At 50.2% G+C, this 57671-nt stretch carries 56 protein-coding genes (1 of these 56 running past the window's edge); 13 read left to right on the top strand and 43 right to left on the bottom strand.

What is annotated here, in order from left to right; all coding sequences use genetic code 11:
* Positions 1-96: 96 nt before the first annotated feature.
* From H6F90_RS24510 to H6F90_RS24530, 5 genes are all read right to left on the bottom strand, one after another.
* Complete coding sequence (locus H6F90_RS24510; RefSeq protein ID WP_190433775.1) at positions 97-2292, bottom strand: tyrosine-protein kinase domain-containing protein; 2196 nt, start codon at positions 2290-2292, stop codon at positions 97-99.
* Between the two features lie 107 nt (positions 2293-2399).
* Positions 2400-3671, bottom strand: coding sequence for a polysaccharide biosynthesis/export family protein (locus H6F90_RS24515; RefSeq protein WP_190554687.1), 1272 nt, complete (start codon positions 3669-3671; stop codon positions 2400-2402).
* Positions 3672-3862: 191 nt separating this feature from the next.
* Entirely contained in the window at positions 3863-4705 is an 843-nt protein-coding gene (locus H6F90_RS24520) for a cyanoexosortase B system-associated protein (RefSeq protein WP_199296136.1), read from the bottom strand.
* A gap of 31 nt (positions 4706-4736) precedes the next feature.
* Positions 4737-5636, bottom strand: coding sequence for a cyanoexosortase B (gene crtB / locus H6F90_RS24525; RefSeq protein WP_190554688.1), 900 nt, complete (start codon positions 5634-5636; stop codon positions 4737-4739).
* A gap of 4 nt (positions 5637-5640) precedes the next feature.
* On the bottom strand, positions 5641-6828 hold the full coding sequence (locus H6F90_RS24530; RefSeq protein WP_190554689.1) for a DegT/DnrJ/EryC1/StrS aminotransferase family protein: 1188 nt from the start codon (positions 6826-6828) through the stop codon (positions 5641-5643).
* A 426-nt stretch (positions 6829-7254) separates the two neighbouring features.
* Here H6F90_RS24530 and H6F90_RS24535 point away from each other — a divergent pair, with 426 nt between their 5' ends.
* Entirely contained in the window at positions 7255-7599 is a 345-nt protein-coding gene (locus H6F90_RS24535) for a Dethiobiotin synthetase (protein ID WP_190554690.1), read from the top strand.
* 20 nt (positions 7600-7619) lie between these two features.
* On the opposite strand, the gene H6F90_RS24540 is transcribed toward H6F90_RS24535, so the two are convergent.
* From H6F90_RS24540 to H6F90_RS24590, 11 genes are all read right to left on the bottom strand, one after another.
* Positions 7620-8210 carry a hypothetical protein gene (locus H6F90_RS24540; protein ID WP_242024616.1) on the bottom strand — a complete coding sequence of 197 codons (591 nt, stop codon included), beginning with the start codon at positions 8208-8210 and terminating at the stop codon, positions 7620-7622.
* A gap of 88 nt (positions 8211-8298) precedes the next feature.
* The gene (locus H6F90_RS31635; RefSeq protein ID WP_190554692.1) at positions 8299-9324 is read right to left on the bottom strand and encodes a zinc-binding dehydrogenase; all 1026 of its coding nucleotides are present in this window, start codon (positions 9322-9324) and stop codon (positions 8299-8301) included.
* 151 nt (positions 9325-9475) lie between these two features.
* Positions 9476-9673 (bottom strand): hypothetical protein, encoded by a 198-nt coding sequence (locus H6F90_RS24550; protein ID WP_190554693.1) that lies wholly within the window; start codon positions 9671-9673, stop codon positions 9476-9478.
* Between the two features lie 590 nt (positions 9674-10263).
* Positions 10264-11436 (bottom strand): molybdopterin-synthase adenylyltransferase MoeB, encoded by a 1173-nt coding sequence (gene moeB, locus H6F90_RS24555; protein WP_190554694.1) that lies wholly within the window; start codon positions 11434-11436, stop codon positions 10264-10266.
* Between the two features lie 54 nt (positions 11437-11490).
* A complete protein-coding gene (locus H6F90_RS24560) occupies positions 11491-11970 on the bottom strand; it encodes a Mov34/MPN/PAD-1 family protein (RefSeq protein ID WP_190554695.1) in 480 nt (159 codons plus the stop codon).
* Positions 11971-12051: 81 nt separating this feature from the next.
* Positions 12052-12783 (bottom strand): ABC transporter ATP-binding protein, encoded by a 732-nt coding sequence (locus tag H6F90_RS24565; RefSeq protein WP_190554696.1) that lies wholly within the window; start codon positions 12781-12783, stop codon positions 12052-12054.
* A 170-nt stretch (positions 12784-12953) separates the two neighbouring features.
* On the bottom strand, positions 12954-13178 hold the full coding sequence (locus H6F90_RS24570) for a 4Fe-4S dicluster domain-containing protein (protein ID WP_190414753.1): 225 nt from the start codon (positions 13176-13178) through the stop codon (positions 12954-12956).
* An 85-nt stretch (positions 13179-13263) separates the two neighbouring features.
* A complete protein-coding gene (locus tag H6F90_RS24575) occupies positions 13264-14493 on the bottom strand; it encodes an ATP phosphoribosyltransferase regulatory subunit (RefSeq protein ID WP_190554697.1) in 1230 nt (409 codons plus the stop codon).
* A complete protein-coding gene (locus H6F90_RS24580; protein WP_190433757.1) occupies positions 14493-15455 on the bottom strand; it encodes a J domain-containing protein in 963 nt (320 codons plus the stop codon). The genes H6F90_RS24575 and H6F90_RS24580 overlap by 1 nt, the downstream gene beginning before the upstream one ends.
* A 68-nt stretch (positions 15456-15523) precedes the next feature.
* Positions 15524-16390 (bottom strand): inositol monophosphatase family protein, encoded by an 867-nt coding sequence (locus H6F90_RS24585; protein ID WP_190554698.1) that lies wholly within the window; start codon positions 16388-16390, stop codon positions 15524-15526.
* A 31-nt stretch (positions 16391-16421) separates the two neighbouring features.
* A complete protein-coding gene (locus H6F90_RS24590) occupies positions 16422-17348 on the bottom strand; it encodes a M23 family metallopeptidase (protein WP_190554745.1) in 927 nt (308 codons plus the stop codon).
* 211 nt (positions 17349-17559) lie between these two features.
* On the opposite strand from H6F90_RS24590, the gene H6F90_RS24595 reads away from it, so the two are divergent.
* Positions 17560-18771 (top strand): HhoA/HhoB/HtrA family serine endopeptidase, encoded by a 1212-nt coding sequence (locus H6F90_RS24595; protein WP_190554699.1) that lies wholly within the window; start codon positions 17560-17562, stop codon positions 18769-18771.
* A gap of 91 nt (positions 18772-18862) precedes the next feature.
* On the opposite strand, the gene H6F90_RS24600 is transcribed toward H6F90_RS24595, so the two are convergent.
* From H6F90_RS24600 to H6F90_RS24615, 4 genes are all read right to left on the bottom strand, one after another.
* Entirely contained in the window at positions 18863-19219 is a 357-nt protein-coding gene (locus tag H6F90_RS24600) for a DUF760 domain-containing protein (protein WP_190433749.1), read from the bottom strand.
* Positions 19220-19351: 132 nt separating this feature from the next.
* Positions 19352-19897 carry an SMC-Scp complex subunit ScpB gene (gene scpB, locus H6F90_RS24605; protein WP_190433747.1) on the bottom strand — a complete coding sequence of 182 codons (546 nt, stop codon included), beginning with the start codon at positions 19895-19897 and terminating at the stop codon, positions 19352-19354.
* Positions 19894-20745: an ABC transporter ATP-binding protein gene (locus H6F90_RS24610; protein ID WP_190554700.1), complete on the bottom strand. Its 852-nt coding sequence runs from the start codon at positions 20743-20745 to the stop codon at positions 19894-19896. The genes scpB and H6F90_RS24610 overlap by 4 nt, the downstream gene beginning before the upstream one ends.
* A 60-nt stretch (positions 20746-20805) precedes the next feature.
* Entirely contained in the window at positions 20806-22746 is a 1941-nt protein-coding gene (locus tag H6F90_RS24615; RefSeq protein WP_190554701.1) for a S9 family peptidase, read from the bottom strand.
* A 101-nt stretch (positions 22747-22847) separates the two neighbouring features.
* Between H6F90_RS24615 and H6F90_RS24620 the strand changes: the two genes are divergently transcribed.
* Positions 22848-23201: a hypothetical protein gene (locus tag H6F90_RS24620; protein WP_190554702.1), complete on the top strand. Its 354-nt coding sequence runs from the start codon at positions 22848-22850 to the stop codon at positions 23199-23201.
* Here H6F90_RS24620 and truB read toward each other — a convergent pair.
* The 3 genes from truB to H6F90_RS24635 form a co-directional block, all read right to left on the bottom strand.
* Entirely contained in the window at positions 23174-24100 is a 927-nt protein-coding gene (gene truB, locus H6F90_RS24625; RefSeq protein ID WP_190554703.1) for a tRNA pseudouridine(55) synthase TruB, read from the bottom strand. The genes H6F90_RS24620 and truB overlap by 28 nt on opposite strands.
* Before the next feature lie 18 nt (positions 24101-24118).
* Positions 24119-24904 carry a class I SAM-dependent methyltransferase gene (locus tag H6F90_RS24630; RefSeq protein ID WP_190554704.1) on the bottom strand — a complete coding sequence of 262 codons (786 nt, stop codon included), beginning with the start codon at positions 24902-24904 and terminating at the stop codon, positions 24119-24121.
* Positions 24905-25015: 111 nt separating this feature from the next.
* The gene (locus H6F90_RS24635; protein ID WP_190554705.1) at positions 25016-26926 is read right to left on the bottom strand and encodes an alpha/beta hydrolase; all 1911 of its coding nucleotides are present in this window, start codon (positions 26924-26926) and stop codon (positions 25016-25018) included.
* Positions 26927-27166: 240 nt separating this feature from the next.
* Between H6F90_RS24635 and H6F90_RS24640 the strand changes: the two genes are divergently transcribed.
* Positions 27167-27613 carry a hypothetical protein gene (locus tag H6F90_RS24640; RefSeq protein ID WP_190554706.1) on the top strand — a complete coding sequence of 149 codons (447 nt, stop codon included), beginning with the start codon at positions 27167-27169 and terminating at the stop codon, positions 27611-27613.
* Positions 27614-27749: 136 nt separating this feature from the next.
* Here the strand turns inward: H6F90_RS24640 and H6F90_RS24645 are convergent, their stop codons facing one another.
* The 6 genes from H6F90_RS24645 to H6F90_RS24670 form a co-directional block, all read right to left on the bottom strand.
* Entirely contained in the window at positions 27750-28949 is a 1200-nt protein-coding gene (locus H6F90_RS24645) for a sugar phosphate nucleotidyltransferase (protein WP_190554707.1), read from the bottom strand.
* 339 nt (positions 28950-29288) lie between these two features.
* A complete protein-coding gene (locus H6F90_RS24650; protein ID WP_190433730.1) occupies positions 29289-30119 on the bottom strand; it encodes a segregation/condensation protein A in 831 nt (276 codons plus the stop codon).
* A 149-nt stretch (positions 30120-30268) separates the two neighbouring features.
* The gene (locus tag H6F90_RS24655; RefSeq protein WP_190433729.1) at positions 30269-30619 is read right to left on the bottom strand and encodes a lipopolysaccharide assembly LapA domain-containing protein; all 351 of its coding nucleotides are present in this window, start codon (positions 30617-30619) and stop codon (positions 30269-30271) included.
* A 148-nt stretch (positions 30620-30767) separates the two neighbouring features.
* Positions 30768-31856 (bottom strand): AI-2E family transporter, encoded by a 1089-nt coding sequence (locus H6F90_RS24660; RefSeq protein WP_190554708.1) that lies wholly within the window; start codon positions 31854-31856, stop codon positions 30768-30770.
* A 38-nt stretch (positions 31857-31894) separates the two neighbouring features.
* The gene (locus H6F90_RS24665) at positions 31895-32806 is read right to left on the bottom strand and encodes a DUF3153 domain-containing protein (protein WP_190554709.1); all 912 of its coding nucleotides are present in this window, start codon (positions 32804-32806) and stop codon (positions 31895-31897) included.
* 65 nt (positions 32807-32871) lie between these two features.
* Positions 32872-33405 (bottom strand): hypothetical protein, encoded by a 534-nt coding sequence (locus H6F90_RS24670; RefSeq protein ID WP_190433726.1) that lies wholly within the window; start codon positions 33403-33405, stop codon positions 32872-32874.
* Positions 33406-33703: 298 nt separating this feature from the next.
* On the opposite strand from H6F90_RS24670, the gene H6F90_RS24675 reads away from it, so the two are divergent.
* Positions 33704-34165 carry a hypothetical protein gene (locus H6F90_RS24675; RefSeq protein WP_190554710.1) on the top strand — a complete coding sequence of 154 codons (462 nt, stop codon included), beginning with the start codon at positions 33704-33706 and terminating at the stop codon, positions 34163-34165.
* Here H6F90_RS24675 and H6F90_RS24680 read toward each other — a convergent pair.
* From H6F90_RS24680 to H6F90_RS24695, 4 genes are all read right to left on the bottom strand, one after another.
* A complete protein-coding gene (locus H6F90_RS24680) occupies positions 34162-35190 on the bottom strand; it encodes a carboxylesterase (RefSeq protein ID WP_190554711.1) in 1029 nt (342 codons plus the stop codon). The genes H6F90_RS24675 and H6F90_RS24680 overlap by 4 nt on opposite strands.
* Before the next feature lie 21 nt (positions 35191-35211).
* Entirely contained in the window at positions 35212-36231 is a 1020-nt protein-coding gene (locus H6F90_RS24685; RefSeq protein WP_190554712.1) for a carboxylesterase, read from the bottom strand.
* Positions 36232-36236: 5 nt separating this feature from the next.
* Positions 36237-37130, bottom strand: a complete 894-nt coding sequence (argB, locus tag H6F90_RS24690) for an acetylglutamate kinase (RefSeq protein WP_190433721.1) — start codon at positions 37128-37130, stop codon at positions 36237-36239.
* A 110-nt stretch (positions 37131-37240) separates the two neighbouring features.
* Positions 37241-37801, bottom strand: coding sequence for a shikimate kinase (locus tag H6F90_RS24695; protein ID WP_190554713.1), 561 nt, complete (start codon positions 37799-37801; stop codon positions 37241-37243).
* A 265-nt stretch (positions 37802-38066) separates the two neighbouring features.
* On the opposite strand from H6F90_RS24695, the gene H6F90_RS24700 reads away from it, so the two are divergent.
* Positions 38067-39323, top strand: coding sequence for a hypothetical protein (locus tag H6F90_RS24700; RefSeq protein ID WP_190554714.1), 1257 nt, complete (start codon positions 38067-38069; stop codon positions 39321-39323).
* 169 nt (positions 39324-39492) lie between these two features.
* Positions 39493-40698, top strand: a complete 1206-nt coding sequence (locus tag H6F90_RS24705) for a hypothetical protein (protein ID WP_199296138.1) — start codon at positions 39493-39495, stop codon at positions 40696-40698.
* A gap of 122 nt (positions 40699-40820) precedes the next feature.
* Here H6F90_RS24705 and H6F90_RS24710 read toward each other — a convergent pair whose 3' ends face one another.
* The 5 genes from H6F90_RS24710 to phoU all read right to left on the bottom strand — a co-directional run bounded on the left by H6F90_RS24710 (position 40821) and on the right by phoU (position 46633).
* The gene (locus tag H6F90_RS24710; RefSeq protein WP_190554749.1) at positions 40821-41252 is read right to left on the bottom strand and encodes a hypothetical protein; all 432 of its coding nucleotides are present in this window, start codon (positions 41250-41252) and stop codon (positions 40821-40823) included.
* A gap of 126 nt (positions 41253-41378) precedes the next feature.
* Positions 41379-42161, bottom strand: coding sequence for a LapA family protein (locus H6F90_RS24715; protein WP_190554715.1), 783 nt, complete (start codon positions 42159-42161; stop codon positions 41379-41381).
* 112 nt (positions 42162-42273) lie between these two features.
* Complete coding sequence (locus H6F90_RS24720) at positions 42274-42906, bottom strand: flavin prenyltransferase UbiX (protein WP_348226748.1); 633 nt, start codon at positions 42904-42906, stop codon at positions 42274-42276.
* An 18-nt stretch (positions 42907-42924) separates the two neighbouring features.
* Positions 42925-45273 (bottom strand): ribonuclease R family protein, encoded by a 2349-nt coding sequence (locus tag H6F90_RS24725; protein WP_190554716.1) that lies wholly within the window; start codon positions 45271-45273, stop codon positions 42925-42927.
* A 703-nt stretch (positions 45274-45976) separates the two neighbouring features.
* Positions 45977-46633, bottom strand: coding sequence for a phosphate signaling complex protein PhoU (gene phoU, locus H6F90_RS24730; RefSeq protein WP_190433708.1), 657 nt, complete (start codon positions 46631-46633; stop codon positions 45977-45979).
* A 449-nt stretch (positions 46634-47082) separates the two neighbouring features.
* Between phoU and psaM the strand changes: the two genes are divergently transcribed.
* On the top strand, positions 47083-47178 hold the full coding sequence (psaM, locus tag H6F90_RS24735; RefSeq protein ID WP_190433706.1) for a photosystem I reaction center subunit XII: 96 nt from the start codon (positions 47083-47085) through the stop codon (positions 47176-47178).
* 223 nt (positions 47179-47401) lie between these two features.
* A complete protein-coding gene (locus H6F90_RS24740) occupies positions 47402-47830 on the top strand; it encodes a hypothetical protein (protein WP_190554717.1) in 429 nt (142 codons plus the stop codon).
* A gap of 59 nt (positions 47831-47889) precedes the next feature.
* Here the strand turns inward: H6F90_RS24740 and H6F90_RS24745 are convergent, their stop codons facing one another.
* Positions 47890-48684, bottom strand: a complete 795-nt coding sequence (locus tag H6F90_RS24745) for a tetratricopeptide repeat protein (RefSeq protein WP_190554718.1) — start codon at positions 48682-48684, stop codon at positions 47890-47892.
* Positions 48685-49166: 482 nt separating this feature from the next.
* Between H6F90_RS24745 and H6F90_RS24750 the strand changes: the two genes are divergently transcribed.
* Positions 49167-49631, top strand: coding sequence for a hypothetical protein (locus H6F90_RS24750; protein WP_190554719.1), 465 nt, complete (start codon positions 49167-49169; stop codon positions 49629-49631).
* Here H6F90_RS24750 and nadB read toward each other — a convergent pair.
* The 4 genes from nadB to H6F90_RS24770 form a co-directional block, all read right to left on the bottom strand.
* Positions 49628-51358: an L-aspartate oxidase gene (nadB, locus tag H6F90_RS24755; RefSeq protein ID WP_190554720.1), complete on the bottom strand. Its 1731-nt coding sequence runs from the start codon at positions 51356-51358 to the stop codon at positions 49628-49630. The two genes, H6F90_RS24750 and nadB, sit on opposite strands and share 4 nt — an antisense overlap.
* A 176-nt stretch (positions 51359-51534) precedes the next feature.
* Positions 51535-51966 carry a photosystem II complex extrinsic protein PsbU gene (psbU, locus tag H6F90_RS24760; RefSeq protein WP_190554721.1) on the bottom strand — a complete coding sequence of 144 codons (432 nt, stop codon included), beginning with the start codon at positions 51964-51966 and terminating at the stop codon, positions 51535-51537.
* A gap of 271 nt (positions 51967-52237) precedes the next feature.
* The gene (locus tag H6F90_RS24765) at positions 52238-53257 is read right to left on the bottom strand and encodes an adenylate/guanylate cyclase domain-containing protein (protein WP_313930198.1); all 1020 of its coding nucleotides are present in this window, start codon (positions 53255-53257) and stop codon (positions 52238-52240) included.
* A 202-nt stretch (positions 53258-53459) separates the two neighbouring features.
* Positions 53460-54146, bottom strand: coding sequence for a DUF3120 domain-containing protein (locus H6F90_RS24770; protein ID WP_190554722.1), 687 nt, complete (start codon positions 54144-54146; stop codon positions 53460-53462).
* A gap of 383 nt (positions 54147-54529) precedes the next feature.
* Between H6F90_RS24770 and H6F90_RS24775 the strand changes: the two genes are divergently transcribed.
* The 3 genes in view from H6F90_RS24775 to H6F90_RS24785 are tightly spaced (at most 51 nt apart) and all read left to right on the top strand, a layout consistent with a single transcriptional unit that may run on beyond the window.
* Positions 54530-55501 carry an undecaprenyl-diphosphate phosphatase gene (locus tag H6F90_RS24775; RefSeq protein WP_242024617.1) on the top strand — a complete coding sequence of 324 codons (972 nt, stop codon included), beginning with the start codon at positions 54530-54532 and terminating at the stop codon, positions 55499-55501.
* A gap of 51 nt (positions 55502-55552) precedes the next feature.
* Entirely contained in the window at positions 55553-56938 is a 1386-nt protein-coding gene (locus H6F90_RS24780) for a TIGR03279 family radical SAM protein (RefSeq protein WP_190554723.1), read from the top strand.
* Positions 56939-56969: 31 nt separating this feature from the next.
* On the top strand, positions 56970-57671 hold the start of the coding sequence (locus H6F90_RS24785) for a diguanylate cyclase (protein WP_190554724.1). It continues 1017 nt past the right edge of the window; 702 of the gene's 1719 nt are visible here — the first part of the coding sequence; its start codon is at positions 56970-56972; its stop codon lies beyond the right edge, outside the window.

Raw genomic sequence — 57671 nt, forward strand, 5'->3', positions numbered from 1 at the left:
TACCCCAATTAATAGCTTACCTCTGTAGCAGGGTGAGGAGTCCCAAAAGCTACAGAGGTTTCAAAAAAGCTCTAAATTCTTGAAAGTTAGCAAGGACTAGCGGTAGTCTCTGGTACTAGTGGCTACTTCTCCTAGGTCTTCAGCCATGTCCTCACCAAGTGCATGAGCAGTCAATTCCTCATCGAGTAAGGGTTCAACGGACTGTACGGGGATGTCTACACCATTGATGATGGCTCCCAGTAGCCGGAAATCTGACTCCGCTAACTGGTCAGTAGCTTCAGCTAGCAGGCTATCTTCGGTATAACCTGGCCGAGTCACCAGTAGCATGCCATCGCTATAGGGTTCTAGAAGGAGGGCATCATTGCAGAGGCTGAGTGAAGGGGTGTCGAGAATCACCATATCGAAGCGACCCCGCACATCCTCTAGGAGGCGACGAATTTCGCTTGACTCCAAAATTGCGGCGGCTTGACGCTGGGGACCAGGGCTAGGAACGATATAGAGGTTTTCGACATCGGGGACCAAGCGGATGCAGTCGCCGAATTGTCCGTAGTAGCGTAGTGGCTCGATCGCGCTGTCTGGGTCAGGAGCGACTTTGAGAGATTTAGCCTGGGAAGGCGATCGCAAATCTGCTTCTACTAGTAGAGTTCGTCTGCCAGCTCTAGCGGAGGCGATCGCTAAGTTGTAGGCGCTCAAAGTCTTGCCTTCTTGACCTACCACACTCGTAACTAAAATGACCTTTAGCGTCTTACCTTCGGCACGGCGTAGATTACTTCGTAGACGCTCATAAAAGTCCGCATAAGGAGACTCAGGATCGACCACAACGGGAATGTCGTCGCTATAAGGATCAAGGTTGGGTAGTAACGGCAAGACGCCCAAAATCGCAATTTCCCGCTGACGCAATGCTTCTCGCACGTCTTCGAGGGTGTAGAACTTGCCTTCCAGGGAATCTAGCAGCAAGATTAACCCACCACCCACGATCAGGCCGACTAGAGCTCCAATCCCGAGTGTTAAAGGAGCATTTTTCGCAGGTTTGGCATCCTGTGACACCTCTGGCGCTTTCGCGATCGTCAAGCTACTAGCCGTTTCTGCTTCGGCGGCCTTGGCATCCACCAAAGCAGCCTGCATCCGGTCGTAAAAGGTGCGCTTCAGAATTGTTTGTTGTTCTAGGCGAGTGCGCTCTAACTGTTTGTTTGGTAGAACTGCATATTCACGTCGCATTTCTTGCTCGGTGCGAGCTGCCGACGCCATCTGCTGCCGCATCGTATCTAGCTGAGTTTGCAAATTAGTGAGTTGGTTGGCTAGCTGCTGCCTAGCTGGGTCCAAGCTACTATCTCTGCGAATTTGGTTGCCACCGACTAAGGGAGCTGCAACTTGGTTGCCACCTACGACTTCACCAGCGCGTTGTTGCAACAAGGTCTCATAGGCTTGTTGCTGATTTCGTAACTCGATCATCGTTGGGTGTTCGGGCCGCAATGACTGACTGAGCAGCGCTATCTGGGATTCGTTTTGATAAAGCTGCGATCGCAAATTGGCAATGATTGGATCGGCACTGAGGGCAGAAGAGGCATAGGCCTGCTCAGGATTTAGCCCTAATCTTTGTTGTAGGCTCCGCATTTGAGCCATCGTGCCTTCCATTGCCAAGCGGAGTTGCCGTTGCTGCTCCTCGGCATTTTGAATCGCTGTAATCACATTGCCATTTTGAGCCGCTACTAGGGCAGGACCTTCTCGGCGGTCGTACTGCTCTAGCTGCTGTTCCGCGGTTCTGAGGTCTTTAGTTGCTTGGGGTAGACGCTGATTCAGTTCCTGAATGATCGCCCGTAAGCGTGCTGTATTAATGAGGCGGCTCTGCTCCACCATGCCATCCATCAGCACCTTAGCCGTTTCAGCAGCCCGCTTAGGATCGTTTCCATCACGATAGGTGATGATGAACGAACCGGCACCTGCATTATCGTTTTTGCCCTTCTCCTTCTTGGGTTCTTCTACTGTTGCATTGCGTCGCACCTCGTCTGGCTCAGCATCAACCTGCTTAGCAGCGGCCTCAACCACGTTATCTGCTAGTAAGATTTCTGGACTCAGGACTTGTCCCTCAGCTTGGATCTGAGTACCTGTTTCAGAAAAGGTCACAGGCGGGCGATTGTTCGCTAGCGTTCCTTGGGCCACGTAAGTCGGTGGTTCTTCTGGTTGGGCTGCCACCAATACAGAGGCACCCATAATCAGGGCAAAACCCGCAAGTCCAGCCCATTTATGTCGATCCAGAGCAATGAGATAACGTTTAACAAAGGGGGGAGTCATAGCAGCAGGAAAACGCGTAGATGGGAAGGGGGCGCTGAAACAGCAGGTTAGCTTATAAGGTAACTTAGCATTTCCGGTGAATTGCAGCTTTTGCTACGCTTTGTTACCTAATCATCATCATCGTCATTATTGTCATCATCGTTAGAACCCGGGCCGAAAAGGTCGCTGGCACTATCGGAGATTTCGCTAAAGAACAATAGAAATCCTAAGACATCGCGGAACGGTTGAGTAAATGTATTGAGAGCGTAGGTAATTCGAGCCACCAAATTACGACCCACAATAATGACATCATTATCTTGAAGTGGGACATTTTGCGAAACATCGCCCATCAAGGCTTTCTTGCCATTTAATTCTTTGGCGATCGCCTTCCCCTGCTCTTGATCGAAGCGGATCAAAGCAATTTTCTTGAGTCTGGCGTTCTGCAAATTAGGGCTAATGGCAGTTAAAGCATCTAAAAAGGTACTGCCATTGGGTAGGTTAATGTTGCCGATCCCATTACCGGCATAACTTAGAACTCGCACCGTAATTTGTTGTTTGGCAAGGGTAGAACGAGCGACCAAGCTACGGTCGTAATCCTTGTCCTCACCCACATCCAGTCTAGGGATCACGATCGCATCTCCGTCTTCCAGACGCAGATCTGGCAGTTGTCCGCCATTGGCGATGGGAGTAAACAAATCAACTCTTTGTTCAATAACTGTGCCGTCAATCAAGGTCCGACGCACTTGCACTTCCCTTAAATCGGCTCGATTCGTAGCTCCCCCCGCAGCGAGTAGGGCGTTCGAGATCCGGGGCTGGGCTCCAGCTACTGGGTAGAAACCTGGCTTGGTAACTTCTCCTAGGATGGTTACTTGCACCGGGCGTTGATTTCCTAAGGTTACGATCACCATTGGATCGATCACGTACCGATTAAAGCCAACCCGTAGCCGTTCCTGAACTTCTTCTAAAGTGAGACCCCTGACGGAAATCGTGCCTAGCAAGGGTGCGGTGATATTGCCTTCGGGGTTGACGTTGGCTGTGAAACTCAAATCTGGAAACCGATTGACGTTTACAGCAATTCCATCTCCAGGCCCTAAGCGATATAAGTCGAACTGGGTTCTGGCGTTGGGTGGCGTGGCTGGGAAGGTGTTGGAGAGTGGGGGTGGGGGAAACGAGTTGGGCAGCGGTTGTACAACTGGGTTAACCGGAACTGTTGGGACAACCGTAGGTAAGGTTTGGCGATCGCTGGCTGGTTGATTGGTCTGCCCAATTGCTGCCTCTGGCAAAAATCTAGCATTGGCCGCCCACAAGAGAGCTGTAAACGATGCCGTAGTTGCGACGGAGTACAGACCGGTTAGGGTGAAGGCACGAAACTGACGTATCCGAAAACAGGCTTGGGACATAGGGCTTGAAAGAGTTGCGAGCGTTCTTATACTGCGATTGGAGCGAGGTCACTAAAAACGTTAGAGCAAAGCAAAAGTTGAACTTTGAGTTTGGCTGGTCGTCTGCTGGTCGTCTAGTGGAGACTTGACTCAGTTTAGGAGAGGACGACGAAGTGAGATTTTTTCGGTTCCCATACCTAGAGTATTTATTACTACTTACCCGGCGATCGCGGCTCGGCCGTGAGGGGGCCTTTGATTAAGGCAGCTTGCACCGTTTGAGCGAGTGATTCCGCCATAGGCCAAACAGTATCAATCTCACCGAGAGGTTCAATAGGAATCAGTAGACAGACAGCGACCCAAGGTTGGCGAGCATTGCGCAGTTGGGCAGCTCGATCAGCCCAAAACCAATCACTAGGAGCTGGACTGCCACCTGCGGGCCAAGCATACCATTGCAAAACCGCAAAGGTTTGTTGTTGATTCCAGCCGCGTAAAAACCGGGCTTTCACGGGAATGGGAGACTTTGCTGAGGTCTTACTATCTGAACCCAACTTAACGACAGCAGAATTTTCTACATCTACGGTAAATCGGGACAGACGAGCTGAGTCTGTGGTCCAACGCTGAAACCCATTGATGTCCATCCACTCGACTTCCGGTTGGTTTTTTTCACTCCTAGGAGCGGTGAGTAGTAATACTGCTCTTGCAGGCTCAGGGGCAGATAAGCGGCTCGCTGTACTATTAAGTGATTGAGGCGGTGATAGCACTAGGGATTCAGCCTCAATCTCTTGGGCTAGCCATTCATGCCCGCCAATGGGTACTGTTTGTCGCTTCCGGGTCTTCCAGCCAGGTAAGTTTAATTCTGTGTTCTCTAGATTCCGTAGTTGTTTAAAGGCTGCATCCTTAGGCGGGTGAGCCCACCGCCAGTGACCAGTCAAGTAGCTGGGGGCGGCTCCAATTCCTAGCAGCAATAACAACAGCAGTAATAGAGCAAGTTTGGGTAACTGCATCTGCTGGAAGGACTTAGGTAAGAACCGCATGATGGCAGGGGAATGAGTCACTTTTACAATTACTCAAGGTAGGAATACAGTGTTACTCAGCCACGCCCTCAGCACCATCACTTTCAGGGTTGCTGGAGAAAAACTGATCAATTTTGGTCAAGAGCAGGACAGTCAGCCCTAGCATACAGGCAGAATACAAGTCACCGCCCCAGCCTGCATGCAACCACTCAAATGCTTTTTCTTGGCTAGTGCCATGAAAAAAGGTCAAAAGTGTGTTGCGCAAAATATTGGCGCTGACACTAATGACCACGGTGCCAAGGAAAAACAAGCTAGTTTTGGTTCGTGATGTCCAAGTGCCTGTCCAGTAAACTAGCATCAGGCCAACATAGAGGCTGGTAAACAGCATCTTTAAGCCAGCGCAGTAAGGGGCTACTTCCACAATGCGATCGCCCACATACAGATAAATCTGCTCGACCGTTACATCCATCCCAAACTGATTGAGAATAAACCCGGCGATCGCGGCAATGAAGTGTTGTAGAGGTAAGGTGTAGGGCGCAATTAGGTAAGGTAGCTCAGTGGGGGTGGCAAGAAAGACTAAGATCAATGGGAAACCTTGCAGCTTCAAGCCGGGAAGTCCTTTTAGCCATAAGCACAACCCCACCAAGATGGCAGGTAAGGATAAATTGACTAGATCTGAGAGACCGCTAAGGTAGAAAACGGCTCCTAAACTCAAGAAGGCAATTCCGAGCGGATGGTTGGCTTCGGGTAAGCGCCGCCACTCGTTTCGTTGGTTCCAGGCAATGTATGCAGCAAAGGGTAAGCCAATCAGCCCGTGACTAAAGTATTCATGTTCAGTGCTGATACTTTTGTTGAGCCAGCCATCTACCCAATGCCACAGTAAGGGAGCGTAGAGCAACGCCAGTAGACCTAGAATTGCTCCATTGAGGACATAGCGCTCGATCGCAATGGGAACTTTACGCCTGATTAGCATGGTTTTAGTTTGCCATTACTGGAGTACATAACTGGGTATTGGCCGCTGGAGGATACGCTTTGAGTAAATCTTTCAAGGTAACCACGACTCGCTCGACTTGAGCTGGAGTCAAACCAGGATACATAGGCAGGGAAAGAATTTCTTGGCAGAGCTGCTCTGCTTGAGGAAAGTCACCCATTTTATAACCTAAGTTTTGAAAAGCAGGTTGTAAATGGCAGGGAATCGGGTAGTGAATGCCTGTCTGAATATTTTGGGCTGAAAGTTCTTCTTGAATTAACTCACGAGTCAGGGGGCAGTCTTGCACACGCAGGACGTAGAGGTGGTACACATGACCGCTGCTACTTTGATTTGTGACAGGGACTAAACCCACGGACTGGAGCGGCTGCAACAAAGCATCATAGTACTGAGCAATCTGATTGCGATCGCGGTTCCACTCAGCCAAGTGAGGCAACTTCACATTGAGGACAGCCGCTTGCAAGGTGTCTAGGCGGCTATTGGTGCCATATTCCGTATGAAAATACTTGCGAGGTGCTCCGTAGTTGCGCAGCGATCGCATGGTTTGAGCCACACTCGCATCTTGCGTCACGACCATGCCACCATCTCCTACGGCTCCTAGGTTCTTACTAGGGTAGAAGCTAAAGGCTGCGGCAATGCCCACAGAGCCAGCTCGGTAACCATCTCGCTCTGCTAGGTGAGCTTGAGCGGCGTCCTCAAAAATTAGCAAATTATGGGCATCAGCCAAGTCTAAAAGCTGCCGAGGCGACACCATCTGACCGTAGAGATGTACTGGCAGCAGCACCTTGGTTTTCGGCGTGATCGCTTTGGCAGCAGCAGCTAAATCCATCAGCCCTGTTTCTAGTTCACAGTCCACCAGGACTGGTGTTGCCCCTACCCGTAAAACTCCAATCAACGTGGCAACAAAGGTATTGGCTGGTAGAATCACCTCGTCGCCTGGCCCAACGCCACAGGCCTGTAGACCCAAGGCGATCGCATCGGTACCACAAGCAACCCCAATTCCATGCTCGGCTCCACAAGCAGTGGCAAAGGCCAATTCAAACTCTGTCAGTGCTTGACCCAACACATAATCTCCCTGCCGCACTACTGCTTGGATCGCTTGTTCAATCTGAGTTTGAATGGGTTGATGCTGAAGGGTGAGATCGACAAATGGAATGGTTGCAGCGGCGATATTCATAAACGGCAATATTCAAGAGGGAGAGTAGGGACGAAATCTAGAAACTGAGCTGAATCAGTACAGGTCTACTCTAGTTATGGGCGAATTACTGAATTTTGAACATAGTGAAACGGTGAAGAGTCTATGAATGTCCCTAGGTAATCAATGAACTTCCAATAACTTCCGCGATCGCGCCGCTGCAATTAAGGTGAAAGCTCCGGAGGATCACGTTAATTTCAAACTAACTTTATTGATTTTTTAAGTAACAGGTTTTGCTGAGAACTTGGCATTAATCGCCAGATACGATAGCTTTACAGCAATTCCGCTGCTTTGCAGTTTTTAGGTGGGCACTCTTAAACAGCATTCCTGGCAGAAGCGATGTTTAATCGAAGTCCAACTCCTTAAATCAGCAAATTCAATGACAAGCCCTATCATTTTTTGAACGGCATGGATTACGAAACCGCTCGTAGTTTTTTAATCAATCAAGCTCGATTGCTCAACGCAAATCAAGATACGTTTTTATCTCGTCTCCAGCAAGGAAAGCCGCCAGTTCCAGGGCAAGTCACGTCCATATTACTCGCCCTGAAAGTGGTATTTGAGGCACTGCGAGCCGCCCCGAGCCTAGACCGAGAATTAATTTATACCTTGCATATATTGGCACTAGAAAGCCGACGACAGTATGATTCGCAGCGCAAATTAGGAGTGGTTTGGCCACCCCTACTTGATGAAGACGTTACGCGAATTTCAACTGCTGTAAAAAATATTTTTTCAGATGAGTGGAAATCAGCCTAGCTTAGGCATCGGTGATAAACCTAGCGATTTCGCAGTTCAGTTTCTAGTTTGTTGAGGTCACTCTTAAGGAAAACCACAACGTGACCTGCGTAGGCACTTCCATTTCGCGTTTGAGCGATTTCGGTCCAATAGGCATAACGATTGCCTGTGCGGAGTTCTCCCTGCAAAGCTGACATCAGAGGAGTAGCGCGGCGGCGAGCTTGGTAAGCGGTAGCTTCTCCGGGATAGCTGTACACCAGATTTGCACGCTCGTAGTCTTGGTACACATCTAGGCCATAAATCACCCGCAGTGATTCGTCTAGGCGATTGCGAGTCACACCGTTGATCATGTCAAAGATGGACAGGCGCTCAGAGCGAATGATACTGGGGTCTCCAGCCGGAATCACTTTACCAGGAGCAAGCACAGAAGCTTGAAAAGTAAACCGCTGAGCGGCGCTATCGTTCTTACGCACCAATAGCTTTTCCCCACTGGCAGGCCGCAGAGTCGGGTGAGCTTGAATCCAAGCCCCAACTTCTTCGGTTGTTTGCCCAGGTAGCGCATCCGCTCGCCCGCCTCCTAGCAATAGCATCAATCCAAAAGACAGAACAGCTCCCAGTTGCACTCTACTCATCACAAGCCTCTTGTTGACACATGACAACCGCCCCAGGTAATTGGGAATGGGTAATGCCCTAGTATTGGCGATTTGCGCCCTAAATATATCAGTTTGCGATCGCGACTTTAATCACTTTGCGATCTTTCATGTCTTGAAACACTTGTTCGAGTTGTTCAAGGGGTTGGCGATCGCTAATCAATAATTCAAACGGTACGGTGCGACTAGCTAGCAGGGACAAAGCCGCCCGGACATAATGAGGCGTATTGTGAAAAACACCTTTTAGCGTCAGTTCGCTGTAGTGTAGCTGCTCGGTATTGACGGTAATGGTGGTGTCACGGGGACAGCCGCCAAACAGATTCACGGTCGCTCCTGGACGGGCAGAGGCGATCGCCGTTTCCCAAGCCGCCGGAACTCCCGTCGCTTCGATCACTACATCAGCGCCCCAACCCTCGGTTAGCTCCCGCACAGTTGTCGGCAGGTCAGCCACTTGTCGGTAGTTAAAGGTTTGGGCAGCGCCAAACTTGGAGCCAACTTGCAGGCGTGAGTCACTACCACCAAACAAAAACACTTCTGCGCCTTGGTTCGCCAAAGCTGCCACAAACATCAGTCCGATCGCGCCATCTCCTAGCAAAGCCACGCGATCGCCAGGTTTAACGTTAGAGCGGGCCACGCCATGCAAGACACAAGCTAGCGGCTCGGTCATCGCCGCCAACTCGGCTGGCAAATCTTCCGGAATCGGCAGTAAGTTTTGCTGGACAATCGGCGCGGGAATTTTGAGGTACTGCGCAAAGGTGCCGTTGTTGAACGTTAAGTTGGGGCAAAGCGAATATTCTTGACGGTGGCAGAAAAAACAGTCGAGACAAGGGGCGGAGTTATTGGCCACTACGCGATCGCCAATGTTCCAACTCGCCACCTCTGCACCAACGGCAACAATCTCTCCCGCAGCTTCATGGCCAAATAGGGTTGGAGGACGCAACATTCTGGCATGACCTCCGCGCCGCCACACCTTGAGGTCTGTGCCACAAGTTGTTGCGGCTGCCACTTGAATCACCACTTCCCCAGGGCCAGGAGTGGGATCGGGGACTTGTTCTAAGCGTAAATCTTCTTGACCGTAGAGGAGAGCTGCTAGCACAGGAATTGCCTAAAACCCTTGAGTTCTCTCAATCTTACAAGATTGGGTTCCAGCAATCTGCCCGCTGGCTCAACAGAAAACCCTGCCTTAATACTAAAGACAGGGCTAATGGCTCTATGCGACTCAAACTCGGTCTGACTAAAAAACTCTCTTATTGTCCAGAGCGATAAGCAGAGGTTGCTTTGTTCGGGGTTAAAGCAGTCATAGGAGTTTCACTTCGCAAAACTGCACTAGAAAGGGAAGGGACTTCCTGCCAGCAGGAGGTGCAGAACCAATAGACTCCTTTTTGACGCGCGTGCCGTAGCAAAGGACTATCGCAATAAGGGCACTTATTAACATCGCTATTCATGGCACTTAGCTCTCCAAACAGTTTAAAAATTGTTAATTAAAGAAATACAAGGGCTGAGCTTAATTGGTTCATTCAATTAGTCTTGGCTATTCGGTCTGTTACCCCTGGGCTGGGATTCAAGGATGTCTAAAGCAAAAGCCAAAAACTTAGGTTCTCTGAACTCTAAGGTAGAGCTACTGGGCGATCCCCGCCATCCATCTTGGGAGACAAATTAAATTGTCAGTCGTGAAACGGCATTTTTTAGCACAAAATTTTTGTTTTTTACAGTCGGGACAAATTTCAGAAACCTGGTTTAAGTATCCAGTGGAGAGATTGATCCCCAAATAGATAAATCAAGGTCCATTGCACTCAATGTAGCGTTAGTTAAGTTTCAGCTCTGGAAAGCTAATCACAATAGACAATTAACATTAATGCACGAGTTTGCTGCTAGGAAAGTAACGATCGTCACTAGCAGACAAATCCAGGAAAACGAATTAGCAAAAAAGCGATCGCCCCCTCTACCTCGGCCAATCCAAACTCTAAGAGAGGATTGCAGCGGAAGTGAGGAGGCGATGGTTTAGTAAATTGCGAAGAGTTGAGAACTCAGGCGTTTAATATTCAGGCACAGAAGGATCGATTTCCCGACTCCAAGCTTGAATACCACCCTTCACATTGGTTCCAGTGATGCCTGCTTGCTTCAGGATGCCGAGAGCCTTAGCCGATCGTCCGCCCATTTTGCAATGAGCGATCAAACGATGACCATTCAGGGCTTCTTTGACTTTAGCCACGCCTTCGCCGCTTTCAATGTCGGGGAGGGGCACCAAAATAGCGCCGGGAATCTGGGCAATTTCGTACTCATTCGGGTTGCGGACATCGATCAGCACAAAGTCATCCGCACTGCTGTCGAGCAGTTGCTTCAGGTCTTGCACCGTCATCTCAGGAATTTCCGCTTGTTGCTGGGCTTCCGCTGCCTTAGCTTGGGGAATGCCACAGAACTCTTCGTAATCTACCAGCTTCTCGATTACAGGTCGCACCGGATTGGGCCGCAGCTTCAACTCCCGGAATTTCATCTCCAAGGCGTTGTAAAGCAGCAAACGACCGCTCAACGTTGTCCCTTTGCCCAGAATGATTTTGACCGTTTCGGTGGCCTGAATCACGCCAATGATTCCTGGCAAAATTCCCAAAACGCCACCCTCAGCGCAGGAGGGTACAAGTCCTGGCGGTGGGGGTTCGGGATAGAGGTCGCGGTAGTTAGGACCACCCTCGTAGTTGAAGACCGTCGCTTGGCCTTCAAAGCGATAGATGGAGCCGTAGACGTTGGGCTTGTTCAGCAGCACGCAAGCATCGTTGACCAAGTAACGAGTGGGAAAGTTGTCGGTGCCATCCACCACGATGTCGTAAGGTTCAACGATATCGAGGGCGTTTTCAGAACTGAGGCGAGTCTCGTACAGATCAACTTGACAGTTGGGGTTGATTTCGAGAATCCGGTTCTTAGCCGACTCGATCTTGGGCTTACCCACCCAAGAAGTGCCGTGAATCACTTGGCGCTGGAGATTGGAGTGATCGACCACATCGAAATCTACAATACCGATGCGCCCGATACCCGCTGCCGCTAAATAGAGCAGCAAAGGTGCACCCAAGCCGCCTGTGCCAATGCAGAGAACGCTAGCCGCCTTAAGGCGCTTTTGCCCTTCCAGACTGACTTCTGGCAGGATTAGGTGACGGGAATACCGTTCGTATTCGTCTTTTGTGAGTTGGATCTCATCCAAATTGGGATTGAGCATAACAATGAATGCAAAGAGATGATGGGATAGGCGAGTTCGGGGAAATCGCTAAAACTAAGCAGCCTCAGCAATCAAAATATCTTCTGACTGGAACCGATGGTCTTCGGTCAGGCTCCAGCTACGCAGATCTATAACTTTACCGTGTTGAACGGAAACAATAATATATGAGTAGTGCGCCCAGGCGCACATTCGGTCCATCTCCGAAGGTGTGGCGGGATGATCGGGATGGGAGTGGTACACACCAACAATGTCGAGGTGGCGATCGCGTGCTTCCCGCTGAACTTGCAGCATCTCGCGGGGATCAATCCAGAAATGCTTGTGTTGGGTCACATCCCAATCACTGGGCAACTCGATCGTGTCTCCTAAATCGTGAGTCCAAATATTTTCAGTGGCACGAACTTCAACCACCATCCTGGATTCGCTAGCACCTGAACCCAATTTCCCCAACAGCAAACCGCAGCACTCTTCCGGGTAAGTGCGTTCAGCGTGAGCCGCGATCGCTTGAATGTGGTGAGAGTCGAGTTGCAGAGTCACGAACCAGTCGTCAAAAATTTTTGCTGAGCTAGATTATTTATTCTAAGTCAGAATCAACCCACCTGAGCGATGAAGTGAGATTTAGTGCGCTTTGCCTGCCCCTAAATACAGCTCACCCACTTTCGGGTCATAAAGCAAGTCACGTCCTGGACCTTCAAAGCGATCGCGCCCTGCCTCTAATACATAACCGCGATCGGCCATCTCCAGCGCCTTACGAGCATTTTGCTCCACCAGCACGATTGCCGTACCGTTCTGGTTAATTTGCTTAATTTGCTCCAGCACGTTGTTCACCAAAATCGGTGATAGCGCCGCCGAAGGCTCATCCAATAACATCAAACTTGGTTGCAGCATCAACGCTCGCCCCATCGCCAGCATTTGCCGCTGACCACCCGACAGAGTGCCCGCCCGCTGCCGCCGCCGCCCTGCCAAGTCAGGAAACATGGTGTAAATGCGATCCTTGGTTGCATCCAACGGCTCATTGCGGATAAAAGCCCCCATCTCCAAGTTTTCATCCACACTCAGCGATCGAAACACATTAGAAATTTGCGGCACATAGCACATGCCCCGCTGCACAATCTGGTTCGACTTCAGACCCGCAATACTCTCCCCCTGGAACGTAATCTTGCCACTATTTGGCGTCAACAACCCAAAAACCGTTTTCGCTAGGGTAGACTTACCCGCCCCATTTGGCCCAATCACCGCCACCAATTCCCCCGGATACACCCGCATATTCACGCCTTGCAGAATATTCAGATCCTTCACATAACCTGCATAGACATCTTCAACTTCAAGCAAAGGAGCAGAATGGGTCATGGGTAGGCGTTAGGAGTTAGGGGATAGGGATTAGAGAGTAGAAAGTTAGAGGTTGTCAGCTAAATTAAACCACCTTTTGGAGGGGGCCTGGGGGACGCAACCGTCCCTCAGCGGGGGTTTGGGGGCAAGCGCCCCCAAGGGTTCGGCTTCCTCAAGTCAGGAACTAACAATTAAGGCGTCTTCTGCAAATCAGGCCGCTCCTCCGGCACGATCGCCCCCTCCACCGGACAAACCTGCAAACAAATCCCGCAGTCAATACAGGTAGAAAAATCGATCCAATACCAATCAGTCCCTTTCGTGTTCTTACCAGGACCCTCATGAATACAGGCCACTGGGCAAGCATCTACACAATCGGCAACGCCTTCACAAGTATTCGTAACAATCGTATGTGGCACAGTGTTCTCTCTCTAAAACGCAAAACAAATCAATCTGATTGCTTCTTCTAAGCTATCAGGATCAACCTAAAGATTCAGGACGAGATTAGGTGAGTGACTCTACCTCAGCAGAACCATCCACCTTAATCCAAACCACCTGGGCAATCCGGCGATCGCGCGCATATTCTCGCACCGCTTCTGGGGAGTGGCGATCGCCCAAATCTACCTCAACCCGCACCAACTCAGCCGACTCCCGCAACTTTTGGGCATAAGCAAAAGCTGCCGTATAAGCTTGAGCGCTTTCTGGCACCACCAACCAATCACTATTCGGTGTTTCCTGAGGCAATTGCTCGGTGGGCAACAGCACTTGATGCAAATCCTCGATATTGAGCGAGAAACCAATCCCAGGATACGTTTCTCCTTGAGGATGATACAGACCTAACAACTGGTCATAGCGTCCGCCCTGGCCCAACACGCGCTGCCCAGTTTCAGCTTCACTCACCACTTCAAACACAATGCCTGTGTAGTAGTCAAAGGTTTGAATCAAGCTAAGATCGAGAATCAGGGGAGATTGCTCTGGCTGTGCAGCAAAACTATCGTTGAGCAGTTCCACCAAAGACTTGAGGTTATTGACCGCTTCACACTGAGCCGCATCCAGGTCTAAACTTGACACCTTTTGCAGCACATCCCCTGGGCGACCGCGCAGATCCACTAAAAACAGCGCTCGTTCCCGCAGTTCTGGCGAGAGTGGGAGAGTTTCTAGGGCAATGCGGTCTAAGTGAGCGATCGCTTGCCGTACCGTGTCTTGCAAGTGGCTCGGAAACGGCGAGAGGAGCGATCGCGTTAGTCCTGCTTCTCCTAAAACTAAGTGCCACTGAGCTAGACCGAGATTCTTCAAGCATTCGGCCAGCAACAGCAGAATCTCCGCATCTGCTGCTAAGCCACCGCCGCCCAACAGTTCCACGCCTGCTTGGTAAAACTCCTGCTGACGGTTGTGATTGGCTTGAGCCGCCCGCCGGAACACATTGGCATTGTAATAAAGCCGTTGGGGATAGGTAGCACCCGCCATCCGAGTCACTGCTGCCCGCGCGATCGAAGCTGTCAGTTCTGGCCGCAGCCCCAACACTTCATTCTCGGCATCTTGAACTTGAATCACCGTAGAGCGCTGCACCGCTCCCCCAGCCATCAGGGTATCCAGCCGCTCTAAGGTTGAAGTAATAATGCGGTGATAGCCCCAGCGATGAAACACTTGCTGTAGACCCTTCTCAATCCAGCGCTTTTGAGCCACATCGAGTGGCAGGAGGTCTCTAGCTCCAGCAGGTGGTTGATAAACCATTATTTTTTCTTTCCACCAAACAAACCAAACAAACCACCACCCGAATCACGGGGTTTCTCAGACTGACCAGCCTTGGCTGGTTTAGCTTTACCGCCAGTCCCAGCAGACAGCTTATCTAATTTCTGCTTCGCTTCCAAAGCTATTTCATCTTTCGGATTTAACTGTAGTGCTCGCTCAATATGAATCTTAGCCATCTTGGCCTGGTTTTGCTTCAAATACACCATGCCCAACAAGCCATGACAGCGGCTGTTATTTGGTTCTAATTTCAAACCATCTCGGAGTTCCAAAATTGCTTGAGCAAAAGCGTTTCTAACAATCAGTTCTTCGGCCCGACGGCAATATTGTTCTACAGCGGTTGGCTTGGCTTGTGAAGCAGTAGAAGGTGCTGGAGCAGCATTCGCCGCTTGATTAGATTTACCTGCTTGATTAGAAGTTGCAGCACCTCCTGCAGCCTGATTTTTAGTCTGTGAAGACCCTGGGACGGCACCACCTTTGCGTAGGAGGTAGACAAAATTTAACTCACTAATTTGACCAGTCAGTTCCAAGATCTGATCTAGAGTTTGATACTGCTTAGTTGCTATCTCTTGTAGTGCCGTTTTGTACGCATGGTCAACATCATTAGCTTTAGAGAGTTGTGTTGCTACTTCACTAAAGATTTGAACAGAATCTTTTTCTTTAATAGCCTGTTGACCTTTCAGCCGCACTAAGACTTCGTATTCAGCTCGTTCGCGATCTTGAGATAACTTCTCGTAAGCTGGATTAACGAGCTTGGATAACAACTCTGTGGCTTGCTGCTTTTCGTCCTCAGATTCGGATGAAAAGCTATCTGGATGGAGGTTGCGCGCGATTTTAAGATAGCGTTTCCGAATCTCCTTAGCGTCCGAGTTGATTGGGACTCCCAAGATGGCGTAGTAGTCAGTGAAATCCAGCTTAAATAGCCCTCGGTCAATTTGAAAAGACATGGTTTGTGGTCTCACTTCCTACTACGTAAATGCTTCTAGTCTACTTTGCCTCGCAGGGGATGCATGCCTTAGGAGGGGTGGCTAGCATCCTGACTTAATACATTGTTATCACTTCTTGCGGCTGATGCAGCGCTCACCTGTAACAGTTCATTGCTCAAAGCGCTGTGAATTTGCTGATTCGTAGCGAGAATTCGACCGGAAGGGATGACTACAGGGCTTTGGTCGTAAGCTGTAACCTGTCCACCCGCTTCCCGAACCAACACAATACCCGCTGCCATATCCCAAGGAGACAAGCCCCGCTCCCAATAGCCATCGAAGCGACCACAGGCGACATAGGCGAGATCCAATGCGGCAGAGCCACTGCGACGCACCCCTTGAGTCAGGTGTGTGAGATGACAAAATTCGGCGTAATTATTGTCTGAGGTTTCACGGCGATCGTAGGCAAAGCCTGAGACTAAAAGGCTCTTGCTCAGTTCAGCGGTTTTTGAGACTTGAATCGGACGGCGATCGCGAGTGGCTCCTAATCCTGTAGCGGCTCGAAACAGTTCTTGGCGGAAGGGGTCAAAAATAGCTCCGACTTGGGGCACTCCCTCAATCAACAGCCCTACCGAAACTGCGGCAACAGGATACTGATGGGCATAGTTCGTGGTGCCATCCAAGGGATCGATCGCCCACAAATATTCGCTGGCCGTGTTGTCGAGTTGACCTGATTCTTCAGCCAAAATGGGATGGTCCGGAACATGGCGACGCAGCACCTGTAGGATCGCTGTTTCTGCGGCCTTGTCCGCTTTTGTGACTAAATCTCCGGGACGACCTTTCTCCTCAATCCCTTCTAGGTGGCCCCAGTAATCTTGCAAGATGACTCCTGCTGCCAGCACTGCTTCCGTGGCAACGTCTAAAAAGATTTGGAGTTGTTCAGGCGATGGGTGGCTCATCTTTAATATTTATTCACAGTTTCTTATTGAATCACTGTTTTGCCACTTTCATGCCTTGAATATAAGGTTCTGGATCTTCAGCGACCCACCCTAAATTGGAGTTGTAGCGCACCTCAAAATGTAGATGAGTTGCTTTTGAGCTAGGTGTTCCAGTCGTGCCGACCGTACCAACTAGCGTGCCCTTCTTCACAGTCTGGCCCGCCTTGACTTTGATGCTGCCCAACTGTGCATAGCGGCTCTGCCGTCCGCCAGCATGGTTAATCACAACTAAACTGCCATAGCTGCCTTGCTGATCAGCAAAAGCTACCACACCATCGCCTGCCGCTAGAACATTGGTGCCGACTGGAGCTGCAAGGTCAATGCCGCTATGAAAAGCCACTTGAGCGATCGCAGGCTGTAGCCGCCAACCGTAACCTAGCAGCACCGTCGCCGTGGTGGGCAGCGGGTAGCTTGTTAAGCCATAGTTATCGCGATCTTTGGGACTGATGCTGGGTGGAGCAGAGCCGACTGGAGACCAATTTACACCAGGGACAAAAACAGTGGCAGGTTTGGCTGAGCAACCATTGACTTCAAACAGCACATCAGCCCGCACTTTGTAGGTAGCCGCGACATCCCGCCAAGTTTGGCCTGCCGGAACGCTTACCTGCACCCCGTTGTAAGGTGGAATCACAATCTCTGCGCCAGGAGTTGCTTTGCCACTCCTCAGGCTAGGATTAAACCCCATCAAAGTTGCAGGAATCAAATTATATTTCTGAGCAATACTCTCTAGCGTTTCACCCGACTTAACCTTGTAGCGAGTCAAGCGCTCTAATGCAGGCTTTGGACAAAGACTGGAAATTTGAGCGATCGCCCCTGGCCGTATCCCTGACCTGACTTCCGGCGTTGCAGCACTACTGCTGAGTGTATACCAAGTGAGCCAGAGCAGAGTGGGTAGAGCAAACCAGCGAGAAAAACTCATGGGTGTCATATCGGGGGGAGTCAGAAGTTAAGAATTGGAAGTCAGAAGAACTGCATCTATTTTGACTCCTGTCTTCTGACTGCTGTTTCCTAGCTTTATTGAATCGCAATCGGAAGCGATCGCCTAGCTCAGTCCGATTTTCCTGCTCAGAAGCACCATCGATTACAGTAGAGGTATATTTCCTGCGCCACTGCCATTCAGTGTTGAGACTATGAGTTTGTCGTTCAAACAACTAACGATTTACCTAGCTTTGTTAGCCATTGGCGGTGGTGCAGGAGCGTGGGGTAATCGCTACCTCACCGCAGAGCGAACAACTTCATCCGGCGGGCTAGCACCTTTTCTTCAACCACCGACTCAGAAGCCGTCTGCCCGTACCACTGCCAGCCTACCCATCTCCCCTACCAGCCCTAACTTTATTGCCGCAGCGGTCGAAAAGGTAGGGCCTGCGGTGGTGCGAATTGACTCAGCGCGGACAGTGACGGGTAATGTGCCGGAGGCGTTTAGAAACCCCATGTTCAAACGCTTCTTTGGCGGTGAAGCCCCTATCCCAGAAGATCGTGTGGAACGAGGGACAGGTTCTGGCTTTATTTTGAGTGCGGATGGCCGACTCATGACTAATGCCCATGTCGTGGCTGAGGCTGATACTGTCAAAGTGACGCTGAAGGATGGTCGCAGCTTTAACGGCCAAGTGGTGGGAACGGATCCAGTGACGGATGTAGCGGTGGTCAAAATCAGTGCTTCTAGCTTGCCTGTGGTCAAATTGGGCAAGTCTCAATCACTAGTTCCAGGGCAATGGGCGATCGCGATCGGCAATCCCTTAGGTCTGGATAACACTGTCACCGCTGGCATCATCAGTGCTATTGGTCGCTCTAGCTCTCAGGTGGGCGTGCCGAACAAACGGGTGCAATTTATCCAAACCGATGCGGCGATCAATCCCGGTAACTCTGGCGGACCTTTGCTAAACGAGCAGGGAGAAGTTGTGGGTATTAACACAGCTATCCGAGCTGACGCTCAAGGTTTAGGCTTTGCGATTCCCATCGAGACGGCAGAGCGCATTGCCGAGCAACTATTTCGCAGTGGTCGCGCCGAGCATCCTTACCTAGGCATCCAGATGGTTGACCTAACGGGCGAAATTAAAGAGGAAATCAACCGCGATCGCGAGCTGGGCATTAAGGTGACGCAGGATCAAGGCGTTTTGATTGTTAAGGTTTTGGACAACTCACCCGCTGCCAAGGCAGGTTTAAAGCAGGGAGACGTGATTCAAAAAATTAACGGCAAGTCGGTTAGAACTGCTTCTGAAGTGCAAGAGATGGTGGAAGCGAGTGTCGTAGGGGCACAGCTCAATCTCGAAATTAACCGCAACGGCAAAGCTCAGCGCTTGCGGATTCAACCCAGCGCTTTTCCGACCGAAGAAATGGGTTGATTTACCATCTCTCTCCCCTTCCCTATCAGGGAAGGGGCCGGGGGTTAGGTCAATCTTCGCGATCCTAAAAATTTCTTTTTGCGCTTGCAGGTTATGGGTTAGAAGGGGGGTCTTCGTGAAGAGACATTGAACCCGCTAAAACGCCTTCTAGTTCCATGCGTTGCTCCATCTGGCGCAGGAAATAGCCCGTCATCATGGCAGAGGCGAGCAGCCCTGCTAAGTTGTCACGATCGGTCGTAATTTGAACGTTAAAGCCTTCACTGGGTAACATTCCCACCAAACCCTGAACGTTATGGGAAATAATTTGTTTTACCTCCGGGCTGACCGACTTGGCAACCCGTGCTAGCACCTCAGGTGACTGATGTTGCAGGTATTTCAGCAACGGATTTGCTTGAGCATTTTCGGGGTCAGAGCCAAGGAACTTAGCACTTTCAGGGTTAAAGACCATAAGGACGCTAAAGGGTTTGCTTGCTTATTTGTACTATTGTGGCACTTCCACCCACCTCTGTGACCAGTCTCAAAAAGGTGAAAATTCCGAACCTCTAGGGACGGGTAAGGGGTGGTTGTCGAATGGCAAAATTTAAGATTCGTCAGCAGGCTCTTGAGTTTGTGGCTCTAGAGCGATCGGGAGTTTGTCTACCTGAAAATACTGGTGGAACTTCTCGGTGACTTGTAACCAATAGGACCGACCATCCGATTGCCGCCGTTTCCGCACAAAGCCTTGCTCGACTAATTCTGGTACATGTTGATAGGCACCTGAACCGCGCAAGTTCACCAAATCTGCCTGAGCAATCGGTCCTCGTAAGGCGATCGCCGCTAAAGTTCGTAAAGCCCCCACCCCCAAATCTACTGGAATTAAGGTTTGAACTAACTTATGAAAGGCTGGACGCAGTTGCAGGCTGTAGCCCTCTGGGGTTTCCACCACTTCCAAGGCACTGTCGCGATGAGCATAATCGGTCATGAGTTCGATCAAGCCTTCTTCTGCCGTAGCGCGATCGCAGCCTGCATATTTGGCAATCTCGCTGGCTGTCAGCGGTTGGGCCTTCAAGTAGAGAATTGCTTCGATGGTGCTGGCGAGTCCCGTCTGTTTTGGCGGTTCTTCCCAAAGCGTTGGTTGATCGCTCAATCCAGATTACGTCCTGTCAATTCAACAAAAATGTCTTCTAAGTTGGAAGGTCGCACCATCATACCAGTCTTGTTTGGCTGCTGATCAAGATAGGCGTTGGCTTGCTCCAAGTCGGGGAAAAATTGGTAATCCCATTTGTCGCCTTTCTGGGTCATGACCAAGCCTTCGCCATATTTCTGCTTGAGTTCGGAGAGCGTGCCCAACTCGATCAACTTGCCCGCATCCATCACGCCAATGCGATCGCACAGATACTCCACTTCATCCATGTAGTGCGTGGTGAGCAACATGGTCATGCCCTGCTTGTTTAAGTCACGGATGATCTCCCAGAGGCGGCGGCGAGTTTGCGGGTCTAAACCGACAGTGGGCTCATCTAGAAACAAAATTTCTGGTTCATGCAGTAGAGCACGGGCAATCTGTAAACGTCGCTTCATCCCTCCGGACAAGGTTTTGACCAAATCCTTCCGGCGATCGCTCAGTTCTACATAATCTAACCAGCGATCGATCCGTTCTTGACGTACCCGATTGGGGATATGGTGCAAGCGACCATGAAACTCCATGTTCTCCCAAACCGTGAGGTCGCCATCTACACTCGTCTGCTGCAACACTACGCCAATGCGTTGCTTCACCTGAGCCGCATGACGCACCACATCAAAATCAGCAATCTGAATCTGGCCTTGGCTGGGTTTAGTCAGCGTCGTTAGCATGCGAATTGTGGTGGATTTCCCTGCACCATTGGGGCCGAGTAGGCCAAACATCTCCCCTGATTTGATCGTGAGTGAAAGATCCTGAACGACCGGGCGATCGCTATAGGTTTTGTAGACGTTTTGCAGGGAGATCGCAGCAGACATGAGTAACCGAACGAAAATGCAACCAATCTTTACCCTAGCACCGATGAAAGCCTTAGACCCCTACAGGTTGGCGATCGCGACAGGTTCAACCGGATCGGCCAGCTCAAAATCAAATACACGCGAGTAGAAATAGAGTTCGCCGTCCAGCGATCGCTTAATATTTTCAGCCTTGCGGAAACCATGTTGCTCGCCTTCAAACGCAATGTAGGCTACGGGTAAGCCCTTCGATTCCAGCACTGACACCATTGCCTCGGCTTGGCTAGGCGGCACAATTTTGTCTTCTAAACCCTGGAAGAAAATGACTGGGCAAGCAAGCTGATCGCAGAAATGGACAGGCGATCGCGCTTGATACAAATCTTGCCGTTCGGGATAGGGGCCGATTAAGCCATCGAGATAGCGGGATTCAAACTTGTGCGTATCTCTCGCCAATGCCTCCAAATCGCTGACTCCGTAGTAGCTCGCGCCTGCCTTGAATACATCGCGAAACACCAAAGCACAGAGCGTCGTATAACCTCCCGCGCTTCCGCCATCAATCACTAGGCGATCGCCATCTGCCAAACCTTGCTCTGCTAGGAAGCGGGCTCCATTCACACAGTCATCCACATCGACAATGCCCCACTGCCCTTTCAGTCGCTCCCGGTATGCGCGACCATATCCGGTGCTGCCGCCGTAATCCACATCTAAAACAGCAATCCCCCGACTCGTCCAATACTGAATGCTCAAGCTCAAAAGCGTAGAAGTGCCAGCGGTGGGGCCACCATGACTTTTGACGAGTAAAGGTGGTTTTTCTCCGTCGGGTGCCTGATAGTCTTGGTTTTTAGGTGGATAGAAGAAAGCATAGGCGGTCAAGCCATTCTCGGTCGGAAACTCGATCGCTTGTGGTTCCGAGAGATAGCCTGGATCAACCTGCAGGTGGCTGGCACGCTGCAAAACAGTGATTTCGCCTGTAGCTAAATCGAGTCGGGCGATCGCGAGTGATTCGGTTGGGGAGCCTATCAAGAACACAGCTTGCCCCGCTGCTACTTGCAACCCTCGCACCACTGTATAGGGAATTGCAATTGGCTGGAGTTCTTGAGTTTCTGGGTTTAGCCGAGTGAGGTGGGTAGTACCCTTCTCGACATAGGTGCAGATAATTTGCTCACTGCCACCGCTCGTATCAAACCCGTAGGTAGACTGACCAAACACCCACTGCGGTTCACCAAACTCAGCAGCGCGATCGCACAAAGCCTCTACCTGACCCTGCTGCCAACGGTATAGATTCCACCAACCAGAGCGATCGGAGATAAAGTGCAGAATGCCGCTAGGAGACCACTCTGGCTGAAAAATCGACTCGGTAGTGCCGCCTGCAACCTTCTCCGGTTCTGCCAAGGAACCATCAGGGTTAAAGGCGGCGACCCAAAGCTCGGTGCCATCCCAGGGCATGTTGGGGTGGTTCCAAGTCAACCAAGCTAAATGTGAGCCATCAGGGCTGAGGCGCGGGGAGGAGTAGAAGTCATTGCCAGTTACCAAAATCTTTGGTTCTTGGCCTGCCTCTAAGCTGAGGCTGATAATTGTGTTGACGGGTTCCTGCTCACCAGCCGTGTGGTCTTCTTGCACACAGATAAAGCGCTGCCGTGATTCGTCTACCACGCCATCGGCATAGCGCCAGTTGCCTTCCGGTGTCAGAGCTCGTGGTTCTGAGCCTAGCATTTGGCGATAGAGGCGTTGATCAGCAAAATGAGTGAAGTAGACGGTGCCTTGGTGAACCACATAAGCCCCCCCACCATATTCATGCACTCGTGTCCGCACATTGAAGGGAGCGGGTGTAACATCTGAAGTTTGCCCATCGGGAGTCCGGCGCACCAGCACAGTTCGGCCTGCCTCTGTGGGTCTTAGCTCCAGCCAATAGATATCCTCTCCGTCTAAGGCTGCCTGACTGAGGCCAATCGTCCCGGTGACAATCAAATCTGAAGTAATGGGGGACTTCCATGTACCGTAAGCGGCAACTTGGGATGAGGGCATGAGTATTCTCCAAAGGCGGGTCAGCGATTCCTAAAATTGAGGATAGAAGCTTTTTCGCCCTCCGGATCGTCTTAACCCAGAATCACCCCCTAGAAACAACCATGAGAGCCAAGATCGTTGATGACATTCTGTTCCTCCACCATGAGGATGTCCCGCCTTACAAGAAAGGTGGGTCGATGGTGCGGAATAGCTACTTCTGGGCCTTACGCTCGATCGCTGGGAGAGCAAACCGCGATCGCGACTGGGAATATGAAGCGGAGATTTGGCATGCCTTGCAACGGATGCTGATCTCGTTTAGTGAATCTGGCTATTTGGGATTGTCAGAAACTATTTTGGAGTTTCCCCTAGACCAAGGTGAACTTCCAGCGGCGCTGCGTCCGGTGTCCACCTGGCAAACTGAGTTACCCGATGAGCCAGAAGACGAACTTTATAAGTCAGGCTCCAAGACCATTTGAGGTGCTAATAGCGTGCCTTCTGGTTCTTGAATTTGCTGAGACACGCCCAAAAACCGTCCATCTTCGTGGTGAATTCGTACCGCTAAACTTGGGGCATCTGCGGACTCAACTGCTTGGAATAAATGCTGATCCAGCGGCTGAAACACTCGTTGTCCCCAGCACCAACGTCGCGCTAACTCCTGGGAGAGGATAATCGAAGGTAGATGCTGCAAAACACTCAGGGGAGCGATCGCTTCAAAGGTGCCTGCCTGTAGCTGCGCTTCTAAATCGGCAAAGGTGAGGCTCTCCGCTAACGTGAGGCCACAACTCTCCGTACGACTCAAAGCGGCCAACGTGCCCCCCACCCCTAACACCTCGCCTAAGTCCCGCGCGATCGCCCGGATATAAGTGCCCGGACCACAAGCGATCGCCAAATCAAGCTCGGGAAATTCGCCCGATCGCCAATCCAGTACTTCAATGGCAAACACCTCCACGGCACGAGGCTGCACTTCAATTGGGGTTCCCGCCCGAGCCAAGCTATAAAGCCGCCGACCTTCAACTTGGACGGCACTATAAGCGGGAGGAATTTGCTGCAGCGGTCCCTGGAACTGCGGTAGAGCTGCTTTCACCGCTGCCAAGGTTAAATTCGGCGCTGCCTGAGCGGACAGGGTTTCTCCCTCTAGGTCATCGGTTGCGGTCCTGACTCCCAATCGCACAGTGGCGCGATACGCTTTATCCGATCGCAAAAATTGCAGGAGACGGGTAGCTCGTCCGATCGCGACTGGCAGCACCCCGGTTGCTGCGGGGTCGAGGGTGCCGCCATGTCCCACTCGCTTCAGCTTCAGCAGGCGACGCAGCTTAGCCACACAATCATGGGAAGTCATTCCCGCTGGTTTATTTAAGTTCAAAAACCCTTGCACAGTCTCAGTTAAGTCTCTCTACGCAGTAGGACAGTGGCTGTTGCTTGGTTTTTGCGCCACAAACCAATAATTCTGACAGAACGGGGAGAAAATGTAGGTTAAAGTTGAATCCGCCATCTGCCAACCTTGAGCGATCGCTGCCGAGGTGCGAATACTTCCGGGTAAGTTGCCCCAAAAATTGCGGGGCAAAACTCCATAACGTTGTAACTCTAACAAGTCATAGCCTGCTGCTTGGCACAAAGCTTGAATGGATTGGTGAGTATAGCGATAAAGGTGGTGGTGTTTGTTAGGGACTAGCGCGGCGATCGGGTCAATCCAACTGAATTGGTTGGGCAAGTGGTAGCAAATGAAATAACCGCTCGGTTTAAGCAGGCGAAAAATCTCTTTTAAGCTGGCGATTTCATCCCCTCCAGTTTCTCGTACATGCTCTAAAACGCCCACAGAAACCACCGCATCAAATTGTTGGTCGGCGTACGGGATGGCGATCGCATCTGTAAGAGTGCCTTGCTTAAATTCGTAAGTAAATTGATTTAGCTTTTGTCGTAAGTAAAAGTCTTCAAAGGCATAACCATAAGCTTGATAATCGGCACGGGCGAGGAAATAAGAAAAGTGACCATTGCCACAGCCCCAATCTAAAACCGCACTTTTTGGCGCTACATATTGCTGCAATAACTGGTAAAGCTTTTGGTACTGCTCGGCACTTGTGATGCTTCTAAATTGGGATAAATTACACTGACGATCTTGGGCTTGCAGTGCAATTAGTTCCCCGATAATTTGTTGATGTTTAGGCTCAAGTACTGGCACAGATAAATTATCTTAAGAGAGACAAAAATTGCGTTCCTTTAGAACTGTATGCGCTTTGGCCAAGTCTTGAACAGCGCGATCGCGCTTCATGCGCTCAGAAGAGGCTCAATTCTAGGGCACTGTGGGAACTAGCTCCTCCAGTGGGACGGGTGCGGGCAATGGCTCGGAGGGAGAGGTTGCAGGGGAAGCAGGGACAGACTCCGGTGGCACTGTTGGTTCTTCTGTCTCACCATCTAGGGCTTGGGCCAATTGAGCAGCAGTAAAAGATTGCACTAAATCTAGTTTGAGTGGCGCTCGGCTGATGTTAGCGGCATAGGCAGAAGTTAAGTAAGGTCGAAATTGCTCTTGATTTGTGATGTGAGTTTTAAAGAACGCCACGCTTAAGGCTTGGATGTAGCGGTAAGCCAACGCTGGAGCTGCCCCAATCACTGGGGTCGGAATGGGCACAACTTCACTATTAGTAGCAGAAGCGCCAATGGCCGAGAAGTGAGTAGCCCCATTCATCAGCACTAGATACTTTTCTGGCATGGTAAGCCAAGTAAACGGTCGAATTTGCTCCGGCAAGGCAGGCGCAACTGTGTCGGCATTGGCAGCAATCATCATTAACGGTACTTGGATTTGGCTCAAACTCGGTTCTCCAAATACGGTGCTATCAACCGGATTAATCGCGATCGCGGCTTTAATACGAGGATCTCGCAACTCGTACTGCCGCCCTGCTAATTCCCGCGCCCGACATTGCAACAACAGCGATAAGTTCAAAGACTCATTGCTGCGCTGACAGTTCTCGGCCAATTGCTCAAAGTTCAACGTTGCCCCAGCTACGGAGAGGGCTGTGTAGCCTCCGAAGGATTGCCCTACTACTCCCACTTGTTGTAGATTAAGCCGCCCTCGAAACAACGGCTCAGACTTAGACCGCCGCTCCAACTCATCCAGCAAATATTTAACATCCAAGGGGCGATCGACGAACTCAAAGGATTCAGCGACATCAGTGGCTGTACCACTCAAGAGCGCCTGCAACCGACCCGCATTACTCCCCAAATGCTCTGGCAAAGCTACCACAAAGCCGTAGGAAGCCAGATGCTTAGCCAAATAATCGAAGGTCGTGCGATCTGACCCCAACCCGTGAGAAATCACAATCACTGGAGCTGGGTAAGGTTGGGCCTGGTTTTGTGCAGCGCTGGCCAATGGCATGTAGATATCAACTGGAAACACCCGTTCTCGAGGAACTTCTATCGGCGGACGATTGGGAAATCGTTGAATAGTTTTGCGGGTGCGATCGCTCAAGGTGATGGTGGTTTTCTGCCACTCAAATCCTCCCGTTTGGCGTAAGTCCGTGAGGGCAGAAAAATCAGTCACAGGTGCCAAAGCCGCTTCTGCCGTTGCTTGTTGGCTAATTGCGACGGAGGCTTGCCTTGTTTGCTCCACGAATTCATCCAAGGCATTAGCAATTTCTAGGCTGCGACCCAAGTTTACTCGAATGCCATCCGTGGGAAATTGCCGCATCACATTGAGCAAGGTCAAGCCCTCCGGCTGAGCTGCTGCCAAAATCAAGGCCGAGCGAATGGCATAAAACCCAGTCTGACGCGCCTCTGTTTGAATCACCTGCCCCAAGCGCATTAGTAACGTTTCCGCTTGGGGGGTGTAGAGGAACTGAGAAACGGCGACCGACGAAAGTTGAATTGGTGTGAGTAGAACTTCTCGTAAATCTTGCAGCTGTTTGGGGTCTGCATATTGAGCGTAAGCCGCTAAATCATCATTGATGGTGCCCGTTCTGGCGTAAGTCTCTAATGTGTCCACGGAAATGGAGCGTTCGACGGAGCCATAGGAGACATAAACACGTTCTGCCGCTGCCGCCGGGTGAGCGAGACTGGGTAATAACAGCCCACTGCCCAAGACTCCCAGTCCTAGCAGAGCCCAACGTTTTACAGGGTGAGTCTGACCAACACGATGGTCAGTAGAAACAAGTTGCAATTGCCACCGCCGCAGGGTCAGGGCCACAAAACCAGACAAAAAGAAATTCATGGGGTTGCACTCAGGGCTTCTCATCACACCACGCAGGGTGAGCAGTCAGTTGGGCAATGATTTTTTAGGTAGCGACTGGGTACCTGAAACCTTATACGCTCATATGTGCGATTGATCCAGTACATTTCCCAATTTCTAACCTTAGCAATTGAGACTGAGTTTGCTGCTCAATTGTTCAAGGATTTGGCAGCCTTTGACTCGCTAAGCTAGATTAAGAGCGATCGCTAGAGGTCTGAGATCATGGGTGCTTTCACACCTCAATCAAAGCAAGCCTTACACAAACAAGCCAAAACTCCGGGTTCAGGTTCACTGCGATCGCCTCAGCAAATTGTCGTCTTGGCTGGCTCAGGCATCCTGCTATCTTTAGGACTTTGGGTTGTTTTAGTGGTGGGGGAATATGTGACGATTGGAGGCGTACCCTTCTCGGTCATTGTCAGCTTTCTCCAAGACGACACCGCTAGAACTGCCTATTTTGAGGGCAACAGTACCCAAGTGCACGATCGCCTCAGCGAAATGGGCGTTGAGGAGCAAATGAAAGGCTATTATCGCGATCGCATTGCCGATGAAGTCAAGCTAGATCAACATATCCATCAAGTGTTGTACGATCGCACGGGCTATGTGGGTCAAGCTTATCGAGTGAATGCTCAAGGAATTTTAGTACTGCGGCAACCTGTAATCAGACCTTAAAGCCTTCGTCATGCTGCTGTTTTATTCAGCACCAACAGAAAAGGGTGCCAACAAAAATCCGACTCTCGAACTTAAGGCATTCAAGAATCGGATTTTGATTTTGCTCAGAGGCTAGAACTAATCTGAGGCCCGACGCTTAGGAAAGCATGGCTCGGCTATCTTTGCCGATCTCGCTGATATCCTTGCCGAGGAGTTGCGCGATCGCTTGCCGTTCCAGCGCTGGCTGAGAGGGAATTTCTTGGCGAGCATCGGTGATCAACCAGTCGAGGGCTGCCGCTTGGACATCAATCGTTGCCCCGGTTTTATCAACACAGTAGCGACCAAAGACCAGCTTATCTACCAAGCGCACCCCAGGACCTAGGCGTGAGTATTCAAAGATCACGCTGTTGTCAACGGTTGCCCCCCCACAAATGCGGCAGTTCGGGCCAATGTAGGTGGGACCAACAATCTTGGCTCCATCTTCAATTCGGGTCATGCCGCCGATATAGACTGGGCCTTGAATATCAACTTTGTCCCAGTTCACGGCCACATTTAATCCGGTGTAGATGCCTGGTGCGACTTCATGCCCTGGAATTTGCACATTTTTAACGTCGCCCTGCAAAACTCCACGCACCGCCCGCCAGTAGTCAGGCACCTTGCCGATGTCCACCCACTCAAAATCCATTGTGACGCCATAGAAAGGCGCAGCCATTTCGACGAGTTTGGGGAACAACTCACCCCCAATGTCAAACTCGCAGCCTGAGGGAACGTAATCTAAAACTTCAGGCTCAAAAATGTAGATACCTGTGTTGATGCTAGTGCTGAGGGCTTCATCTACAGCAGGCTTTTCTTGGAAGGCTTTGATGCGACCTGACTCATCAGTTACCACAACCCCGTAGCTGGAGACTTCTTCCCTAGGCACGGATTTCATGATTACAGTGGCGATCGAACCTTTTTCTCGGTGCCATCTCACTGCCTCAGTAAGGTCAAGATCAATCAGGGCATCGCCGCACATCACCACAAAGGTGTCGTCGAAGAAAGGGGAAAAGTCTTGAATTCGGCGCATGCCTCCTGCCGAGCCTAGCGCTTCACCGACCAACTCACCATCTACAATGCGCCCTTCGAAAGAGTAAGCAATTTGGACGCCAAACTTCTGCCCGTCTCGGAAGTAGTTTTCAATTTCATGGGCTAGGTGGCTGACATTGACCATAATCTCGTCAAAACCATGCTGGCGCAGGAGTTCTAAGAGAAATTCCATCACTGGCTTTTGCAGGATTGGAATCATGGGCTTGGGAATGGTGTAGGTAATCGGACGAACGCGCGTACCTTTACCAGCTGCCAGGATCATGGCTTTCATAAATATTTATCTCTCACCCTAGACCACTACACTGTCAATAATCGATACATTATTTGGCGGTTGAGTTCCAGTGCTGTGGCACTTGCTCTCCTCCCCCTCTCATTACCAAACGGCCTCAATCAGCCGCTTTGGAAAAACTCGTATTGATGCAACCCAATGGTTTGTAGATAATCTACCAACCATTCTCTTCATTGATCTCAACCTGACTGCCTAACCCGGCAAAATTTATCACTACCAGACATAACTGGCTGGGAGTCGCCAAGATGCTAACAGATCTTTTACATTCTTGGTGAAACTGGCTTGGTAAAACTGGTGATCTGTTTTGCTAGGATGCCCCGCTTATTCGGATACCGCAAAAATAGGCAATTCTGCGAGACTCCGAACTTTTAAGTCTTGGTAAAATTCCTCCTGCGATAACTCTACTTTGGACTGAGCGGACAAAAATAGTAGCGCCCAGAAGATGGCGACGCGATCGCTAGTGCTGTGATGCGAGCCATTAGATAAGCCAGGAAGATCTAATTCTTGCTGAGCAGCACCCGACCATAGTTTTATCAACAAATCAAAGTCTAGCCAATCTTCTCCTTGGGAGATTTTTAGCCATTGGGTCGCCAGAAATTGGTCTAATGCGGCTGCCACTTCGGAAAGGTTTTCTTGGTGCGCTAGTTGCGCGATCGCTCGGACTGCTTGGCTGCGCGATTGGGGACGGGGGCGACGGGGGCGAGTGCGAGGGGCGGCTTCCACCATGCTTGCGGCCATCAGTTCCAGTTGCTCAATCAACTCCTGCAAGGTGACTCGGCGGTTTTGCGGCGGTTTTGCCACCGCTCGTCGCCGTAAGCGCCGTTCTAGATGTAGTGGCATCTGAGTTTCCATCAACCCATCTGGCTCTAGAAATTCTCCCTCGTCGAGCACTTCAACTTCAGAAGATTCGGCCCGGACCAACGTGTCAGCTTTGAGGAGCACCAACATGGAGGCGTATAAAAAAGCCTGCCCAGAACGGGACAGGTCAGCTTCGTAGGTAGCTCGGTTCATTTCTACTGTGTCGCTGGGAGTCAATTCACTCAAAAAGCGATCGATCACCTCAATCACTTGGACATCCCAAGGGTCAATTTCACCCCGCTCTGCCAACTCGGTCAGTAAGGCGATCGCGCTTTGGGCCAGAGACAGAACCATGCCACCAATTCCTACTTGCTGTTAATGCGAACAAAGGCAACCGCCGCTAAGACAATCAGGCCCAGCAAGAACACTGGCACCACCAAATTCCAGAGACTATCAGGGTTAGTCAAATCAGCAGTCCACATCCCAGCCAGCCTCCCAGCAGTCTAGACTTCTTGGGCCATAGAATCAACCGCAGGCAATAGGGGTTGCTGGTTTTGAAGTTCTGCTTTGTAGCGATCGAGGTCTTGTTCTAGCTCTTCAATGCGTTGCTCTCGCTCTTGAACTTGTTGCAAGCCTTTGCGAATTTCCAGCATGTGTTGTAGTTGGGCCCAAACGCTGAAGACCCAGGCCAGTACTGCACCCACGCCCAAAGCCAAAATCAGTTCTACGGCCAGGGGAGCTTGAATTTGAATATCTCGAACAATATGAATGGTGGCAGGTTCGGTGTTTTCTAAACTGAACAAGACCAAAGCTAGCGCAATGACAAAGATGATTAAAAAGTTAATCTGGCGCATTCATCAACTCCTCAATTTCACAGGTCTGGCTAACTTCACAAGTTTTTTAAGCATCATCAGGACTGTAACTTAAATCTCAGACCCGATATCTGAAGAAAAGCTTAGCAGCCTGCTCACTCGATCGAATGGTTCTGTATGGTTCAGTGAATTAGCGGTGCACCTGTTTCTCTTCTGGCAAAACTTCTGTAGTAACTACTTTGGGGCGGTTAATCTCCCGAATTGCATCAATAGTGCTCTTAATAGTGCCTGCGATCGGAACGGCGACTAAAACGCCGAGTAATCCCGCAATTTGCGCCCCCATCAATATGGCGATAAAAATCCAAATGGGGTTTAGTCCGGTGAAATTGCCCATCAATCTAGGAGCCAAAACGTTGTCCTTAATCTGCTGCATCAGAATTGCGGCAAAGGCTACCTGTAGCGAGAGCCAAAAGTCTTGAAACATGACCAGCAGAATCACAATTCCAATTCCCAACGTGGCTCCAATAAAGGGAATCAGCTCAGCCATGCCAATCAACAGGGCAAAGAGCAGCGCAAAGGGCACCCTCAGCCCGATGAAAATGGGAATCAGCGTTGAGAACATAAAAAATCCCAACAACAACTGACTGATGAAAAAGTTTTGAAAATTCAGGCGCAGAGAGGCGCTGAGCGGTAAACCAATGCTGGCTGGCAATAAGTTGACTAAGCCTTGCCACATGCGATCGCCGTAGAGCAGCATATAAAAGGCCAGCACCACCACCAAAACCAAGTCGAATAGCCCCGAAACCGTTATGATTGCCAAACCCAATGCTTGACTGGCTAAGGCTTGTAACTGATTTTCGATTTGGTTGTTAATCCGAGTGCTAAAACCTTGGAGGTCTAACGGGAGACGATGTGCTTTCGCCCAAATGTCTAAAGAAGCTACATGACGCTGGCTATCCGCTAGCGACGCAGGAAGCTTGTCCACAAACTGAGCGGCTTGCTCCACCAAAATCGGGACCAAGGTTACACCCAGCACGACTAACAGCGCCAGTGCCAGCAGCAGAACCGCGATCACGGCTTGAGAACGGCTAATTTGAGTCCGTTCCAAGATCTGCACTGGATAGTTGAGCAGAAACGCCAAAATTGCCGCCACTACTAGCAGCGTGATCGAGTGCTCAAAGTAGCGAAAAACCTGCGACAGAATCCAAACGTTCAGAGCTACAATTGGGCCGCTCAAACCCAATAGAAACAAACGCTGGAGATTGTTTGAACGGCGCATTGTAGATAATCCGTGAGTCAGCAGCTAGCAGGGTTTGACTAACCTTCTGAGGCAGGAACTTGAGTCGAACCCGCTGTTTGTCCAGGCAGAGATTGATACTTCAAGTACCACCCACCCAGCACTAAAAAGACGATGATCACAGTGCCAATTCCTAACGGACTCGGTAGCCAAAAAGCTGCTTCTAAGTGGTTGATCTGGCCTGGCTTCAGCGTCCAGATCAATTCATGACCTTGCTGGCGACGCTCCGCACTAATGGCATTAGCTGCCGTATCGATGCTGCGGGCTCCCCAAGGCGTGTTGAGCCGAAACTCTAAGTCTAATAATGAGCTAGGACTTACCAACAAATCTCCATTGGCACTCGTGACACCGAGCGATCGCAAGTCGAGAGTATAACTGAGGCGATTCCGTAGCAGGAGCAAGAAGTTACTTTGCGACAGCTGAAAGTCTGACGTAATCTCAGGCAAAACTGGTTCGGCTCGTTTCGCCGTACCTTTTTGGGTTGACGGCTGCAAAAACTCGTTGAATTTAGTATTCAGATCAGCGCCACTACTGAAGGGGATGATGGCTGTGACTTCTTGGTTAGAGTTGCGGCGGATTTTGCCACCTAAGCGCCGAGTCCGCTGTTCGACTGTCTCTAGCCACTGTTGGGCGCTGGCTCCACTCAAGCTGGTCAGGCGATCGTCCAACTTGATGTGTTGGACGATTTCACCCCGGTTGGGACTCTCGAAGTTGATGCCGACATCATACTGAACGCAACCAGAAAGCAGTAAGGAAGCTAAGAGCATCATCCAAACCACTCGAAAGCGCCTAAGCTGCTGTCCTAGCTTTTGGGCGATCGCTTTTGTGACCGTTTTTGTGATTATCTGAGTTGGCCGACTTGAATGGCGAGTTGTGAGCGATGACTGCTTGATCGTTCTACCCACTGGCTTGACTCCCAGGTTGATTCCCATACTTGCTCATCCTATCTGTATCTGTTGCAGCGGCACTAGTCTGTAGTTAAGGTATGCAACAGCTTTTAGCTAAACCACCACAAACTGCCCAAGATTAGCGCCATCAGCCCTAAGGCGAACCAGAAAAAGTTGGCATTTCTAGAGCTAGCTTGACCGAGATTAAAAGGAGACTCCGGTTCTTCGGCTGCGGTTACTTTGCGCGGCGATCGCGCGGGTGCCGTTCCCGCACTGCCTCGCCGATCTTTAGGATCGCTTTCCGCTAAGGTTACCAAATCGGGAATCTGGGTCAACCATTCAGGGCGAGTATTTAGTTTGGGGGCTTCTAGGATATAGAGTAAGCGCTTACTTTGGGTGCGAGTTTGCCAGTCGGGGTGCCGAGTTAATTGCTGACACAGGGCGATCGCTTCGGGGCGCTGGTCTGCGGCTTCATAGGCTGTCACCAACCACATTTGCACCTCTCCACCCAAAGGAGATGTGCGGTTGACCAAAGCACTAGCTTTTTCTAAATGCTGCACCGACTGGCGATACTGTCCTCGCTCAAAGGTAGCTTTGCCAGCCTCGTATTCAGCTTCAACGATTTCTAGGTTTTCTGAACTCACGCTTCTTAAAGTTAGATCAGGACTGGGACTGAGCCAAGCATCAACATGCTTAACTTATTCGCCTTAAATCACACTACAAATCTGGAAGCTGCTACATTTCTGAGCAACTTCGATGCTTTTTCTACCATCTAAAGCTACGGTAAAGCACCTTTCAAGATCCTAGCAAAGGGCGTTAGTCTAGATCTGAGAGCTAGCGATCAGTTGCTTTGAGAAATTCATACCTGTCAGGGTGTCGCCACGTTCAGCCTTGAGGTTCAGCTTTGGCTTAGTCAATCGCTCCTACTTTCGGGTCACCCCTATGTCTCACTCTTCTCAGTTACAGTCTGCTTTCCAGTTCAGTTTAATTTCAACCTTTGCTTTAGTAAGCATTGGTGGCTCTTTACTAAGTGCCGCTCCGGTAGTAGCAGGTCAAAAAGTGACGATTAGGCGCGTGATTTTAGTCAACCAAGCACCTAATTATGTGATTTACCATCCACCTCAGATCGACCCCCTATTCTTGAGTCCTGCGATCGCCTCACCTAGTTTTTCTAATAACTATGGTTCCGTGGGTTATGGCTGTTTTCATCCCTGTATTACGCCCTATCCTGCTGTGGGTGGAACGAGCCACAACATTGTCAACGGCAGCGTGGTGAATTCTACCTTAGTGAATCCGGTGGTCGTCAACTCGCCCATCTACAATTCCACCCTGGTCAATCCCGTGATTATTGAGCGACCTCGGTATCGTCCTGGGGTGCGGGGGTCTTTTAGTATTTCGTTCTAGTCAGCGCCAACATCAGCCTTATTGCGGGCCAGGACAATTTCTCGCTTATCTACCATTGTCATCATGGCAGGCATGTCTGCTGAGACTCGTTTCTGCCAGTTCAACTCAGCTACTACTGCGTTAAAGGTCTTACCTTGAGTCATGCGGTAGCCAATTTCTTCTACGTCCTTCCAGGCTAAGCTGCTTTCGGTATAGGCCTTGGCCATCGTAATCAGCAGGTTTTGGTACTCGTTGCCTTCCTGCTTGGTCATCATGGTGTGGGGGATGTCGAGGACGCGATCGAAGCGGTGGTACCAAGTTTTTGGTTGCCGCGGCAAGACAGCGCGAAACATGGCTCTGTGATCGTCATTGCCGACAGCGCGATCGCTCTCGCTAGAAATGATCAGCATGGGAGCCACCGGATCTAGAGACTTGGAGCGAGCCAACACCTCTTGGCCAATATTCAGAAAAACTCGTAAGTTCGGCAACAAAAATCCAGAATAACCAACGGGAACGCTCCCTGGTTTGCTTTCCCACTGGAAATAAGAACTGGCCTTTTGCACGAATAAATCTATGACTTTGCTGCTGCTACTCAGGTAGGGAGCGAATAGCAGCGTGCGGTAAATTTGCTGCGATCGCTCAAAGGCTAGCCAATTTGCTAGTGTTCCTCCCCCTGAGAGGCCGCCGACAATCACCTGCTTTCCTAGTGCTTGTGCCTGCTGGAGCCATTGCAAGGCGAATTGCTTATAAATTGCTGGATCGCTTGGGAGCGGCGGGGGATTGTCAGGCCCCCAACTGCCAGTGACGCCATGCCCTGGCATTAAAGGCACCAACACGTTGTAACCCACTTTGTAAAACGCCTCAGCTATGGGCTGAAACTGGTAGGGTGCGGCTGTAAAGCCATGAAAGAAGAGGCAAACTCGCTGGGTGGGTTGGGGGTGAAACCAGAACTTGGAGCGGCAGGCTTCATGACGCAGGGGGAGAGCATCTTCCCGCGCTTTTGCTTGCTTGGCGATCGCGGCAATCGTAGCAGAGTAGTTGGGCATAAAACAGCCAGTTTGGTTTCTTTAGGGTTTGAGTTCAGCCTGATGCGCTGCAACAATGGCCTTGAGGTCAAGCAATGCCATCATCACAGACAACTCCGCAGCCGTGCGTTGCTGGAGATTTAGCTCAGCTACAGCACCATCAAACGTGTTTCCGTGCAGCAAGCGATCGCCAATCGCCAACACCTCCGACCAAGTCAGGTTACTTTCAACAAAAGCTTTTGCCAGGGTGATCAGCAAGTTTTGGTAATCATTCCCCTCCGCTTGGGTCATCATCGTATGTGGAATATCCAGGGCTTCGTCCAGACAGTGATACCAAGTTTGAGGCTGGAGGGTTCGGGCAGCTTGCGCCAAGGCTTGGTGATCCTGAGGGTTAGTAGCGCGATCGCTGGCACTAGAAATCACAAACATGGGTGCGGCTGGGCGATGAGCCACGCGGTCGAGCAACTCTTGGCCTAGATCCAAGAACAGGCGCAGCGTGGGAATCCGGAAGCCATCATAGCCATGATGCCCAGGCTCGTCTTTGTTCAACCATTCAAAGTAGACGGGCAGAATTTCTACCAAAAAATCGACCAACCGATTCGTACCACTCAGATACGGTGCAAACAGCAGGGCACGAGCGATCTGCTGCGGGTACTCAGAGGCTAGCCAAGCCGCTAAGGTCGCTCCGCTGGAAAGTCCGCCCACCACGACTTGCTGCCCTAAAGACTGGGCTTGCTGGAGCCAATTCACGGCAAAATTTTGATAGATGAGCACATCTGTCGGGAGCGGTGGCGGATGATCGCGATTCCAGTCGCCAGCGATGCCGTGCCCTGGCTGTAGGGGTACCAGAACGTTGTAGCCTGCTTGGTAAAAGGCTTCACCCATCGGCTCAAATTGGTAGGGGCCTGCCGTGAACCCGTGGAAAAACAAGCAAACCTTAGAAGTGGGTCGCGGGTGAAACCAAAACCGGGAACGGCAAGCTGGGTCTCGCACAGGCAAAGCATCTTCTCGTGCCTGGGCTCGGTGAGCGATCGCGGAAATTTGCTCAGAATAAGTGATCATTCGTCTTACTTCATAAACTCAGAAGCCACGAGCATGGAGCCAATACCAGCATCAGTAAAGATTTCTAGCAGCAGGGAGTGAGGCAGACGGCCATCAATAATGTGGGCCGCTTTTACACCTTGAGCCAGCGATCGCACACAACAATTGACTTTAGGAATCATGCCCCCAGAAACCACTCCAGATTCAATTAGCTGGCGCGCTTCTTGGATATCCAGCTTGTCAATTAAGGTGGAAGGGTCATGATAATCGTGCAAGATTCCGGCTGTATCGGTCAGCAGAATCAGCTTCTCAGCTCCGAGAGCCGCTGCTAGCTCTCCCGCAACTGTATCCGCATTGATGTTGTAAGCTTGCCCGGTGTCGTCTGCTGCGACGCTAGAGATGACCGGAATATGTCCTGCCTTCAGCAGCGATTCTAAAATCCGTACGTTGACGCTATTCACCTCACCGACAAAGCCAATGTCTGCTTGACCTTCGGGACGTGCCTTGACCAAGCTGCCGTCTTTGCCGCAGAGCCCGACTGCACAGCCGCCCGCTTGATTAATCAAAGAGACAATTTCTTTATTCACCCGACCGACTAAGACCATCTCCACCACGTCCATCGTGGCAGCATCGGTGACTCGCAGACCATTCTTAAACTGAGGTTCAATCCCCAGCTTATCGAGCCAAGTGTTAATCTCTGGGCCACCGCCATGCACCACTACAGGCCGAATCCCGACGCAAGCCATGAAGACGATGTCCCGCATCACCTTCTCTTTGAGATTGCTATCTTTCATCGCGGCCCCACCGTATTTGATCACGATGGTGCGTCCGGCAAACTGTTGAATGTAAGGTAAGGCTTCACTGAGGATGCGGACGCGGGTTGCATCCTCTTGCCGAAAATATTCGCTGTCGTTAACCATGAGGGCTGGATTGGGCGAAAAGTCAGGTCTAGTAGAGCTTAATATCCCTAAGGGTGGGAATGAAAGCCGTGGAGTCTAACGAAATGCGATCGCTCATCAACAATTGCTGACTAATTCAGCTCAGTGACTGGCCTTCGTTCTGGACAAAGCACTGTAGGAATTTCTGCTATGACTCTAGCGGTAATTTGCTCTGGAGTTTCTCCCGGCTGCAAAGTCAGATGCAAATCAGCCTGGGCATAAAGAGCTTGGCGCTGCTCCAGTAAGCTTTGCAACTTTACCTTTAAGTCGGTCTCTCGTAATAAGGGGCGAGTCGCATCGTTTTGCAATCGGCTGTAAAGCACCTCTACCGGAGCATCTAACCAGACAACTAAGCCATGTCTCAGGTAGCTCCAGTTTTTGCGCTGGAGTACAATCCCGCCGCCTGTCGCGATCGCCAATCTGACACAAGACGATAGCTCGGCCAATACAGCAGTTTCAATATCCCGAAATGCCGCTTCTCCGGTTTCTGCAAAGATTTCGTTGATCGATTTTTTCTGCGACTGCTCAATCAACGTGTCTGTGTCGAAGAAGTGGTAGCCTAACTCTTTTGCAAGTAGGCGTCCTACGGTTGTTTTGCCAGCCCCCATCATCCCAACGAGGTAGAGATTAACTCCTTTTAGCAACTGATTCATGAGATTAATTTCATGAGGTTAAGAGAAATAGCAAGACCACCCTTAGAGCACAGCTTGATGAGAGGTACTTTTGGGGGTCTTCCTGTAGCTTACTGCTTTCAGTAAAACAAGCCGTTAAAATCCCGCCTCACCTGAGCGCCGACTGGGTGGGGCGATCGATTACTGAAACTTAAAGTCTCTACTGCTCTGCTTGAAATTGTGATATTACTAAAAAGATTCCTACGTAATTTTACTCAAACTACAATAAAAATTCCTAAGGTAATAGATGAGCTTCGATATTTTTGACGAGCGGTACTATCTTGCTACTAACCCAGACGTAGCCAATGCGGTTCAAGCAGGTTTCTTTAGCTCTGGCCTCCAGCATTTTCAACTATTTGGGATTACTGAAGGGCGCGTTTCTGTTTCACCCCTCTACAACGAAGGCCTTTACCTACAAGCCAACCCAGACGTAGCGAATGCGGTTGCCACTGGCAGCTTAAGGTCTGGATTGCAGCACTACATTTTGTATGGCGAAACAGAAAGCCGGGTTGGATTATTGGGCTTGTATAACGAGCAAGCTTATCTGCAAAGGTATCCAGATGTCGCGAATGCAGTTCAGTCAGGCATTTTTAGTTCTGGGTTTCAGCACTTAGTGCAGTTTGGTCTTGAGGAAGGTCGCTTTGCTGCTCTATTTAATGAGCAGTATTACTTGCAGAAGTATCCAGATGTCGCCAATGCGGTGCAGACAGGTATTTTCAGTTCTGGATCGCAGCACTTTTTGCAATTTGGTCTCACTGAAGGGCGATCGGGCGGAACTTTATTCAACGAGGGTTTCTACCTACGTAGATATCCTGATGTAGCAAATGCAGTTGCCACTGGAATTTTTAGTTCTGGTTTGGCCCACTTTGCCCAGTCAGGACAAACTGAGAACCGTTCTGGTACTGCATTCAATGAGCAAGTTTATTTAGCTCTGTATTCTGATGTTGCAAATGCAGTGAAAGCAAGGATTTTTAGCTCTGGGTTAGACCATTATTTACAGTTTGGACAGTTTGAAGATTTCAGGAGCCCTCTTTTTAGTGGTAGTAAAGGCAACGATATTATTGCTGCCTCAAGTAGCGATTTTGGCTTAAATGATGACTTTGTTAATTCTGTAATGGGAGTTCAAGTCAGTAGAATCACAGCTACAGTAGAGAGCCTCCAAAACTTAGCTTTGGGGAGCTTTGGTGTAGGTGAGGTGGATACCTTAGTTGGTGGAGACGCTGTTGATGAATTTTATCTAGGATTTGGTGGTCAATTCTATGGTACTCCTACACCCTTTTATGTAGGAGCGGGCAGTACAGACTTCGCCTTGATCAAAAATTTTGATTTGAATGAAGATTTTATTGTTCTGGCAGGTAGCGAAGACCAATATACGCGTCAAGTTGTAGATGGTAACTTAACTATTTCTAATACTGCCGGTGACTTGATTGGTGTTGTAGAGGGTGTTGTTTCACTATCAATAATTGGTCCTAGTGTCTTGCCTGGAACTTTTTTATTGGGTTAGTACGTTTTAATTTAGATTTGTCAAATCTGCCGAGTTGTGTAAATACAACTTATCCAGTGGTCCACTCCTTAGGTTTAAAGGATTGCATAGATTCTACAAAATTTCTCCGTAAATTCCGAAATAGAAATATCTAGCTTTGATGTCTTAATCAGTACTTTCGGGTGACATCATGACCTTTGATATTTTTGATGAGGAATATTACCTTGCCACTAACCCAGATGTAGCGAATGCCGTTGCTGCGGGCTTCTTTGAATCCGGTGCTGACCACTTCAATACATTCGGATTTGCCGAAGGGCGGGTTTCCGTTTCCCCGCTGTATAACGAGAGCCTGTACTTGCAAGCAAATCCAGATGTAGCCAATGCGGTTGCCTCGGGTTTCTTTAGCTCTGGTTTAGTGCATTATATGGTCTATGGTGAAGACGAAGGACGCTTTGGCTTGTATGGGACATTCAATGAGCAAGCTTACTTAAGTAGATATCCCGATGTAGCAAATGCCGTTGCTGCGGGCTTCTTCAGTTCTGGTTTCAGTCACTTCGAGCAATTTGGCTTTGATGAAGGCCGCTTCGAGGCATTGTATAACGAGCAATATTATTTACAAAAATATCCCGACGTAGCAAATGCCGTTACTGCGGGCTTCTTTAGTTCTGGGTTACAGCATTACCTGAATCACGGTTTAGGTGAGAATCGCTCTGGTGGGACTTTCTTTAATGAGGGCTTTTACCTGCGTGACAACCCGGATGTAGCGAATGCCGTCGAAGCGGGCTTTTTCAGTTCTGGGTTGGCTCACTTTGCTGAATATGGCGAAGAAGAAGGCCGTTCTGGCACTAGCTTTGATGAATACCTCTATCGCTCAGCGAATCCTGACGTGAATAATGCGATCCAGGCTGGCGCGTTTAGCTCTGGTGAAGACCACTATCGTATCTTTGGCCAATTCGAGCCACAGCGAACAGGTTTTTTCACAGGAACCGATGGAAACGATACTATTGTTAGCTTTGGGGCTACGTCTGACTTGCTAGGAGTGAGTAGAGAATCAGGAACAGGCATAGTGCAAAGCTTAGGAATTGGCGAGATCGATTATCTAATTGGAAGTAGCGAGACTGATATCTATAATCTTGGCATTAGCGATTCCCTTGGTACGGCTCAGCTATATGTTGGGTTTGGCAATGACGATTATGCCTTCATTCGCAGCTTTGATATCGAAACTGACTATATTCGTCTAACAGGGTCTTTAGATGAATACACTCAGGAAGTTGTTAACGGCAGTTTAACCATCTCCAATACCTCGGGTGACTTGATGGGTGTTGTGGAAGGCTATGCGCAAACCTTATCATCAGTATTCCAGAGTGATAGTCCTGGAACGTTTTTACTGGGTTGAGGCACCTAAGTTCCAGGTTGAATTAACGCTAAATTGCCTAAATTGAGTGAAAAAAAGCGATCGCCTTGCTTGGACTTAAGCCAAGAGCGATCGCTTGCTGAAAAAGATAAATTTATCTAGAACTAGTGGCTATAGCCACCTTGAGGGAAAGCGGCTGCATCTTTTAAGCCATTTTGTGTCGCTTCTGCTGGATCGTTCGTCACAGAATCTAAAAACTCTTTGGTGCTCTCAGGCAAAGGCTCATTCAGGTTCAGCTTTTCAGTTACGTTTTCAGCCGCATCTTTGATCGCGCCGACGAAGCCACCTGCTTCTTTAGTGTTTGCCTGAAGATTCTTTTTGGAATTTTTGGTGTCAATTTGGATGCCGCTAGCCGTCCCAGTGCTGTTGCCATCCGGGTTGTATTGAGCGGCTTTAGGGGTCGCAGCAGCTTGAGCGGAAGGGATATAGCTGATTTGACCTAGAGCAGCGCTCAAGAAGAACGTCATTCCGACTAGAAAAGCACTGAGAACTTGGCGTAGTTGAATTTGTTGTAAACGACGAATAACTCGAATCATAAACATCCTCATATAGAGCAACGTCATCAGTGTTGCTTGTTTATGCAGGACGAACATCAATCCGCCGATATAAACTCGCCGCTGTAGAAATAGCCAATGGGTGGATAGGGGATAGGGGGTAAGCCGCTACCAATCAGACTTTGAGCGATCGCCCCAACCTTTGTCTCGCCAGGTTTGATCCCCCCAATCATCGTTTTGGGAGCCTCCCTGGTCTTGCCTGTCGGGACGCTCTGTCCAGTCACGGCGTTCAACATCATGAGGCGTTTCATCCTCAAAATCTTCATCTTCAAAGCCGTAGTCATCTTCTGTCTCTTCCAGCGGTTGGGGCGGTGGAATAATGACTCGGTAATCAGCATCATAGACAGATTCAGATCGGCCTACGCCAGAGGTGTTTGGCTCTTTGTAGCTATAGGAGTAAGATGACCCAGAGCGATAACTAGAGGTTGGTTCTTGGGGCACTTCGTAGTTTGTGCGATCGCGCTGATCGCTGGAACTATAGTCAGAGCGGTCTACTGGATCTGCTTCCTCTTCTTCGTCCCCAAAGTCTGTTTCATCAGTAAAGCGATCTGCTGTGGGACTGGTGTAGCTAGTTTGATCGCTAGCTGAGCGACTGCTGCTATCCCAACTGGAACGCGAGGCGGCGGCTTCCGTTTCGAGGCGCGAAGCAGTAGCGACCCGCGATCGCATTTTCTTGACAGCTAGAGTGTTGGATAACTGGAAAAGCCCCGTTAGCAGCAACGTCGTAAGTGCTCCAGCCGCGATCGCCCCTAAAACCCAGACTGAGAGGGGTAATAGCAAGGTCTGCTTGCCGAGAAACACCAGCGGCAGTTGGGATACCCAATTTTGCAGGGTAAATGCAGCTAACGCTACCAAAATCAATAGCAGTAGTAAGAGGCGGATCACAGGCATGCTATTCAGCACTCAGCTCTAAATTGTCTTCTACTTGTTAATATCGCCAGCTCGACCTTACACACCCTATACCCTACATCCTATAGCTTGCCTAGCGCCAATGATGTCGGCATCAGTGCCCCTCCCAGCGCTTTAGCGGTACGCAATCCAGCTCAAACTGATCGAGGGCGCGAGCTACGACAAAATCCACTAAATCTTCGATCGTTTGAGGCTGGTGATACCAAGCGGGGATAGCTGGGACAATCCTAGCGCCTGCCTCCGCTAAAGTGGTCAAGTTGCGGAGGTGAATTAAGCTTAGGGGGGTTTCGCGAGGAACTACTACCAATTTGCGGCCTTCTTTGAGCTGGACATCAGCAGCTCGTTCTAGCAAATCCGAACTCAACCCTCCAGCTAATTTAGCGACAGTACTCATACTGCAAGGCATCACCAACATCCCTAAGGTGCGAAAAGAGCCGCTGGCAATGTTAGCTCCCACATCGCCCGCTGAGTGACAAGTCAGTTGACCACCTGTTAAAACCCCCGCTTGCTGCCGCCAGAACTGTTCTTGTTGCAAGGGTTCGGCTGGCATCCGGATGTCTTGCTCGGCTTGCCAAACCATGTAGGTAGCTTTAGAGGCTACCAGTTCAATGGCATAATCTGCGCTCAAGAGAAACTTGAGTGCCCGCACGGCATAAATGAGACCCGATGCCCCTGACACGCCGAGAATCAGAGGCCGAGGTAGGGCTGAAGCCACAGGATTAGACACAGGTTTTTGAACTCAGCCTTACTCTTCAAGATGACGGGCAGCAGGGTCAGCGTCGTAACCCAGGTCAGCGTTAGTGCTTCCGGGTTCGTCGGAGTCATCTTCAGATGCTTCGCTACCACCACCGACAGCAATCAGGTCAATTTGCTGGCGATAGTAATCAACGCTTTTCACTTGGACTTCCACGCGATCGCCCAAACGGTACTGCTTCCGGTTCTTCCGACCTACTAGCTTCTGCTGCCGCGAGCGGTACTCATACCAGTCATCCTTCAAGGAACTGACATGTACCAGACCTTCGACTAGTAGATCTTCAATTTCGACGAAGAAACCGTAGGATTGCACCCCAGTAATTAAGCCCTGGAAGATTTCGCCGGTATGTTCTTTCATGAACCCAGCTTTTTTCAGACCCTCTAAGTCGTCTTCCGCCTCTTGCGCCACTTTCTCCCGCTCGCTCAAGTTGTTGACGATGGTGGCAATATGGCTCTCCAGGTCTTGGTGCAATTCTGGGGGCAGCACATTCCAGTTGATTTTGCCGTAGCAAGAACCGTCTCGGAGGTTGACGCTGTCCTTAGCGCGGGTAGAACGGCGATCGCGGCCTTGCTCAAACACACTCTGTAGCACCCGATGCACCAACAAGTCTGGGTAGCGCCGCATGGGAGAAGTGAAGTGAGTGTATCCCTGCTCTAGCGCCAAACCAAAATGCGGTCGGGGATGCGTGGTATAAACGGCAGGCTTGAGCGTAGACAGCAGCAGATAAGTAAGCACCTTTTCGGCGCGTGACTCCGCAAACTGCTGAGTAAAGTTTTGGTAGTCCTGCGGCTGAATGGTATCTTCCTGCTCCAAGCGCAAGTTAATGCCCATGTTGCTGACGAGCTTCATGAGTTCTTGCACCTCACCAACATTGGGCGTGGGATGCACTCGATAAATTCCAGGTACACCCAGAGCTTGCAAATGGGCCGCTACGACTTGGTTCGCCAGCAGCATAAACTCTACTACCATTGCTCGCGCCGAGAGGTCGGAGGAGACGATGACTGCTCCTAAAGCTCCCTCGTCGTCGTAGTGGAAGCGGGTTTGCGGCAAGTTAAGTTCAAAGGCACCCCGCTGGCGACGCTGAGTTTTTAATGCCTGACTGAGCAATGCCAATTGATCGACCATCTCCCTGACTCCATCAGGCAGTGACTCGACAAAAGCCGCCGTTTGGCTATCTAGCGACTCAGACTGCGGCTGCTGGCGCTCTAGAATTGTCTGCACTTGCTGATAACTGAGTTGATGGTCCACCTGGAGCACAGTGGGTTGCAGCTCATACTCAACCACTTGGCCTTCAGGACTAACGGTAAAGAGTAAGGAGATGGCAAGGCGATCTTGTCCTGGTACTAGGCAGCACAATTGCGCCGCTGCATCGGGCAACATCGGTAGCACCACGTCTCCCAAATAAACTGAAATACCCCGCTTCTGCGCCTCGATATCCAGCGGTGAGCCAGCCTGGATATAGTGAGACACATCTGCAATATGCACCCCTAAGCGCCAGTTGCCTTCCTCGGTCTTTTCCAAAGTGAGGGCATCATCACAACCATCGACAGGTTGCTGGGTGCTGTCTGCTTTCAAGGCTAAGGCTAAGCGATCGCGGAGATCTAAGCGGTTTTTTAAGTCGGCGGCTTTGAGCTTCTTAGGTAACGCTTCCGCAGCTTTCAGGACTGCGGGGGGAAACTCTCGACGCAGATCGTACTTGCAGCTGACAATATCGGTATCTGCGGCTGACTGGGCATCACTGCCTAGAACTTGCGTCACTTTTCCTAAGGGAGGTTGCTGTCCCAAGGGGTAGCGCTGCACCTCAACATGAACTAAATGATCCAGGGCGGCTTCTAGATCTACTCCATTGGTCTTTAAGTGCAATTCAAACAGCAAGCGATCGTCTAGAGGCACCGCTTGATAGCCTTTTTCCGATTGCTTTACCCGCGCCAGCACTGAGCTATTGGCCCGCTCCAAAATTAGCCGCACTTCCCCTTCCGGGCTGCGACGACGGCTGCCTTCCTTGGTGACTCTGACCAAGACGCGATCGCCGTTCCAAGCGTTGCTGAGTTGGCTCTCGCGGACGTAGATGTCTTCTGCGCCTTCTTCATCTTGAATCGCGAAGCAAAACCCTTTGCTAGAGCAGCGCAGTTTGCCCTCAACGACGCCTTCTTCCCAGACCCGACGGTATTTGCCTCGCTCTTTTACCAAAATGCCTACCTTTTCCAGGGCATCTAGGGCAATTTGGAGCTTACGCAGACCCGCATCGTCTTGGCAGTTCAGCTTCTTTTCCAAGACTTTAGGGGCGATCAGTTTGTCATCCGCGAAATTTGCTAACAGTGCCGCGATCGAAAATTCCATGTAGCGATAGGTCCTTAAATTTCTGTTGATTCGGTTCTCTCACCCTTGCTGTGATGACCCAGGCATCGCTTAGCCTGTGTTATCCCCGATTTACCTAGAACCTATCCGAAAACCCCGGAGGGGCTTTGAATTTCAAAAACTCAATAGAGTCTTCGAATAGGCACCTAACGATGTCACTTGCCGTAAACCTGCATCAATACAACGCTTCGCATTTATACAGGCAATACAGCTTACATCGCACGCCAACCCATGCCTTGCAGCTCAGGTATGCCAGTCACTCAGCTCCTTGCATTTACTAAGCCCTGGGTCATCCACAGCTGATGAACCTCGATCCTGCCCTAGACATAGCAGCCGCAACAGCGCGAACTTGCTTTTTGACAGGGTCTGGGGAATACCATCTCTTCATTGATTAGTGCTCTAGAGTTACGTTTCTGGAGCTACCAGCCAGATGAAAAGATAGCCATAGTACATCGAGACGTTGTAGGAGGCAGGAGTAACGAACGCTAGATTCGGGTTGACAATGTTCCAGTGCTTTAATTGCGTCTACCTTGGCACTGTACACACTCTATTTAATACTTTCGCACTGAATGTAAACCTGTCAAACGCTATTCGCCAAATCTCTCATCAGAATTATGTCTTTAGAACCAAGAAACACTCTTTTTCATCAGACTATGGCAGTCCTAAGTGATTCCTTGTCCAGTTCCTAATAACGCTGTCCAGTCACAATGTAAGCGACACGTTTGCCAATATTAGTTGCGTGATCAGCCATTCGTTCTAGGTGACGAATCACCAAAACTAACAAAACCGTTGGCTCTACGACGCCTCGAAGATCAGTTTGATGTGCCAGGAGGTCGTATAAATCTTGGTAATCTGAATCGACCGCGTCGTCCTTTGTCTTCAAATCCAGACCTGACTCTGCATCTAGATCAGACAAAGCAGCCAAACTCATAGCGAGCATGGCTTGGCAACGGTCTAGCATGAGTTGCACTCGCTCCATGCAGGGATGAATCGGGTAAGGGAACAACTTAACCGCAATTTCACCCAAGTCCTCAGCGTAGTCGCCGATCCGCTCTAAATCCCGCACCAACTGCATTAAGGCACTAATCATTCGTAAGTCCTGGGTCACAGGGGCTTGTAGTGCCATCATGCTGACGCAATCTAGTTCTATTTGACGGTAGAGCTGATCAATCTGTTTATCTTGCTGGCTGATCCGCTCAGCAGCTTCTAAATCTCGCTCAAATAAAGCTTGGCGGGCCAAGCGACAGGATTTTTCTACCAAGGCACCCATGCGTAGAACGTCCCGTTGCAGGCGTTTAAGCTGGCGATCGAAATGGGTTCGGACAGATCTTTGGCTTTCCAACGAAACAGTTACCAATCTTAAAAATATGTAGATTTTATTAAACTTTGCCTCGAAGGCAGGGCTTTCGAGTTTTGCAAAGATGATTTATCTCATTGAAATAGCTTAAGTATAGCCACCTAAAACTTAGAAAGATGTAGTCCCGATCGCTCTAAATCAAAGCATTTTGGCTACAGGTCGATATAAGCAGCATTTGTAAGCATGCAGTTTCTCTTCAGCCCTAACTGTTCATTCAGAACTCTTTGTTGAAAGTGTATCGGCTGTGCTCCTGCGACTAGTTGCAGAACCAATTGGAGCTAGGTTTTGCAGCCTCAACTATGCTTAGAGGTAGACCAGGCTGCGATCGCAGCTTTAGCTGATTTTTTGTTACATCATGTAACAAGTTGTTCCAGAAGCCAGGAATTTGGCCGAAATTGGTGAACTAGCAACCTCAAAATATGGAGTTTTCAAACATGTCTATATCAGATACCCAAGTCTACGTTGCGCTAGTCGTTGCTTTGATCCCAGGGATTATGGCTTTCCGGTTAGCCACCGAACTGTATAAGTAAGCTCGCAAATTGAGCGATTGGAGCCTATCTTAGGGGTGGGGTCAAAACCTCCGGGCAATCTTAAAAATTTAGTGTAGATTGTCTGATAGCAACTAGGCTTTGCTGCTGAGATAGGCTCCAATTGGAGCTTTTGGGTGCTATGGAATTGGTTGATCTGAACCTACCATTGAGCCTGGGTAGCAAAGGTGCGTCACATTCAAGGTTTTACGTCACCCCACTCCGTATGAACGCGATTCAACCCTCAAGCCCCCCTTTAAGAACTAACAACCATTTGCGGCTGGCTACTCCGCCTAATCCGCGCCAGCGGCGCAAACCCGCCAAAGCAGCCACGAAGCTACCTGTTGGTCTTGTGATGGAAACAACGCTGAAGTTAGCTGTGAACGTCACGTTGTCCGTTGCTGCTGTCTCTACGTTGATGCGGATTTTGCCTTACCAGTTATCGCAGCAAGAGAAGTTGCAAGAAATTCGAGCTGAAGTCAATGTGACTGAAGGGCGAGTGAATCGCTTACGAGATGAATTTAGTCGCCACTTTGATCCACAGCAGACAAAAGCGCTTATGCAGGAACAGAGCAATCGGGTAGACCCAAAGCAGCTACAGGTCGTGTGGACAAACGTGGCCGACTTAGCTGACACCGACGAGGTCACTCCCTAGAGTTGGAGTTGCTGGAGGCTGGGGTTTAGCTTGGCTAGATCGCGAGGAGGTAGCTTTGGCTACGCTCTTAGGGGACTGAGAAGGTCGTTGAGCCAATTCTCCACTTGCTGACGGAGTCGTTGTGCAGATTCGGTATGGGTCAGAAGCAGAATTTGTAGAGCTTTCTGGTAGTCAGCGATCGCGCAGTTCCAATCCCCCATAATGTGGAACGTGCGGCCCCGCTCGGCGTAAATGTGGCCCTCGAGCTGGCCGAAGTGCAGCGCTAGTTCAAAGTTGCCGATCGCTTGCTCATACATCTCCAGCTGCCGAAAAGTAATTCCTTGGTTGATCCAAGCGCGAGTGTTGCCCGGATTTAGGTCAATAGCAACTCCGTAGTCTGCGATCGCCTCAGCTAATTGACCTTGAGCTGCATAGTAGTTGGCTCGATTGTTGTAGACGCTAGCGAGCTTGGGATTTAGTTCAATGGCTTGGTTGTAGTCTGCGATCGCTTTTTCGCTTTGTCCGCTTTGAAAGTAGACCAAACCCCGGTTGTTGTAATCTGTCGCACTAGTTTGGTGCCGCTCTAGCAATTCACTCAGTAGATCAATTGCTACCTCGTAGTAACCTTGCTGCGCTGCGGCGATCGCTTGCTGTCGCAATTGTTGGTCTTGCTCGTCAGTGTGTACTTCAGGCCTCGCGCTGGAACGAGGAGATGGAGTCCCGGTTAGACGCAGTTGGTTGCCTTGCCGCCGATGAGGACCCACCTGCCCGACGCCAGTACCAATGTTTGCTTGCCCAGCCACAGAAGCTAGAGTTGAGCCCTGACGCCGACGCTGAGCGATGCCTTGAGGGTTGAAAGCCGAACGACTACTCATACTCTTCTCCTGAATCAGTGACCGTATCTCTGGGCTTGTATCTTTGGGCTTGTAGACTCACGATATCCAGTTGGCCGCAATTGTTGCTCTATCCGTGTGTCACTTACCGATGTGTCTTAAGTCATGATTTCCAGACGTTAAACTCGCAAGCCTTAGCTTTGAAGCTGTCTCCTAAGACTGATGCCGAGCAAGTGACAGAATAGACACCCTTAATACTGAAAACAATGCTGAGAACTTGTAGCAAGACTACAAGAGCAACTCAGCCAATTTCTGAAGTGCACCGCATACCTTGCCTAAACCCAGCATTAGCAGTTAAAAATTCAAGTGTTCGACAGGCCTCAGGGATGGACGTGGCCAGAAGGCTTAACCGAGCTAAAATTCCTATGGAGCTTACCTGCGATCGCACTTTAACGAACTGTGATGCGTGGCTCCTTGAAATTTTTCAATTCCGTTGAAATTGGCAGTGCCAATCCAAATCTTCCATGACAACCGCGACCTCCCATCCTCAAGCCCCCGACCTCTCCACAGATGAATATTTAGTCATCGGTTTAGCCACTTGTTTTCTCAAAGAAGATGGCAAACTGCACGAAGTGAGAATTCTGGAGCCGATCCCCTCAGCCGCGATCGAAGCCATTGTGAAAGGAGTGCCCACCTCTTACGAAATGGCCCTTGCCACGACTTTAGGCACAGTCCTAGCTGGAGAAACCCCACAAAAGCCAGATGGGTTCCCGGAAGATGCCCAATTCTGTGATGAGTTTGTGCAGCGTGCTATTGCTGCCGCTCGTACCTACAAAGCCAAGACTGCAGCACAAGGTCATTTCCCCCCCGGAACAACTCGTCAAGACTTCAATTACTCCACCGAACGCAAGCGCGTGCTAAACTCCCAGCGCATTGTCAGAGCTGAAGACAATGTGAAACAGCATAAGTACACGCACGAAGTTCTCTAATTTGAAAGGGCTGAAATGGGAGCTGTCCACCAATGGTGGTCTTGTACCAAAGTCTGAACTCGCCAGTGCGGTTCAGGCTGCGGAAAGTCAACTCGATAGTGACCGCCTCGGCTCTCAGTGCGAAACAAAGCGCTTTTCAAAATCAAGTAGCCAACATCCAAAAGATTTTGGGTTTCGCTCCAAGTGCGGATGGCTAGGTCAGCATCCGGCAAGTTCACGCTAGCGGCCTGAGCCGGTGCTAAGTTCAGCAGGAATTGGCTTAAAGGCAAGGCGGCAAATTCTGCTTTCCAGGTTTCTACTTGAGCGATCGCGGCCAGAAGGGTAGCTTCTTCGCGGCAAATTCCGGCGCTTTGCCACATTAAGCGAGGCAATTCTTGACGCATAGTGGCGATCGCCGCCTGCTGACGCTGCCAATCTGTAGGCTCAGGATGATAGCCCTCAGATTCAGGGACGCTTGGCTCTGAGCTTGAGTCAACAGCGTTCCATTGGCCTAGCTCTAAATGGGCTAACTGAGCCCCATAAACTAAACACTCTAGCAACGAGTTGCTGGCCAAACGGTTGGCTCCATGCACGCCAGTACTAGTCGTTTCCCCCACCGCATAGAGTCCTGGAATTGACGTACGGCTCATCGTGTCAGTTACCACACCTCCCATCCAGTAATGGGCCGCAGGCGTCACAGGAATGGGCTCCTGAAACACATCTACGCCCCACTGTTGAGATACCTGAATAATGTTAGGGAAGCGATGCCGAATCGTGTTTACAGGAATGGGCCGGAGGTCCAACAAAACGTGGGCGCTGGCGGGGTCTGATTCCGTCTGTTGTAAGTGATTGAAAATTGCTCGACTAACTACATCTCTAGGGGCCAGTTCTCCCGCTGGATGGTACTCGAAGGCAAACCGCTGGCCTGCCGTATCCACTAAGTGCGCTCCTTCTCCGCGTACCGCTTCACTAATCAAAAACCGGGGGGCTCCAGGCTTGCTTAACGCCGTGGGATGAAACTGGATGAACTCTAAATCCCGCAACAAAGCCCCGGCTCGCCAAGCGATCGCCACTCCATCTCCTGTACTCAACTCGGGATTAGTCGTCTGGGCAAATACCTGCCCTCCCCCACCTGTCGCCAAGACCACGGCTGTCGCTCGAACCCAAACAACTTGCCCTTGGTGGATCAGGCTAATTCCCTGGCAACGTTGAGTTTGGGGATCAATCCATAAGCTCAGAGCAAACGTTTGAGGAAATACTTGAATATTTTTGCGCTCCAGCACCTTCGCCGTGAGCGTGTTGACCACAGCCCGTCCTGTGGTATCTGCCGCATGCAAGACTCGTCGTCGAGAATGGGCTGCTTCCAAGGTCAAAGCGAGTTCTCCATCGTGGCGATCGAATGCTACTCCCATCTCTACCAAAGACCGAATGCAATCAGAAGCGTTCTCAGCCAAAAACTCCACTGCTGCGGGATCGCAAAGCCCTGCACCCGCTTTGATCGTGTCAGTAATGTGGAGAGCTGTAGAATCATCTGGAGCGATCGCGGCAGCAATCCCACCCTGAGCCCAATCACTCGCCGAAAGAGATAAGGTGTCTTTGGTAATTAAGCCGACTTGAAACGACGGCGGTAGACAAAGAGCAGAATAAAGCCCTGCGGCTCCTGCTCCCACCACTAAAACATCAAAAGGCTGAGTGAAGTCAGGACTCTGGGCTGGAGCAGGGGGTGGAAGAGGTAACGAAGTGTCCAATAAAAATTGCTCCCTGTCATCAATCGCGCGTAAGGATTAACCTTACTGTACAGAGAGCAAAGATATTATTGCAGCGTCTAAACACCCAGTTCTGACCCAGAAGCTGTAGAGACAAGAGCAACTAGAGCACCGGGCTTCTACAAACTCAGTCAACAGTGGCAGAGCTGGAGGCAGATTTAGCGGTAGATACCGTTGTTGAAGCGATCGTCTCCCTCGGTCAAGGCAGAATCTGGATCGGTCACGGTAAAGTTCTTGAAATTTGCTTGCAATGTCTCTTTCTGGCGATCGCTGATGCCAGGTAGATCAAGAACATCTTCCACCTTTTCATAAGGTGCGTGCTGGACGATCGCACGCGCTAAGGTGGGGTACAAGCCAGGATATTGCAAGAAAGCCCGAACATTGGTGTTGTTGAGATCGATCTTGTCCCCGACTTTGGCCCGCTTATCATCGACTGCATTGCGAGGAGCGACCTCAGCAGCTAAGACGGGGATCGGTTGCAGAACCAAATGGCTCAAGTTTGCAGCGATCGCTTGTTGGGGCAACCCTAGCCATCCCAGGCAGCCTACTAACAAACTGAGAACTGATAGCCAGCGAACAAAGCGTTTCATCGATTTATACCTTCCTCTGAGCAGATAAAATCCACACACAGCATTTATAGAATTGGCACAAGAATACCCAACCCTGGAAAAGCGCGATGCTCTCTAAGGTCGTGCAAAGCAGCAAATGCCACAAATTTTCTAAAGTCTAGGGTAGCGTACCCAGGTACCCTGGAAAACCTCTAAACTTTGCGTTGCTCGGCGCTGATGCGCTTTACCGCCTTAGATCTTAAAGCGTAAACCTAAACTACTAGTACTCTGTGACAGCAATCTTGACAACGCTCTAGAGAGGTTCAGGGCTTTCATTACCCAGCACTAGACTTTCTTCCTGCATTTGTAGAAAGCGATTTAAGTCAGCGAAGGTACAGGCATGGGTAACAGTGGGTACGTCGTAACCTTTTAAGTCCACTGTATGAGTCTGAAACAAAGCTTGATAAGTTGGGCCCATCGGCACGTGCTTATAGGTTGTTTCTCCTAAGGCTACATCCAGACGAATTTCTTTCGTGGCAGATTCTAAGCGGAAGGCAGCGTTAACTGTGTCTCCTAGGGCGGTATAGTCAGGGCGATCGCCACTCCCCGTATTCCCCACCATCGCAAACCCAGTATTAATTCCTGCCCCAATGCGTAGCGGGAAGGGCAGCGGATACTGGTCGTACAACTCACTCGTCATCTTATGCATGGCGCTGAGGGCACTAAAAATGCGTAGCATCTCTTCGTCACTGACCCCTTGGGTGCCGTGAATCCAGACTGCCATCACCGCATCTCCAATGTATTTATCGACCCAACTGCCGTGTTCACGAATGATATCGCCGGCTCGCCGAAACCAGGTGCCGATCACCTCAGAGAGGATTTTTTCGTCCAGTTGCCGAGTCAACCCCGTAAAGTCACGAATATCCACCACCAAAACTGAGATCAGGCGGCGGACGTGTAAGGTTGCGGTCGCGGTAAATTCTTTGGAGTCCATTCCCATCGACGGATCAGTGAGGTGCTCTGGGGAAGGACAGTAAAACTCTAATTCGATCTGACCAAAGGTGAGTTGGTCTCCGTTTTGTAACGTTACCGGAACACTAACTCGGCGGCCATTCACAAAGGAACCATTGCGGCTTCCCAAGTCAATGAGATAAAACTCGCCTGTTTCCATGCATTGAAGCATCGCGTGGTTCCGGGAGATCCAGCGATCGGGCAGCACAAAGTTGTTGTCATCGCTTCGACCAATCGTCCAGCAGTTGTTGCCGACTAATGGAAGATATCGATCACCTGCCTCGGAACGGAGCACTAAATGAGGAGTGGATTGAAAAGTCACCACAGGCTAAGAAATCACTGCATCTTTCCCTATGATGCATCCTGACACATCTATCTACGACTATCCATGACACATCTACTTATGCCAATGAATGCTTTCGAAGATTTAACTAAGAATTGTAAGCAAAATCTCGTTGCGCTTGAAGTTTGCCCTGAAGTCCAAAGAAGTTAATCTTGGAAATGCTGACTAGCAGCTCAGGAACTTAAGCCGCAGAAGCTACCAACCAGAATAAACCATCTACTAAAATTGTGCTCAGCACAGCTCCGCCAAAGGCCCACCAGTGAGCTTTCTGAGAGCGTAGTGGCAACAATCCCACCACCAGCAAAGTTACCCCCAGCACCGCTGCCCAAGCTGCTCCCCAGGGTGTCCGCATTTGAGCGATCGCATCCTGAAAAATAGGTAATGCCAGCGCTGGATCAACTTGCATCAATCGTCGCCAATGGGGGATCAAATCCACGATGTAGAAGTAAAGATCAGTAACGACGGTTCCGAATAAAGACCCTAAATAAAAGAAATTTCCTACCTTCCCCCACTGGCGCATCAGGCACCAAACTGCAACAGGCAACCCAATCGCTTCGATGGGTAAGTGCAGCAGTGGCTCCCAGCGAAACCATCCCCAATAAATAGAACCTGCTAACCAACTCCAGGTGAATCCAAAAAGCAAGTCACCCCAGAGTTGGGTGCGATCGCGAGCCATCAAGACTAAGCTGAGTCCAAGCCAACCACCAGTCAGAAGTAAACTCAGCACTGGCTGCCAGCGCACTAAGGGAGCCTGAATAAAAACAGGTACCGCTACTAGCAGGACAGCAGCAGCCAGCACAAGCCAAGTTTGGCTAACTCGAAGCTGCCAAGCTGAATCAGGCGACCTTTCCTGGGCTGAATCAACCATGCGTGAGGATGGGGGGAAGGGTGTGAAGGAAGACAAAGTATTTTTAAGTTTCTTATTTAATTTACTTTTTTTAACATAACACAAGCACATCCCCTGGGGGGGCATCTTGTTTATGATAACTTAGTTTTTCTCTTGCCAAAGCTTGAGATCAGTGCCTCTGATGTAATCGTTGAAACTTTCGCAAGTTTGCAACACTCAATTACGCTATACCAGAGCAGGTGAAAGTTGAGCTTTTCTAGCTGCTGGCGTAGGGTCATATTGCTTGCTGTCGCTCTTGGCTGAAGCAACGTAGCTAAGGAACCTGAGAGTGGTTTGTCCTGCTCCTAGTTGAGAGCAGCAGTAAAAACTGGATACCGAACTGATTAGTTTTCTGGAGTATGTGCATGACGATTGGAATAGACAGTTTGGTGTGGCTCAGCTATTCCTTGGAACCAGTGTCAATTCCATCAGTACAGATGGATCATTTAGCGAATATTTCCTCTCTATTAGCCGTTGCTACCCCAGAAGCGAGTGCTGTTAACTGGTTGGCTGGGTTGTTTCAAGCCTTCATTTTGGGAATTGTGCAGGGCATTACAGAGTTTTTGCCCATTAGTAGTACTGCCCATTTGCAGGTTTTTACTAAAGCGTTGGGCTGGGCTACTGTAGGCGCTAAACCGTTTGTGGCGACGATTCAATTCGGCAGTGTGGTCGCAGTGGTGATCTACTTTTGGTCGGACATTCGCACCATTTTGCTAGGAGGATGGCAAGCCGCCCAGAAGCGAGATTGGCAGCGGGAGGAATGGAAACTTTTAGTGGGAATTGTAGTGGGCACTATCCCAGCGTTGGCGGGGGGATTTTTGCTCAAAAAAGCCCTGAATGATGATGGCTCGACCATTAACAGCATGACGACGATCGCGATCGCCTCTATCGTCATGGCGCTGTTATTAGGAGCCGCAGAAAACTTAGGGAGTCGGAAACGGGATTTTTCGGCGTTGCGAATTCAAGATGGGATTTTGATTGGTTTGGGGCAGATGTTGGCTTTGGTGCCGGGAGTTTCTCGCTCTGGTTCTACCTTGACGGCTGCTCTCTTTTTAGGGTTAGAGCGACAAACAGCGGCTAGATTTTCTTTTTTACTTGGGTTGCCGACGTTAGCGATCGCAACCTTATACCAATTTTTTAAGGAAGCACTGGGCCAAATCGACCTGTCTTTAGTAGTGGTTGGCACGCTGTCATCCTTCATTTTTTCTTACCTCTCCATTGCCTGGTTACTGCGCTATCTGCAAAATCGCAACACCTGGATCTTTGTTTGGTATCGTCTGGGCTTTGGTGCAGCGATTCTGACGGCAGTGGCGGCTGGCGCTTTACGGAATACCTGAGGCTGGACTCTCTAGAATAGAAATTGGCCTTAGCATTCCAGTGGCATCTTCATGAGCGAAGTTTCAATTCGTCCGGCTTTAATTACCAAGGTTCTTCCTGATTCGATTGCTGCTGAGATTGGGTTTGAGCCGGGCGATCGCCTTGTTGCCATCAATGGTCAAAAACCGCGTGACTTGATCGACTATCAGTTTCTTTGCGCCGATGAAGTTCTAGAACTAGAAGTTTTAGATGCCAAAGGAAAAGCTCATGAGATCGAGATCGAAAAAGACTTCGATGAAGATTTGGGTCTAGAGTTTGAAACTGCTTTGTTTGATGGATTGCTTCAGTGCAACAACCGCTGCCCATTTTGCTTTATTGATCAACAACCGCCCGGAATGCGGCAAACGCTGTATCTCAAAGATGACGATTACCGCCTTAGCTTTCTCTATGGCAGCTATTTAACCCTGACCAATTTGACTCAACGAGAATGGGATCGGATTGAGCAGATGCGGCTTTCTCCGCTTTATGTGTCAGTCCATGCCACTGAGCCAGAAATTAGAAGTCGGCTACTGAAGAACCCCAGGGCAGGACAGTTGCGATCGCAGTTGCAGTGGTTCCAAGAGCGGCGTTTGCAGATTCATGCCCAGGTGGTAGTTTGCCCAGGGATTAATGATGGAGTTCACTTAGAGCGCACCCTACTAGACTTAGCCGAGTTCCATCAAGGTGAGATGCCTGCTGTGGCTTCTGTGGCTGTAGTGCCTGTAGGACTCACGCGCTTTCGGCCTGATCAAGACGAATTGGTGCCTGTGACGCCGGAAAAAGCTCAAGAGGTGATTGCCCAAGTTCAGACACTGCAAACTCAGTTCCAACGGCAGTTTGGCTCTACCTTTGCCTGGTTAGCAGATGAGTGGTTTTTGATTGCAGGACAAGCCCTACCACCAGAATCACACTACGAAGACTACCCACAAATTGGCAATGGCGTTGGGTCAATTCAGCAGTTCCTGAAAACTTTTGCCGCTGCTACGGCTCGCCTACCTGAACAAATTTCCCCTCCCCGGAAACTGACTTGGGTGGTGGGAAATGCAGTTGAGCAAGCGTTTCAACCATTGCTACAACGGCTCAATCAAGTGGAAGGACTCACTGTGGAACTAGTCGCACTTTGCAGCGACTACTGGGGGCAGTCGATCACCGTGACGGGCTTGCTGACTGGGCACGATTTGTTGCCAGCGCTCCAAGCCAAGGACCTAGGTGATGGTATTCTCTTGCCAACGGTTATGTTGAAACATGGAGAGTCTCGCTTTTTGGATGACACTACGGTTGAGGACTTAGCTCGCCAACTCCAAACAAAAATTTGGCTGATTAGCAACGTCGAGGAATTTATGGAGACTTGTCTCTGGCTCGATGCGGCTGCTCAACCCTGTATCTCTGGAACTCCCAAGGCTCCCTCTTGCGTCTAGTGCCAGTCGCTTCTAGGAGCTGCAAGACGATATGAAGTGGTCAATCGAGAAAAGTATTACGGGCGGCTTTGGCATTGCCCTTCTAGTGCTTAGCTTAATTGGTGGTCTCGGCTACCGGAACATCACACAACTCGTTGCCACTGCGAACTGGGTAAATCATACCTATCGGGTGCTAGAGGCACAAGAAGTTTTACTCTTTCACATTGCCAACGCTGAAGCTGGGCAGCGGGGGTACGTTATTACGGGGCAAGAGGAGTACTTAGAACCTTATTACATTTCCACTAACACCATTAATGACCAAGTTGATATGCTTCAGAGGCTCACTGCTGATAACCCCAGGCAGCAGCAGCGCCTTAATACCTTGCGTCCTCTCCTCCAGCAGCGCCTAGACAAGCTGCAAGCAGTTTTAGACACTCGGCAGGAACAAGGCTTTACAGCGGCTCAGCAAGCAATCCGTGAGGCTCGAGGCCGTCAGGTGATGGACGCAATTCGTCGCCTCATGGATGAGATGTCCACCGAGGAAAATCGCTTACTGCAACAGCGATCGCATCAGGCAGAATTAGCAACTCGCAATACAACACTAGTGGTTGCCATTAGTGGATTTCTCGCAGCGGTGTTGCTACCGATCGCGGCCATTACCCTCAACCGAGACATCAGACGGCGCAAAACCGTAGAACTGGCTCTGCAAGAAAGTGAAACCAAGCTGAAAGGTTGGGTGGGAGAGCTAGAACAA

The sequence above is a fragment of the Trichocoleus sp. FACHB-591 genome, assembly GCF_014695845.1.
Classification (GTDB): domain Bacteria; phylum Cyanobacteriota; class Cyanobacteriia; order FACHB-46; family FACHB-46; genus Trichocoleus.

Coding starts and splice junctions, on each gene's coding strand:
- H6F90_RS24510 (WP_190433775.1), bottom strand. CDS start 2,292: ATGACTCCCCCCTTTGTTAAACGTTATCTCATTGCTCTGGATCGACAT.
- H6F90_RS24515 (WP_190554687.1), bottom strand. CDS start 3,671: ATGTCCCAAGCCTGTTTTCGGATACGTCAGTTTCGTGCCTTCACCCTA.
- crtB (WP_190554688.1), bottom strand. CDS start 5,636: ATGCTAATCAGGCGTAAAGTTCCCATTGCGATCGAGCGCTATGTCCTC.
- H6F90_RS24530 (WP_190554689.1), bottom strand. CDS start 6,828: ATGAATATCGCCGCTGCAACCATTCCATTTGTCGATCTCACCCTTCAG.
- H6F90_RS24535 (WP_190554690.1), top strand. CDS start 7,255: ATGGATTACGAAACCGCTCGTAGTTTTTTAATCAATCAAGCTCGATTG.
- H6F90_RS24540 (WP_242024616.1), bottom strand. CDS start 8,210: ATGAGTAGAGTGCAACTGGGAGCTGTTCTGTCTTTTGGATTGATGCTA.
- H6F90_RS24550 (WP_190554693.1), bottom strand. CDS start 9,673: ATGAATAGCGATGTTAATAAGTGCCCTTATTGCGATAGTCCTTTGCTA.
- moeB (WP_190554694.1), bottom strand. CDS start 11,436: ATGCTCAATCCCAATTTGGATGAGATCCAACTCACAAAAGACGAATAC.
- H6F90_RS24565 (WP_190554696.1), bottom strand. CDS start 12,783: ATGACCCATTCTGCTCCTTTGCTTGAAGTTGAAGATGTCTATGCAGGT.
- H6F90_RS24575 (WP_190554697.1), bottom strand. CDS start 14,493: ATGGTTTATCAACCACCTGCTGGAGCTAGAGACCTCCTGCCACTCGAT.
- H6F90_RS24580 (WP_190433757.1), bottom strand. CDS start 15,455: ATGTCTTTTCAAATTGACCGAGGGCTATTTAAGCTGGATTTCACTGAC.
- H6F90_RS24585 (WP_190554698.1), bottom strand. CDS start 16,390: ATGAGCCACCCATCGCCTGAACAACTCCAAATCTTTTTAGACGTTGCC.
- H6F90_RS24590 (WP_190554745.1), bottom strand. CDS start 17,348: ATGAGTTTTTCTCGCTGGTTTGCTCTACCCACTCTGCTCTGGCTCACT.
- H6F90_RS24595 (WP_190554699.1), top strand. CDS start 17,560: ATGAGTTTGTCGTTCAAACAACTAACGATTTACCTAGCTTTGTTAGCC.
- H6F90_RS24600 (WP_190433749.1), bottom strand. CDS start 19,219: ATGGTCTTTAACCCTGAAAGTGCTAAGTTCCTTGGCTCTGACCCCGAA.
- H6F90_RS24610 (WP_190554700.1), bottom strand. CDS start 20,745: ATGTCTGCTGCGATCTCCCTGCAAAACGTCTACAAAACCTATAGCGAT.
- H6F90_RS24615 (WP_190554701.1), bottom strand. CDS start 22,746: ATGCCCTCATCCCAAGTTGCCGCTTACGGTACATGGAAGTCCCCCATT.
- H6F90_RS24620 (WP_190554702.1), top strand. CDS start 22,848: ATGAGAGCCAAGATCGTTGATGACATTCTGTTCCTCCACCATGAGGAT.
- H6F90_RS24635 (WP_190554705.1), bottom strand. CDS start 26,926: ATGAATTTCTTTTTGTCTGGTTTTGTGGCCCTGACCCTGCGGCGGTGG.
- H6F90_RS24640 (WP_190554706.1), top strand. CDS start 27,167: ATGGGTGCTTTCACACCTCAATCAAAGCAAGCCTTACACAAACAAGCC.
- H6F90_RS24645 (WP_190554707.1), bottom strand. CDS start 28,949: ATGAAAGCCATGATCCTGGCAGCTGGTAAAGGTACGCGCGTTCGTCCG.
- H6F90_RS24650 (WP_190433730.1), bottom strand. CDS start 30,119: ATGGTTCTGTCTCTGGCCCAAAGCGCGATCGCCTTACTGACCGAGTTG.
- H6F90_RS24655 (WP_190433729.1), bottom strand. CDS start 30,619: ATGCGCCAGATTAACTTTTTAATCATCTTTGTCATTGCGCTAGCTTTG.
- H6F90_RS24660 (WP_190554708.1), bottom strand. CDS start 31,856: ATGCGCCGTTCAAACAATCTCCAGCGTTTGTTTCTATTGGGTTTGAGC.
- H6F90_RS24665 (WP_190554709.1), bottom strand. CDS start 32,806: ATGGGAATCAACCTGGGAGTCAAGCCAGTGGGTAGAACGATCAAGCAG.
- H6F90_RS24675 (WP_190554710.1), top strand. CDS start 33,704: ATGTCTCACTCTTCTCAGTTACAGTCTGCTTTCCAGTTCAGTTTAATT.
- H6F90_RS24680 (WP_190554711.1), bottom strand. CDS start 35,190: ATGCCCAACTACTCTGCTACGATTGCCGCGATCGCCAAGCAAGCAAAA.
- H6F90_RS24685 (WP_190554712.1), bottom strand. CDS start 36,231: ATGATCACTTATTCTGAGCAAATTTCCGCGATCGCTCACCGAGCCCAG.
- argB (WP_190433721.1), bottom strand. CDS start 37,130: ATGGTTAACGACAGCGAATATTTTCGGCAAGAGGATGCAACCCGCGTC.
- H6F90_RS24695 (WP_190554713.1), bottom strand. CDS start 37,801: ATGAATCAGTTGCTAAAAGGAGTTAATCTCTACCTCGTTGGGATGATG.
- H6F90_RS24700 (WP_190554714.1), top strand. CDS start 38,067: ATGAGCTTCGATATTTTTGACGAGCGGTACTATCTTGCTACTAACCCA.
- H6F90_RS24705 (WP_199296138.1), top strand. CDS start 39,493: ATGACCTTTGATATTTTTGATGAGGAATATTACCTTGCCACTAACCCA.
- H6F90_RS24710 (WP_190554749.1), bottom strand. CDS start 41,252: ATGATTCGAGTTATTCGTCGTTTACAACAAATTCAACTACGCCAAGTT.
- H6F90_RS24715 (WP_190554715.1), bottom strand. CDS start 42,161: ATGCCTGTGATCCGCCTCTTACTACTGCTATTGATTTTGGTAGCGTTA.
- H6F90_RS24725 (WP_190554716.1), bottom strand. CDS start 45,273: ATGGAATTTTCGATCGCGGCACTGTTAGCAAATTTCGCGGATGACAAA.
- psaM (WP_190433706.1), top strand. CDS start 47,083: ATGTCTATATCAGATACCCAAGTCTACGTTGCGCTAGTCGTTGCTTTG.
- H6F90_RS24740 (WP_190554717.1), top strand. CDS start 47,402: ATGAACGCGATTCAACCCTCAAGCCCCCCTTTAAGAACTAACAACCAT.
- H6F90_RS24745 (WP_190554718.1), bottom strand. CDS start 48,684: ATGAGTAGTCGTTCGGCTTTCAACCCTCAAGGCATCGCTCAGCGTCGG.
- H6F90_RS24750 (WP_190554719.1), top strand. CDS start 49,167: ATGACAACCGCGACCTCCCATCCTCAAGCCCCCGACCTCTCCACAGAT.
- psbU (WP_190554721.1), bottom strand. CDS start 51,966: ATGAAACGCTTTGTTCGCTGGCTATCAGTTCTCAGTTTGTTAGTAGGC.
- H6F90_RS24770 (WP_190554722.1), bottom strand. CDS start 54,146: ATGGTTGATTCAGCCCAGGAAAGGTCGCCTGATTCAGCTTGGCAGCTT.
- H6F90_RS24775 (WP_242024617.1), top strand. CDS start 54,530: ATGACGATTGGAATAGACAGTTTGGTGTGGCTCAGCTATTCCTTGGAA.
- H6F90_RS24780 (WP_190554723.1), top strand. CDS start 55,553: ATGAGCGAAGTTTCAATTCGTCCGGCTTTAATTACCAAGGTTCTTCCT.